This is a genomic window from Novosphingobium sp. FSW06-99 (assembly GCF_001519065.1).
In the GTDB taxonomy this organism is placed as follows: Bacteria; Pseudomonadota; Alphaproteobacteria; order Sphingomonadales; family Sphingomonadaceae; genus Novosphingobium.
On record NZ_KQ954252.1, the window covers coordinates 288,358 to 331,534 of the forward strand.

Consider the following 43,177-nt stretch of genomic DNA (forward strand, 5'->3'; position numbering starts at 1 on the left):
CGCCCGACTGGCACGCGGCCAGACGCACCGTGCCGGTGGGCGATTTGCCCGCCGCGCGCCGCGCCTCGGCATCTTCCAGCCCGTGGTCGCAACTGTTGCGCACCAGATGGACCAGCGGATCGAACAGGCGTTCGACCACTGTCTTGTCAACTTCGGTGCCTTCGCCTTCGATTTCCAGATTGATGTCCTTGCCCGTCTCGCCCGCCAGATCGTGGACCAGGCGGCGGAACCGGCCGAACAGTTGCGCCACCGGCACCATGCGCAAGACCATCATGGTCGTGCGCAATTCGCCCGACAGGCGTTCGATTTCCTCGGATACCGAGCGCAGCGCGATGTTTTCGTTGCTGCTGGCGATCTGCGACAGGCGGCTTTGCGCGATCACCAGTTCGCCCACCCGGTTCATCACCGCGTCGAGCCGGTCGGCCGGGACGCGCACGGTTTCCACAGGCGCAGTGCGGGTCTGTTCGGTGCGCGGATCGGGATCGGGCTCGCCGTGGTCGGCGCTGGCCTGCGGGGCCGCGTCGGCAGGTTCCAGCGCGGTCAGTTCCAGTTCCATGTCGTCGAGCACGAACAGGAACACATCCTCGATCGCTTCCCTGCTGACCGCGCCGGTCAGCGTGATATCCCAGCCGATATGGCAATGGGCGGGATCGAGATCGGGCAGCGGCGGGATCGCATCGAGCAGCGCGGTAACCTGGCAGGGGCCCAACTCGGCAAGTTCGGCCAGCAGCGCCAGCGGATTGATCCCGCGCGCCATGGCATCGGGGGCAATGCGGAACCGCAGATGCCAGCCACCGCCGGCAGGCTGGGGCACCGGCGCCGTCTCGCCTTTGGGCGCACCGGTGGCCTTGGCCATTTCGGTTTCGAGCTGGGCCAGGAGTGTTGCCCCGGCGTCGTCCTTCGCCTCGCCATGCAACAGGCGACGCATATGGTCGCACGCCGCCAGAATCACCGACACCAGAGGGCCGGTCGCGGGCACCTGACCCTTGCGCACCTGATCGAACGCGGTTTCGCAATGGTGGGTAAAATTGGCCAGCGCATCAAAGCCGAACATCGCGCCCGACCCCTTGACGGTGTGCAGCCCGCGAAACACCGCGTTGATCACCGCCATGTCGTCGAGCCGCTCGTTCAGATCGAGCAGCGCGCTTTCCACCGCATCGAGCACATCGGAAGCTTCGACCAGAAAGGCGGCAATCGGATCATCACTGCTCATCGACCCAGCACCTTCTTGGCTACGCGCACGATCTGGTCGGGCTGAAATGGCTTGACCAGCCAGCCGGTCGCCCCGGCGGCCTTGGCCTGCGCCTTGACCCCGTCATCGCTTTCGGTGGTGACAAAGATCACCGGAATACCTGCGCAGCCGGGCAGGCGGCGCAATTCGCGGATCATCGTCAGCCCGTCCATGCGCGGCATGTTGAGATCGGTGACGACCATGTCGAACCGTCCGGCGCCCAGCTTGGCCAGTCCTTCGGCGCCATCTCCGGCCTCGGTCACGGTGTAGCCCGCGCCCGACAGGGCGATGCGGATCGCCATGCGCACGCTGGCGCTGTCGTCGACGGTCAAAATCGATGCAGTCATGGTTGATCGGCTCCATGGGTCCAGAATGGAATCGAGGTGTCGTCGCCAATGCCGGCCCGCGCGAGCACGTCGCGCACCGCTACGGGGGCGGGCGCAGCCAGGCGAAGCTGTGCGCCAACCGCGTCCGCGTGGCGCCGGGCGGATTCGATGATCTGGACAAAGCCGAGATCGGCGGACGTGATCCCGCCGATATCGAGCACGGTGGTTGTGCCGGGTGTAATTGAATCGAGCAATTCGCGCTGTAAATCGCCGCCGTTACGCAGATCCTGGTCGCCGCAGAGTGTCAGTGTCATGCCCGGATACCTCGTGTGTCCGGACATTCCTTAAGGCGGCACGACTTAATTCAGACCATGCCCATAGTTCTGGAATGCTACGTATCGGGCGCAAGTGTGCGGCGGCGCGGCGCCAGTGTTTCACGCTGTGTCAGCCAGATCAGCGCGGCGAGCGAAAAGGCCACGGCCGCGCTCGACATGGCGGTGGCCATGCCGGCGCTTTCGGCGATGCGCGCGGTAATCAGCGGCGCGAAAAAGCTGATCAGGCGGCCCCAGTTGAAAATCGACGCGGCGGTCGATTGCAGATGTGGGGGATAGAGTTCGGCCATCCACGCGCCCCAGATCACACTGGAACACAATGTCGCGCCATAGACCAGGCCCAGCAGTTTCAGCACCAGCACATCCGATGGCACCAGCAGATATCCGGCGATGGCGAGGGCGGCGATGAAAAACCCGATCGCGTTGAACCGGCGGCCAAACCGGTCTGCCGCCCAGCCCCAGAAAAACCCGCCCGCGATATTGCCGGTGAATTGCCAGGCGACCAGTTGCCCGGCCAGCGCCGCCGACAAGTGGCGTTCGCCGGTCAGATACGTGGTCAGCCAGCCGCTGAAGGCGGCATAGCCAAAGAAATTGAGCCCGGTCATCGCCGCCAGCGCCAGCGTCTGGCGGCGCACGGCGGGGGCAAACAGTTCGCTGATCGGCAGCGCGGCGCCCTTGCGCCGCACCAGATCGATCGCCGACCCGGCCGGGATCAGCGCATAGCCCGCCATCGCCAGCACCAGCGGCGGAATGCCGCCGCCCCACAGCAGCACGCGCCAGTTGCCCGGCCCGACCTGGCCCATGGCAAAGCCCAGCGCGACGATCGCCAGGCTGAAACAGGCGTTGAGCAGGCTGGCCAGCCGCCCGCGCACGCCGGGCCCGAACAAGTTGACATAGATGCCCACCCCGACCGGAAAGCTGGCGCCGGTAAACAGCCCCAGCGCAAACCGTTGTGCCAGCAATTCGGGATAGGAGGCGACCCAGGCCCCGGCGATCAGCATCGCGCCATAGCCCGCCACCAGCAACGGAAACATCCGCCGCCGCCCGAACCGGTCGGCCAGTTGCCCGATCACCACTGCGCCGATCAGCGCGCCCGCGCCTTGCGCCGAATAGGCCGATCCCGCCGCCACCAGCGACAGATCGAGCGAGGCGCGGATGAACGGACGCAGCACGTCGACCGTGTTCCACGCCCAGCCATAGAGAAATTCGCACACCATCAGCAGTGCAAAGATTGCCACCTGCCGCACCAGCCCCGGCCGGGGCGGGGCAGATGCGACGGCGTGGCGGGGCAGGGGTTCGCTGATGGCGGTGGTCATCGCGATCAGGCCGCGGCCTGGATCGCGGCGAGCTTCAACTGCACCAGCATCGAAAATTCGTCATAGACCGCCCATTCGTCGATGATCTTGCCATCGCGCACGTGGAAATGGGTGACGCCCATCACCGACAGATGGTGCCCGGTCGGCACGCCGAGCGAGCCATAGCCCAGGTGATGGCCATCGATCAGCCAGCGCACGGCATATTTCACGCCGCCTTCTTCGCTGTCGACCGAACAGATGTGTTGCGGCACGAACGCGGCATCGGGGATCATCGCCACCAGCTTGATGGTCTGCTGCAACACGGCGGCCACGCCATAGAGTTCGCGCATAAGCGGCCCGTGCCACTGGCAATTGGCGGCATAGATATCGCTGATCGTGCCGAACATGCGCTGGTTATAGATGCGGTGCAGCCAGCGCAGCAGCTCTGCCTCGCCCTCGGTATGGGCGATCGACAGGTCGGCGGCGCTTTCGGGCGGATATTGGCCGAGCAGGCGGCGGTTTTCCGACAAATCGAGCACGGTTTCACCCGAATCGAATTTCCGTTGCGCCAACGCCTGCGCAAAGACGTGCGGATCGAGGCCGACCTGGACCAGCGGTCCCATGTTGTCGCGCACGATCCATTCCTTGTAGATGCGGTTTTCCAGGATCATGCAATCGGCCACGGTGCGCGTGCAGAACGTGCGCCCGGTCGGTTTGCCCCAACTGCCAAATTCGGTGTGGCGCCCCAGACCATGCGTCATGTGGCTGGTGTAGAACCCGTTTACGTCATCGCCGTTCCAGATCACCTGTTGCGCCATGCCGCGCCGGTCGGGAAATTCGGCCAGTCGCTGGATGGTGTCGCGAATGTGGGTTTCGCGATCATACATCGTGCCCAGTGTGGTGTAGGCCACGCAATTGTGCGTGTAATGGGTATAGATCAGCCCGACATCGCGTTCGTCCCAGATACGGTGGGTGCAACGGATGATGTAATCGACGATATCGGTGTAGCAATCGTCAAACCCGCGCATCGATTGCACGCGCGCGCGGTTTTCGGGCACCAATTGGGTGAAATCGCGGCGCTCGACTTGCAGGACGCGGCCATTGTCGACCGCCACGGGAGCAGCGGCGGGTTTTTTGGGGGAAGGGCTGTCAGTCACGAAACCTCCATGGGTGAAGAGCGCTCAATCGGGGTGTGGCCGGTGGTAAGCCAGTCGCCAAGCGCAGTCGCGCAGGCGTCGGGTGCTTCCAGCGGCAGAAAATGTCCGGCCTCGGCGATCATCCGCAAGGTTGCGCAAGGCAAGCCCCCGGCCAGTTCCTGTTGCAACAAGGGCGGCGCGATCGCATCGCGCGCGCCGCCCAGCACGAGCGCAGGCATCGCCATCGACGCCAGCCGCGCGCGTTTGTCGTTGCGGGTCAGCGCCAGTTCGGTCTGTTGGCGCAGTGTGTCGGGCGGCGCGGCGCGGGCCATGGCGATGATCGATGCGCGCAAGGCCGCATCGTTGAGCCGCGACGGGGCAACCGAACGCGGCCACAGCACATTGCCGACCAGATCTTCGGGCGCCAGATCGGCGATCGCGCGGCGCATCGGGCAATCCGCCGCCGGGACAGCACGCGCATTGCCCGCAATCAGCACCAAGGCGGCAACCCGCTCCGGCGCGCGGGCGGCGATATGCAGCGCAACGATCGCACCGAGCGAAAATCCCACCGCGATGAACCGGGGCGGCGCCTCGGCCAGAATGGCGCCGGCCTGGCTGTGGACATTGTCATACCCGGTCATCGTGCCATGGTGCACGGTGCGCCCGGCCATCGCCGGGCCGCCGTTGAGCGCGGCCAGCATTGGTGCAAACACCCGTGCATCGCACAAAGTGCCGGGCAGCATCAGCAGGGGTGCGGCGCGATCGATCGCCACGGGCGCAGGCATGCAGTCTCCCCACAGGCCCTGGTGCGGCCTGCATCTTGAAAATTTTGTAGCACGGCACGCGCCTTGCGGCTTGCGCTGCGACGGGCAATGGCTTAGCACAATTGCATTCGAATGCAAGAGGCGCGCTGGCCCTGTCTCGACACAGCCGGGCGGTGTTGCCCCCCAACCATGGAGCAAAGTGTGACCGAATGGACCAACGAGGCCATGGCTGCGCGGCTTGTCCGCTATGCCGATCTCGTGCCCTGCCGCACCGCCTTTATCGACACCCGCACGCCGGGTTCGACCGAGAAGGAAAATTTCACGATCATCGGCGCCGGGGTGTCGGAAAGCGCGGACCAGTTCGTGCACATCACCCAGCCGCACGGCTTCAACATCGGCGCCGCGCGTCAGCCGGGGGGCTGCGTCAATTCGCAGCACAGCCATGAAACCGCCGAAGTGTTCGTGGTACATTCGGGCCAGTGGCGGCTGCTGTTCGGACCCAATCGCGAAGACGGCACGCTCGACATCGGGCCCGGCGATGTCGTCTCGGTGCCGACGCGGATGTTTCGCGGGTTCGAAAACATCGGCGATCACACGGGATTTCTGTGGGTCGTGCTGGGCGAGGATGATCCGGGCCGGGTGACCTGGGCCCCGGCGGTGTTCGAGGCGGCGGCCGATCACGGGCTGCGGCTGAGCAAGAGCGGCATGCTGATCGACACCAGCAGCGGCGAAGCAGTCTTGCGCGAAGCGGAAATGGCCGAGGCGATCGATCCGCAGGCGACGGCGGACCTCGCCACGCCGTCGCTCGACCGGCTGATGCAATGCGTGGCGCGTGCCGATGCGCGACCGGGCAATCCGGATTCGCCGCTCGCCGCCGAGGGCGTTGCCGAAGCCGGGGTGATCGTGCCGCAGGCGACGTCTGACGGCTTTGCCGCCGGGCCGATCGTCGGCTGGTGGCGCCACGGCTTCAACTTGCGCCAGTTGACTCTGCAATCGGGCGCCTATGTGCCGCATCACAGCCGCGCCGAGGCCGAAGTGCTGTTCATCCAGAGCGGCACACTCGAAGTGAGCTGGCCCGAAGGCAGCCTGATCATGGGGGCGGGCGATACGCTGACTGTGCCGATCGGTCTGCCCCGCGCGTTCCGCAACACCGCCTCGGTGCCATGTGTGGCCTTCGTGGTGCGCGGCACCGACGATCCGGCGCGGCCGGTGTTCGCCTGATCGCACAAGCCCGAATGGTCGACGGCGGCGCGGGCCCACCCGCGCCGCCGTTTTCGTATCAGACCGTCAGGCCAAGCCGCTGATAGCGGATCGCGGCGGCCTTCTGGTGGCCTTCAAGTCCCTCGCTGCCGCTCTGCCGGATGGCGGGCAGGGCAACGGTCGGGATGGCGCGGTCCTCGATCCACTGATGCGTGGCGATCTTGACGTACGAGCCGACCCACAGCCCGCCGGTATAGCGGCCCGCGCCCATCGTCGGCAGCGTGTGGTTGGTGCCGACATTCTTGTCCGAATAGACCACGCTGGCGTTTTCGCCGATGAACAGCGATCCGTAATTGCGCAGTTTGGCCGCGAAATCATGCGGATCGCGGGTGTGCACTTGCAAATGTTCGGCGGCGACATGGTCGGAATAGGCGATCATCGCGGCTTCATCATCGCACAGCACGATCTCGCCGTAATTGGCCCAGCTTTCCCCCGCGACGGCTGCGGTCGCCAGCGTCTGCAACTGGCGTTCGACTTCGCGCACGGTGGCCTCGGCGAGCGCGCGGTCGGTGGTGATCAGCCCGACGCGGGTGCGCAGATCATGCTCGGCCTGACCCAGCAAATCGCAGGCGATCAGTTCGGGATCGCCGGTCGCATCCGCAACCACAAAGATTTCCGAGGGGCCCGCCAACTGGTCGATGCCGACCGGACCGAACACCTGGCGCTTGGCCTCGTTCACAAATGCGTTGCCGGGGCCCATTATCTTGTGGACTTGCGGTACGGTCTGCGTGCCATAGGCCATTGCCGCGATCGCCTGCGCGCCGCCGATGCGGAAAATGCGGTCGGCGCCCGATAGATGGCAACCGGCGATCATCGCGCGGTGGGCGTTGGGCGGCAGGCATGCGACGACTTCGCTGCATCCGGCCACTTTGCCGGGCACGATGGTCATGATCGGCGCCGACAACAGCGGAAACCGTCCGCCCGGCACATAGGCACCGATGCGCTCGATCGGGATGACGCGGTGGCCAAGGTGGATGCCCGGCAGCGGTTCGATCTCCAGCGGCAGGATGGTCGACAGTTGCGCCTCGGCAAAGCGGCGCACGTTGTCGATGGCGAATTCGGTGTCGGCGCGGGTCTGCGGGGCCAGTTCGTCGAGCGCGGCCTGACGGTCTGCGGCGGTGACCTCGAACTGGTCGAGATCGATCTTGTCGAATTGCGCGCCGTATTGCCGCACGGCTTCATCGCCGCGTGCCCGCACATCGGCGAGCACGTTGGCAACGATGCCGGTCACATCGCCGGCATCGACGAACTGGTCGCGCGCGGGCGCCTTGATATAGCGGGTGGTCTGGGCAAAGCCCGCGGGTGCGGATGTCATCGGTTTCTCCGTGGCATGGCAGGAAGGATCGGGTCGAGAGCGGCGGGTCATAATGAATTCGAATGCAAAAGTCACAGGAAATGTCACGTGGATTGCAGGGCAGGGTGGATGCGACAGCGTTTGCCCGAACGGGTCAAGGCGACTAGACGTTGATATGTCCCTTTTTCGACGGTGATCATGCCCAAACCGCAAACCAACAAGAAGACCACCGCAACGGGAATGGAAAAGGGGCGCCGACCCACTTCTTACGATGTGGCACGGATCGCCGGGGTGTCGCAATCGGCGGTTTCGCGCTGTTTTGCGCCCAATGCATCGATTGCCCCGGCCAAGCGCGCGCTGATCCTGAAAGTCGCCTCCGAAATCGGCTATCGCCCCAATGCGCTGGCGCAGGCGCTGATTTCCAAGCGCACCAACATTGTCGCGCTGATCATTTCGGCACGCACCAATCTCTATTATCCCGAAGTCCTGGCCGAATTGGGCGCGCGGCTGAGCGATCGCGACATTCGTGTGCTGCTGTTCACGCTGTCGGCGGAAAGCGATGTCGATGGCGTGCTCGACCAGATCTGGCGCCATTCGGTCGACGGGGTGATTTCGGCGGCGCGGATGAGCCCGGCGCAAATCGCGCTGTTTGCCGAACATCGCGTGCCGCTGGTGCTGTACAACCGCGTCGGCAGCGGCGCCCCGTCGGTGCGATGCGATTCGGTGGCGGGCGAGCGCGATCTGGTTGATCGGCTGCTGGCGGCGGGGCACACCCGCTTTGCCATCCTGTCGGGACCGGCCGACAATGTCGTCGCCGAAGAGCGGCGGCTGGCTGCGCTCTCTGCGCTGGCCGCTGCTGGAATCGGCGAAGTACCTGAAGAACGTGGTGATTTTTCCTATGCCAGCGGGCATCAGGCGCTGATCCGGCTGTACGAACGGTGCGGGACGATCGACACCGTGATCGCGGTGAGCGACCATATGGCGATCGGCGCAATCGATGCGGCGCGGATCACGCTGGGCCTGGCCGTGCCCGACGATCTGTCGGTGGTCGGGTTCGATGGCGCAGAACCCGCGCGCTGGGGTAGCTATGATGTGACCACGGTGCGCCAGCCGGTGCGGCGCATGACCGAAGCCGCCGTCGCCATGCTGATGGAACGGATCGAGGACCCGACCGCATTGTCCGAACAGCGCCTGTTCACCGGAGAACTGCTGCGCGGCAGCAGCGCACGACTCGCCGACAGCGATTTGTGAATTCGAATACGGCATTTCGCCGTTATTTCGGCGTGGCGTGGCGTGGAAAATTCGTCAGAAATCGATGCATGGCAGCCTGACATGAATTTTAATGTATTAATTTCAATATTTTAACACTTTATTTTGGTCTCCGCATTCCTTGCGCAAAGTCAATGACTTCGAATGCAAAAAGTCATGGACAACGCGCCGCCCCACCGATAGGCTCGCGTCATCAAGGGGCAATAAAAGGACAATGCTCATGCGAAGCATGTTTCGGGGAGTTTCGATTCTGGCGCTGATGGCCGCTTCGGCGCCAGCGATGGCTGCAGACAATGCCGGCCAACCCGCCGCCACCAGCGATACCGGCACCACCGACATCATCGTGACCGCCCAGCGCCGCGATGAAAAATTGCGCGACGTGCCGATTTCGATGACCGCGCTGTCGGCCGATGCGCTGCAAAAGCTGCATGCCGACAACATCGGTCGGCTCGAATTCGCCACCCCCGGTTTTACCTGGGGTTCGCAAGGGTCGGACTCGTTCCCCGCCATCCGCGGTGTGCGCACCAGCCTGGTGTCGGCGCAGAACGACCCGGTGATCGGTTTCTACATCGATGGCATCTATCAAAGCCGCACCCAGCAGCAGAGCATTCCGCTGTTCGACGTGGCGCGCGTCGAAGTGCTGCGCGGGCCGCAGGGCACGCTCTATGGCCGCAACACGTTTGGTGGTAATATCAGCGTGGTAACCCAGGATCCGACCAAGGATCCGGGTGTCGATATCAACCTCGATCGCGGCAACTGGAACGAAACGCGCATCGATGGCGCGATCAACATCCCGGTTACCGACAACCTGCAGGTCCGCTTTGCCGGGGTGTTCCAGCGCCACGACGGCTATGTCCATTCGACGTATCCGGGCGTCGTGCTCGATGACCTCAACGAAAATGCCCAGCGCGTCAGCGTGAAATGGACCCCCGCTTCGAATGTCGAGGTGTCGTTGCATGCCGGGATCTGGCGGCGCGACGATGCGGGGGCCGGGTCATACGGGTATAAAGTGGCGGGCACGCTGATCAATCCGGTCACCGGCTATCAATCGATCTATGGCCAGGCCTATGCGGTCAATCCGTCGGTTCCGGGCGGGCTGGTGGTCGGCGGCCAATCGATCGGCGTGCCGGTTACGGCGGGGCCGTGGACCAATGACTGGGATTACCAGCCGTTCGAACATATCGCCGAGGATTATGTGTCAGGCCAGATTGCGATCAATCTGGGCGCGGCCACGCTGAAAGCGATCACCGGCTATACCCATTTCCGCGCCGACCGCAGCGCCGACAACGACCAGTCGAGCGAGCATTTCCAGGCGTTCGGTTATGGCAACGGCATCCAGAACCCCGATACCAAGTCCGATGCATTCACCCAGGAAGTGCAGCTTGCCTCGAACGGCAACACCCGGCTGCAATGGATCGCCGGTCTCTATTATCTGCACGATTCGATCTTCGAGATCTATCAGCAGCAACTGACCGATCCGGGCGCGACCACCGACGGCTACAAGGAGACATCTGCGCTCCATACCGATGCTTTCGCGGTCTATGGCCAGGCCAGCTATGCGCTGATCCCCGATCAGCTCAAGGTTATCGGCGGTGCCCGCTATAGCTATGAAAAGAAGGCGTTTGCCTTTGCCGACTATGCCGACGCCCCGCCGGGAACCTATAATTTCACCACGCCTTACAGCCAGACTTCGGGCAGCCCCAGCTTCAACAGCGGAACCTGGCGCGCGGGCCTGCAATATACCCCCGATCGCAACACGATGCTTTATGCCACCGCGTCGACCGGGTTTGAATCGGGCGGGGTGAACGATACCGGCGGCGACAGCCAGATCCCGTCATCCTATTCGCCGCAGAAAGTCTGGGCTTATGAAGTCGGCGCAAAATCGCGCATTCTGAACGGCCTGGCGGATGTCGAACTGTCGGGATTCTACAACAAGTTCTCGAACCTGCAGATCAACGTCTATACCCCGCTGGTGTCGTACTTTGGCTCGGCGGGCAAGGCGCGCAGCTATGGCGGCGAACTGGCTTTGCGCACGCATCCGCTGCCCAATCTGCATATCGATGCCACCGCGGCGCTGATGAATGCCAAGTATACCTATTACATCAGCGGCAACAATTTCTATGGGGCGTCGGGCGGCACCGATCCGATCTCGCTCAATCTGGCGGGCAAGCAGATCCCGCAGTCGCCCGATTTCAAGGCAACCGTGCTGGTCGCCTATGACATCAGCCTGGGCGATGCGGGCATGATCACCCCGTCGGGCAGCGTGCTGCATTCGGCCAGCTATTACACTACCGATTACAACACCGTGCTCGACTGGCAGAAAAGCTATGAAAAGTTCGACGCCTCGCTGCGGTGGACCGCTGCCAATGGCAAGACCTATGTCGAAGCCTATGGCGACAACCTCAGCAATCAGGCCACGCTGCTGAGCGGCGTGATCGGCCGTCTGGAACGCATCCAGGTGTCCTATGCCGCGCCGCGCACTTATGGTGTGCGGGTCGGCACCAAGTTCTGACGCAAGCGACCGGCGGCGGGCCCGTCCCTTCAGGGGCCCGCCGCTGGTCACCTCTCCCACCTTGCGTTAACGCATGGGGCGGTTTGTCCGAACGGGGCAGGCCGCCCCTTTTTTGGCACTGCTATCGATTGTAAACAAACGCCGCGCCGACGGGCGCCTGCGCCCACTTGCGGACCACCGATCGAAAGACCATTGTAGCACTGAGGAGGCGACAATGACGGTATGGCGACGCTCGCTTGCAGCGATCACTTTCGTTACAGGAGGCGTTTGGTTCGCCTCATCCTTCAAGTTAATCGCGGTTCCGCCCAGGATATCTCGGGGATTCCTGCTAACCTATATGGTGCTGTGGGGCGTTTCCAGCATTTTAGACTGGCGGTCGCGTAAAGAGCAGCCACAAAAAGATCCATCGCCATCACAAAGTGCCGTAGGCGTAATCGTCGCTACCGGAATCGTTGCGGTAGTAGCAACTGCCCATGACCCGGCCTATGCTTCCAGCTATGTTGTTCCGGCGATAATTTTGATCGCTACGGCTTTTCTGGCAATCGCGGCCTCCCGCTTTGCATCGAAGAACCAAGGCAACATTGGTGAAGCTCGGTTTGATACAACTTCAAACGGCAGTTAACCTCCGCATCCGGTTATGCCCGCAGTCTATGCAATTGTCCCGTTTCAGGCGGCTTCGAGCTTGTGCGCCAGGGCGAACAGGCGCGCTTCCTCGCCATCGGGCAGCAGCAACTCCACGCCGATCGGGCGCGCGTCGGGCGTGCTGCGCACCGGCACGCTGATCGCGGGCCAGCCGGTGCGCGCTGCCAGTTCGGCGGCCCAGCCTCCGGCGGGATTGTCCAGGCTGTCGGGCACCACGCGCAGTGTGGGATAGATCAGGCCATCGACGCGCGCATCGGCCATCGCCCGCACCAGCGCCAGTTTCAGCCCGGCATGACGCGCCAGAATGCCCGCCGCCTGTGCCGGATCGGCGGCCATGCGGCGGTGCAAGGCCTCGGCATGGTCGGGCAGAAAGTCCCCGCCGGCGACCAGTTCGGCCAGCGAGCGTGGCGCAGTACCGGTCGCGAAATGATGCGCCAGATAGCGATCGAACGCGGCGGCAAACTCCACATCGACAATATGCGCGCCATCGAGCCATTCGGGCAGCGCGTCGCACACAAACGGATCGACCAGCGTCACCCCGGTGCGATCGAGCCGGGCACAGGCCACATCGAGCGCCTGCACGATACGCGGATCTTCGCCCTGCGCCATGCGCAACACGCCGACCCGCACGGGGCTTGTGCGATCGGCCAACGGGGCGACCGTGCCGCCCATCGCGCGATAGACCATCAGCGCATCGGCTACCGATGCCGCCAGCGGGCCAACGGTGTCTGTACTCGGCGCCAGCGGGGCGATCCCATGCATCGGCAGCGCGCCGTGTGCCGGGCGAAACCCGACCACCCCGCAGACGGCTGCGGGAATGCGGATCGATCCCCCGGTATCGGTGCCCAGCGCCACGCGGGCATAGCCGCAGGCCACCGCGACGGCCGATCCGCCGCTCGATCCGCCCGCCGTTGTCGCCGGATCGAACGGACACAGCACATCACCGCCCAGCGAGCTGCGCGAACGGATCTCGAACGAGAATTCCGACAAATTGGTCTTGCCAATCGGCACGGCCCCGGCGGCGCGCAGCCGCGCCACCACCGTCGCATCGCCCGGCGCCAGGGCCTGCGCCAGCGCGCGGCAACCCGATGTCGTGGCCATGCCTGCCAGATCGATATTGTCCTTGATCGCGATCGTCACGCCATGCAGCGCGCCGCGCGGGCCAATTGCGGCATCGATCGCCTCGGCCCGCGCCGCGGCCGTGGGATCGAGCGCGAGCATGGCGTGCCAGTGCTGGTCTTCGGCGGCGATCCGCGCCAGACCGGCGTCGAGCGCGGCGCGCGCGGTCATTGGCAGGCGGCAATCAGGCGCGCCGCGCCATCGAGCAGAAAACCGTGATCGGACCCGAGCAAAAACAGGCTGGCCCCCTTGTCGGCCCAGTATGGCACATCGCCGGGGCGCGCCAGGAACATGCCGATACGGCGATCATGGCGCAATCCGGCGGCGCAGATCCGTTCGACCGCCGCGACCACGCGCGGATCGTCCTGGGTCTGCGCGCCATAGGCCACAGTCAGGTCGGCGCGCCCGACAAACAGCGCATCGATCCCGTCGATGGCCGCAATCGCGTCGATCGCCTCGACCGCATCGGGGTCTTCGATCTGGGCGATCGCCACGGTTTGCGCGGCGCTGGCGGCCAGATGGTCGGCCATGGCGCGCGTGGTATAGCCGGCCGCGCGCGATGATCCGGCATAGCCGCGCCCGTTTTCGCCATAGTGGCAGGCGCGTGCGAACGCCGCCGCCTCGTCGGCGGTGCGGATATGCGGCGCAACCACGCCGGTTGCGCCGCAATCCAGCGCATTGAGGATATGTTCGGGGCTGGCCACCGGCACACGCACCAAGATCGGCATCTGACAGGCGCGGGCCATCGCCACGCAGCCGTCGATCGCCAGCCGGTCAAACGGGGCGTGTTCGGCATCGAGGCACAGGCAGTCGAGCGCAGACAGCGCCAGCACTTCGCTGACAATTGGCGAAGGCGTCTTGACGAAACAGCCGATCAGCCGTTCGGCGGAAAGCAGGCGTTGGCGAAAATCGCGGGCAGGGGGCATCGGCAAATCCTTCAATCCGCGGTCCAGCCGCCATCGACAACCAGGCTGGTGCCGGTGATCAGCGACGCTGCATCGCCCGCCAGGAACACAATCGCGCCCATCAGGTCTTCGACCTGGCCCAGCCGGCCCAGCTTGATTTTCGCCAACACGTGTTTGCGAAAGACGGTGTCTTCGAAAAACGGCCTGGTCATCGCGGTTTCGATGAAGGTGGGCGCGATCGTGTTCGAACGGATGCCGTGGGGCGCCAGATCGAGCGCCAGCGCCTTGTTCAATCCCTCGATCGCCCATTTCGACGCGCAATAGAGGCTGCGGTTCGGCCCGCCGACATGGCCCATCTGGCTGCCCATATGGATCAGGCTGCCTTTGACGCCATCGCGCAGCATAGCCCTGATCGCGCCCTGTGCGACGAAAAACGCAGCCTTTACATTCAGATCGAGCACGGCGTCGCAATCCGCCCCGGTCACATCCCACACCGGATTCGGGCGGTTGGTGCCCGCATTGTTGATCAGCACATGATAGGCCGGGCGGCTGTTGAAGAAGGCCGCCACCGCGTCGGTATCCGCCACATCGAGCACCGCCGCCTCGGCCCTGGCCCCGATCAGCCCGGCAGCCGCCTCGATCTCGCTGGCGGTGCGTGCCGCCAGCGTGACGTGCGCACCCGCCTCGGCCAGCGCGGCCGCTGCCGCCAGCCCGATCCCGCGCCCCGCCCCGGTGACCAGCGCGCGGCGGCCATCGAGGCGGAACGAAGGCGTTTTGGGCAATGTCACGCGCGGGTCAGTTCGCTAGGGGTCGCCTGCCCAGCATAGGGCACATTGCGGTGGCCATAACGGCGCACGCGCAGATTGGCCTGTTCGCCATGCCCGGCAAACCCTTCCAGTGCGCACAGGCGGCTGCAATATTCGCCCACCAGTGCGCTCGCCTCATCGGTCAGCACTTTCTGATAGGTGCAGGTTTTCAGGAACTTGCCCACCCACAGCCCGCCGGTATAGCGCGCCGCCTTTTTGGTGGGCAGCGTGTGGTTGGTGCCGATCACTTTGTCGCCAAAGCTGACATTGGTGCGCGCGCCCAGGAACAGCGCGCCGTAATTGGTCATGCTGTTCAGGAAATAATCGGGATCGGCGGTCATCACCTGAACATGCTCGCTGGCGATCTGGTCGGCAATGGTGACCATTTCTTCGTAGCTGTCGGCCACGATCACCTCGCCATAGGCCTCCCACGCCTTGCGCGCGATCTCTGCAGTGGGCAGGATGGCCAGCAGGCGGTCGATTTCCGCCATCGTCGCGCGGGCAAACTGTTCGCTGTTGGTCAGCAGCACGCCGGGGCTGTCGGGGCCGTGTTCAACCTGGCCCAGAATGTCGGTCGCGGCCATTTCCGGGTCGCAGCCCGCTTCGTCGGCGATGATCAGCGTTTCGGTAGGGCCTGCGAACAAATCGATGCCGACCCGGCCAAACAGTTGCCGCTTGGCCTCGGCCACAAAGGCATTGCCGGGGCCGACCAGAATATCGACCGGATCGATGCTCTGCGTGCCGATCGCCATCGCGCCGATCGCCTGAATGCCGCCCAGCGCATAGATCGCGTCGGCCCCGGCCATCGCCTGCGCGGCCACGATCGCGCGCGCCGGCTTGCCCTGAAACGGCGGGGCGCAAGTGACCACGCGCGAAACGCCGGCGACTTTGGCAGTGATCACGCTCATATGCGCCGAGGCGAGCAGCGGGTACTTGCCGCCGGGCACATAGCAGCCCGCCGCGTTGATCGGCACATGCTTGTGGCCCAGGATCACGCCGGGCATGGTTTCCACTTCGACATCGTGCATGCTGGCGCGCTGGATCGTCGCGAAATTGCGCACCTGGGTCTGCGCGAATTCGATGTCCTTGCGCTCTTGCGGGCTCAGACTGTCGACTGCCGCATCGATTTCGGCCTGGCTCAGGCGATAGTCATCGCGGTCCCAGCCGTCGAACTTGATGCTCATCTCGCGCAGCGCCGCGTCGCCGCGCTGTTCGATGTCCGCCAGTGCCGCCTCGACAATGTCGCGCACCTTGCGATCCGCCGCCGCCTTCACATCGGCATTCGCGCCGCGTTTGAGGTAATACACACGATGTCTCCCTGATTTGCATTCGAATGCAAGATACGATCGCGCGCGCCGCTGTCAAGCCCGATGGCGTGTTGGCAAGGCGTTGGCGCGCCGACCAATGTCGGCAATTGGAGCGCGCCAAACTTTGTGTACAAGCGGCGCATCGGGTTGGTACCGAACAGGAGGCAGGTTTGCGCAAAGCGGTGGTCTGGGGCGCGATTGCGGTGCTGGGAACATGGGCGCTGGCCATGGTGGCGCTGGCGCGGGGCGAAACGGTCAATGCGGTGTGGGTGGTGATCGCGGCGGTCTGCACCTACCTGATCGCCTATCGCTGCTATGGGCGGTTCATCGCGCAACGGGTGGTCGGGCTCGATCCGGCACGGCCGACCCCGGCGCATACGCGCGCCGACGGGCTCGATTTCGTGGCCACCGACAGGCGGGTGCTGTTTGGCCACCATTTCGCCGCGATCGCCGGGGCAGGGCCGCTGGTCGGGCCGGTGCTGGCCGCGCAGATGGGCTATCTACCGGGCATGCTGTGGATTCTGGCGGGCGTGGTGTTTGCCGGCGCGGTGCAGGATTTTGTCATCCTGTTCGTGTCGATGCGCCGCGAAGGGCGCTCGCTGGGCGAACTTGTCCGGCTGGAAATGGGTACCGCCGCCGGCGTGATCGCGTTGTTCGGCACGTTCCTGATCATGGTGATCATCCTGGCGGTGCTCGCGCTGATCGTGGTCAAGGCGCTGGCCAACAGCCCGTGGGGCCTGTTCACCGTTGCCGCCACGGTGCCGCTGGCGTTGCTGATGGGCGGCTACAGCCGGTGGGTGCGCCCGGGACGGATCGGCGAAGTGTCGCTGCTGGGCATGGTCGGGCTGTTGCTGGCGATCATGTTCGGGCGCACGGTGGCCGACAGCGCCGCGCTGGCGCCGTGGTTCACGGTATCGGCGGTGCAACTGTGCTGGATTCTGGTGGGGTATGGCGCGATCGCGTCATTGTTGCCGGTGTGGCTGTTGCTGGCACCGCGCGATTATCTGTCCACGTTCCTCAAGATCGGCGCGATCCTGGCGCTGGCAGTCGGCATCGTGATCGTCGCGCCGCCGCTGCGGATGCCTGCGGTGACACAATTTGTGCATGGTGGCGGGCCGGTCTGGTCGGGTTCGTTGTTTCCGTTCCTGTTCATCACCATCGCCTGCGGCGCGGTGTCTGGGTTTCACGCGCTGATCGCCAGCGGCACCACGCCCAAGCTGATCGCCAATGAACGCGATGCGCTGTTTATCGGCTATGGCGCGATGCTGGCCGAAAGCATGGTGGCGATCATGGCGCTGATCGGTGCGTCGGTGATCGATCCGGGCGTCTATTTCGCGATGAACAGCCCGGCAGCGGTGGTCGGTACCGATCCGGCCAGCGCGGCGCGGGCGGTTTCGGCAATGGGCTTTGCGGTGACCCCGGCAACGATTGCGGCGGTGGCGCACGATGTCGGCGAACAGACAGTGATTTCGCGCGCGGGCGGGGCACCGACGCTGGCGGTGGGCATGGCGCAGATTTTCAGCCAGGTGATCGGCGGCAAGGCGCTGATGGCGTTCTGGTACCATTTCGCCATCCTGTTCGAGGCCTTGTTCATCCTGACCGCCGTCGATGCGGGAACGCGCGCGTGCCGGTTCATGCTGCAGGATCTGATCGGGCTGGCGGTGCCCTCGTTCCGCAATGCCACCGGGATCGTGCCTGCGCTGGTCGGCACTGCCTCGTGCGTTTCGGCCTGGGGGTTCATCCTCTATCAGGGGGTGACCGATCCGCTGGGCGGGGTGAACACACTGTGGCCGCTGTTCGGCATTTCCAACCAGATGCTCGCTGCGATCGCGCTGACGCTGGCGACGGTCGTGCTGCTGCGCATGAAACGGCAACGCTATGCCTGGGTGACGATACTGCCGACCGCGTGGCTGCTGGTGTGCACGCTGACGGCGGGCTTGCTCAAACTGGTCAGCAGCGATCCCAAAGTGGGCTTTCTGGCGCACGCGGCCAGGATAGGTGCAGCCATCGCGCGCGGCGAAGTGCTGGCCCCGGCCAGGTCGATGGCCGACATGCGCGCCATTGTGTGGAACGATCGCGTCGATGCCGGGTTGACCGTGCTGTTCGTGGCGGTGGTGGTGGCCATGGTGCTGTTCGGCCTGCGCGCGGGCCTGGGCGCGCTGCGCGCCGATCGCCCGACGGTGCACGAACTGCCCGGCCAAGCGGTGGGGGCATAGGCGATGCTGCGCGATATGCTTGCCATCGTCACCGCTGCGAGCCGGCTGATGGTGGGCCAAAGCTCGTACCGGGCCTATTGCGACCACATGGCGGCGCATCACCCCGATGCGCCGGTGATGGATGAACGCGCCTTTTTCCGTAGCCGCCAGGAAGCGCGCTATGGCGGCAGGGGCGGCGGCCGCTGTTGTTGAGTGCGGGGGCGGTGCCGGTTGGTGCCTGCACCGCCCGCCTGGTTATCCGCCCTTAGCCTGGTTCCACCCTCCGCCAAGCGCGCGGAACAGGTCGACCTGGGCAAACGCCGCATCGCGGCGCGCCGCCACCAGATCGCTGTCGGCCGAGGCCAGCGTGCGTTCCGCATCGAGCACGGTCAGGAAATCGATCCGGCCTTCGCGCTGGCGTGCCAGCGTGATGCGCGCGGCGCGGGCGGCTTCGTCGCGGGCGCGTTCGAGCGTGGCAATGCGGTCGTGCATCTGCGCATAAGTCGACAAAGCGCGTTCGGTTTCTTCCAGCGCGGTCAGCACGGTGCCGTCGAACTGCGCCAGCGAGGCCGCGCTGTCGGCGCGCGCGGCGGCGATCTGCGCGCGTACCGCGCCGGTGTTGGGGAACGTCCAACTGATCAGCGGTCCCACCGACCAGCGCGAGGCGTCGCTGCCGAACAGGCTCATCCCGCCCAGCGCGGTCGATCCGCCCGACGCGCCCAGCGTGATATGCGGGTATAGGTCCGCCGTGGCGACGCCGATCCGCGCGGTGTCGGCGGCCAGCCGCCGTTCGGCCGCGCGCACATCGGGGCGCCGCGCGATCAGCGCCGCACCATCGCCGACCGGGACGGCCTGCGCCGGATGCGGGGTGACCGTGCGCGTGGCCACATCGGCGGGCAGGTCCTGCGGGGTGCGTCCCGTCAGCGTGGCCAGGCGCAGCAGGGCCGACTGGCGATCGGCGGCGATTTGCGGAATGGCCGCCGCCTGCTGATCGCGCAGCGCGGTCACGCGGATCAGGTCGAGCCGGTCCGACCGCCCGACATCGACGCGCGCGCCGGTGATGTGCACCGATCGGTCGAGCAGGGCGACGGTGTCCTGCGCCACCTGCAACCGTTCGGCGCTGGTGGTGACATCGAGGTACGCGCGCACAGTGTCGGCAATCACCGCCACGCGCACCGCGTCGGCATCGGCCTGCGCCGCCGCGCTGTCGCCGCGCGCGGCCTCGATGCCCCGGCTGACGCGCCCGAACAGATCGACTTCGTACGACAGCGTCAGGCCGCCGTCATAGACCCAGGCCTCACGCGGTTCGCCCTGCGTCAACTGTGCGGACGAAATGCGTTCGCGCTGTCCCGACACCGCGATGCCGGTGGTCGGCAGGCGGTCGGACCGGGCACTGCGCAACAGCGCGCGGGCATGATCGACGCGCGCGGCGGCCACGCGGATGTCGGTGTTGGCCGCCAGCGCGTCATCGACCAGACGGTTGAGCACCGGATCGTTGTAAAGCGTCCACCAGCGATCGACCGTCGCTTCGCGGCTGACCACCGGCGCACTGGCGCCGATGAACGGAGCCGCCGCCGACACCGGCGCCTTCACCGGATGATAGTCGGGCCCCACCGCGCAGCCGCTGAGCAGGCTGAACGCCAGCAACAGATAGTTGAAGTGCCGGGCCACCAGATGATTGATAAGTCGGTTCATGATCGGCCTTTCTATTCGGCAGGCTGCAGCGCGACGCGGCGCGCAGGGCTGCGCAACCGGTCGGCCATGCGCCGGCACAAGACGTAGAACGTGGGGGTGAACAGCAGGCCAAAGCCGGTGACGCCGGTCATCCCGTAGAACACCGCCGTGCCCAGCGCCTGGCGCAATTCGGCGCCTGCACCGCTGGCCATGACCAGCGGCAGGGCGCCCAGGATGAACGCCAGACTGGTCATCAGGATCGGGCGCAGACGGGTGCGTGCGGCATGGATCGCGGCCTCGACCGGGCTCATGCCCTGTTCGTCTTCGGCGGCGCGGGCGAATTCGACCACCAGAATGGCGTTCTTGGCCGCCAGCGCGATCAGCACGACCAGGCCGATCTGCGTCAGGACATTGTTGTCCATCCCGCGCAAGTTCACCCCGACCATCGCGGCAAACAGGCACATCGGCACGATCAGGATGATCGCCAGCGGCAGAGCGAGGCTTTCATACTGGGCCGCCAGCACCAGGAACACGAACAGCACTGCCATCCCGAACACCACGCCCGCGGTGTTGCCCGCGTGCTTCTGCTGATAGGCGATATCGGTCCATTCGCCGCCGTAGCCGGGAGCCAGCGTGGCATCGGCCAGCTTTTCGATGGTCGTCAGCGACTGCCCGGTCGAATAGCCGGGCGCGGTGTCGCCATCGATTTCGACTGCCGGTTGCAGGTTGTAGCGCACCACGCGATAGGGCCCGGTCTTGTCGCGGAACGTCGCCACCGATCCCAGGGGGACCATCTCGCCGGTGTTCGACCGGGTTTTCAGATTGGCAATATCGGCAACGGTTTCGCGAGAGCCTTGATCGGCCTGCGCGGTCACGTGATAGGTGCGTCCCAGCAGGTTGAAATCGTTGACGAAGGCCGAACCCAGATAGACCTGCATCGCCTCGAACACGCGTTCGGGCGGCACGCCGAGCAAGTCGGCCTTGCGCCGGTCGACATCGGCATAGACACGCGGCGTGCCGACATCGAACAGGGTATAGACCTGATGCAGCCCGGCCTCGGCATTGGCTTTGGCAATCAGCGCGCCTGCCTGCTGGTTCAAGGCATCATAACCGCGCCCTTCGTGATCCTGCAGCATGAAGCGATAGCCACCGCCTGCGCCGATGCCCTGGATGACCGGGGGCGGCACGATCAGGATGCGCGCCTTGTCATAGCCGGCGACCGCCTGCTTGGCCTGATCCATGATGCCCTGATAGGTCGCGCCCAGCGCGTGGCGTTCGTCAAAGGTCTTGAACGGGAAATAGATCGCCGCCGAATTGGGCGCCGCGGTCTGCGACGGCCCGTGGAACCCGGCAAACATCACCGCCCCGCGCAGGCCCTTGATCGGCAGGATGCGCGCGGCAACGTCGCGCGTGACCGCATCGGTGCGTTCGAGCGAGGCGCCCGACGGCAATTGCACGACCGCCAGGAAATACCCCTGGTCCTGCGCCGGGATAAAGCCCGAAGGCGTCACCCAGAACAGCGCCACCGTCGCCGCGATCAGCGCGGCATAGACCGCCAGCATGCGGCGCGGCGCCCCCAGCAGGCGCCGGGTCAGATCGGCATAGCCATCGCTCAAGGTGTCGAACCAGGCGTTGAAGCGGTTGCCCGCGCGCGCCAGCAGGCCGGGGTGTTCGGCGTGTTGATGCGGGCGCAGCAACAGCGCCGCAGCGGCGGGCGACAGCGTCAGGCTGAGCACCAGCGACACCACGGTGGCGCTGGCGATGGTCACGGCGAACTGGCGGTAGAACGCGCCCGACAATCCGCCGATGAACAGCGTGGGCACAAACACCGCACACAGCACCAGCACGATGGCCACCAGCGCCCCGGCCACTTCGTCCATCGACGTGCGCGCGGCCTGCAAGGGGCTCTGGCCGAGGCCGATGTTGCGTTCGACGTTTTCGACCACCACGATCGCGTCATCGACGACGATGCCGATCGCCAGCACCATGCCGAACAGCGACAGCGCGTTGAGCGAATAACCCAGCGCCAGCAGCGTGACCGCCGCACCCAGCAGCGAGACCGGAATGGCCAGGATCGGGATCAGCGCCGCGCGCCAGTTCTGCAGGAACAGCAGAATGACTAGCACCACCAGCACCATCGCTTCGAACAGGGTATGATAGACCGCGTCGATCGACTGGCCGATGAATTCGGTGGGGTTGTAGATCACCGAATATTCCATCCCGCGCGGAAAGGTCTTCGAGATCGTGTCCATCTCTGCCTTGACGCGCGCGGCCGCAGCCAGCGCGTTCGAACCGGGGCGTTGCATCACCGCGATCACCACGGTGGGCTTGTTCGACAGATACGTGTTGGTGCCATAGTCCTGCGCGCCGAGTTCGACCCGCGCGACATCGCGCACGCGCACCTGGTGGCCCGCCGCGTCGGTGCGGATGACCACATCGGCAAACTGATCGGGGGTGGTCAGGCGGCCCTGCATTTCCACGCCAAGCTGGAACGCATCGCCCTTGGCCACCGGCGGCGCGCCGAGCGCGCCCGATGACACTTGCACGTTTTGCGCGCGCAAGGCGGCGACGATTTCGCCCGCCGTCAGGTTCAGCGCGGCGGCGCGGCCCGGATCGATCCAGATGCGCATGGCATAGTCGCGCGAACCGAACAGTTGCACATCACCCACCCCGTCAAGCCGGGCGAGTCGGTCGCGGACCTGGGTGAGCGCATAGTTCGACAGATAGTCGCGGTTCAGGCTGCCGTTGGGCGACTGCAGGTTGACCACCATCAGAAAATCGGGCGAGGTCTTGCGCGTCACCACGCCCAGCCGCTGTACTTCGTCGGGCAGGCGCGGCACGGCCACAGCCACGCGGTTCTGCACCAGCACCTGGGCGGTATCGAGATTGGTGCCGATCTTGAACGTGGCGGTGATCTTGACATTGCCGTCACCGGTCGACTGGCTGCTCATATAGAGCATGTTGTCGACACCGTTGATTTCCTGTTCGATCGGGGCGGCCACCGTGTTGGCCACGGTTTCGGCCGATGCGCCGGGATATTGCGCGCTGACGGTAACCGTGGGCGGCACGATATCGGGATATTGCGAGACCGGCAGGGCGAAAAAGGCCAGCGCACCGATCACCGCGATGATCACGGCGATCACCCCGGCAAAGATCGGACGGTCGATGAAAAAGCGCGACAGACGCATGATAGTGTGTCCCGTTAAAAGGGCGAAACCGGGCGATCCGGGTGCGGTTGCACCCGGTCAAACAATGTGACGCGGAACGCCGGGGGTCAGTGTGCGAACGTGACCTGGGCGGCGGCAGGCGTGGTATCGACGGGCGCCGCCGCCTCGGGCTGGGCAACGATCGGGGCCGAACGGATCTGTGCCTTGGCACCGGGCATGGCCGCCTGGACATTGGTCACCACCACCCGGTCGGTGGGCAGCAAGCCGCCCCGGATCACGCGCAGCCCGCGCACCACCGGGCCAAGCTCGACCGGTTTGGCGCCGACCGTGCCATCGGCGCCGACCACCAGCACGGTCTTGCGCGCCTGGTCGGACTGGATCGCCTCGTCAGGCACCAGCAGCGCCTTGACCATGCCACCGCCCGACAGCCGCATATTGCCGAACAGGCCGGGGGTGAGGAACAGTTTGGGATTGGCGATCACCGCGCGGCCGCGGATCGTGCCCGAATGGGGATCGAGCCCGTTGTCGGTGAAATCGAGCCGCCCGTGCCATTGATAGCCCGGTTCGTCCTGCAATTTGATCTCGACTTCCGGCGCGGTGCCATGGGCGGCCTTGTCGCGCTGCGCCTTGAGGAACAGCGCTTCGGAGCTGTCGAAGTTGAAATAGATTGGATCGAGCGCGTTGATGGTGGTCAACAGGGTCGCGTTGGCACCGTCGCCGGCTGCGACCAGATTGCCGATATCGACGCGGCGGTCGGAAATCCGTCCGGTGATCGGTGCGCGCACCTCGGTGAATTCCATGTCGAGCGCGCGCTGGCGGGCACGCGCCTCGGCGGCGGCCAGGCTGGCCTGCGCCGATTGCAGCCGGGCGCGCAAGCCATCGACTTCACCTGCCGAAACCGCTTCGTCGCCCGACAGCCGCGCGGCGCGGGTATAGTCGGATTGTGCCAGCGTCAGCGCGCTGCGCGCGGCGGCGACATTGGCCTGTGCCTCGGCCAGCGCGGCGCGATAGGGCCGCTGGTCGATGGTGAACAGCACCTGGCCCTTGTGCACCAGATCGCCGTCGCGGAAATGCAGTGCGGTAACCTGACCCGCGACGCGGGGGCGCACTTCGACCATCTGGCTGGGGGCGAACCGGCCGACATAGTCGTCCCATTCGACCACCGGGGCGACCAGCGGCGTGGCCACGCCCAGCGTGGGTGCTGGCGGGGTGACCGCCTTCACCGCCTGGTGCGCCACCAGCGACCAGCCCAGCGCAACGGCCAGCGCCAGCGCGATCGCGCCGATCGCGACCTGGCGCGAAGACACCAGGCCGGTGGACGTGATGGTGCCGTTGGGCGCCGTATAGCCCAGGCCCGCCTGGGGTTCGGCATTTTCGATGGTCGATGGCATATCCATGGGATCAACTCCGGCATTCGGGATCGGGTTCGCGGCTTGGCAATCACGATCGGCAGGATGCGGGGGCGCAGCGCCGATCACGCCCGATGGCGGATCAACCTGCATCCGCACCGGCGCGACCGGTCGGGTATCTTTGAACATCCTCTTTGGTCAGGACGGACCGGTCCCGTGCGGCGGCGCCCCGGGTGGGGGGGAGGGCGCACAACCGAACGGGAACCGGCGTCAGCCTGACCCCAGGCGCCATGCCCGGATGGGCCACGGCGAGGGACAGACCGGTTGCGGCGCAGGTTATGCCTGTCGCCGAACTGTTGAATGCGCCGACGCGAAGCCCAACGCCGGGATTGGGTACGTTGGGTTCGTCTGACCAGGGGTGGGAGTGGTGGCCCCGACACATTCAATACCAATCGGTATAGAATGCTCGGGCGGGTCCGTCAACCGATTTGTGTACCGGGCGGTAATTTATGTATCGAATTGTACGTCGGTCAGCGTCCGGGCCACAGCATCAGCGTGGTCTGCACCAGTTGTTCAAGCTCTTCGGGACTGGCACCGGTGCTGGCCTGCACGCTGAGGCCCTGCATCACTGCGCACAGATAGCTGGTCAGGGCTTCGGCGGTGACGTGGTCGGGCAAATCGCCCTCGGCCTTGGCGCGTTCGAACCGGGCGACGATGGCCCGGTCCGACGAGGCACGCCGTGCCATCACCTCTTCGCGAATCGAATCGGCAAAGTTGGTGCAGGCGACTGCGCTGATCACGCCCATGCAGCCGCGCGGATCGTCGCCACCGATTTGCATGGTCAGCGCGCCATGCAGGAACCGTTCGGCCACACCGCGTGCGGTCGGGGCTTCGAGTGCGGTATGGACATAGGCCAGCTTGTCGCGCTCATAGAGATCAAGCGCCTTGCAAAACAACGCTTCCTTGTTGCCGAAACAGGCATAGAGGCTGGGCTTGGTGATGCCCATCGCCTCGGTCAGTTCGGCCATCGAGGCGCCTTCATAGCCGCGTGTCCAGAACACCCGCAGCGCCGCCGTCAACGCGGTTTCGACACAGAACTGGCGCGGGCGGCCACGCGCGGCGGCGGGCGTCCCGGCAATGTCTAGCTGGTCATCGATGGTTTCCATACCGATCGGTATATAGATTATCCGTGCCGCCGCGTCCAGTTGCGACGTGCAGCCCCGCGTGCCGGCCGCAATCGGGGTTCAGGCGGCCACGGCCAGCCGGTTTCGGCCGTCGCTCTTCGCGTGATAGAGCGCGGTGTCTGCGGCGGTCATCACGGCCTCGGGGCTCGATCCCGGATCGAACCGGGCCAGGCCTGCGCTGACCGTGGCGTGCAGCACGGGCGCGCCTGCCGGAAAATCCCGCGTGGCGGCAAAGCGCGCGACGATCCGTTCGCAAATCTGCCGCGCGTCCTCTATCCTCGCGCCGAACAGCACCACGGCAAATTCCTCGCCATCCAGCCGCACCGCGTTGTCCCCCGATCGCACCGATTCGCGCAGGACTTGCGCAAACGTGCGGATCACCTGATCGCCGATGGCACGCCCGTGCAGATCATTGATCTGCTTGAAATGGTCGAGATCAAACAGCGCCAGACAGCCCGATTGTCCCGAGGCAAGGCCTTTGGCCAGGTCCAGATCGAACACCCGCCGGTTGGCAAGGCCGGTCAGGGGATCGGTCATCGCCAGATGGGGCAGGTTGTCGATCATCTCGCGCCGCCCGCTGATGTCGCGGATCAATGTCAACGTGCCGTTCACCCGGCCCTGGTGATCGAGCACCGCGCGCGTGCTGCCTTCGACCCACAGTTCGCTGCGATTCTTGCGCAAGATGCGGAATTCTGCCGCGATCATGGCATCTTTGGTGTCCATCAGGCTGCGGCGACTGGCGCGTACGCGGGGCGCATCGCGCGGGTGGACCAGTTCGAACACCGATCGCCCGACCACTTCCTCGGGCAGATAGCCCCACAGCCGCACCAGCGATGGCGAGGCGAAGCTGACCGTGCCGTCATATTTGACGCGGATGATCACGTCGCTCGATCGTTCGATGATCAGGCGGTGCAACGCTTCGGCGGCCTGCACGCGCTCAAGCAGGCGTTGGCGGGCCACAAGTTCCGCCGACAGCGGCAACACAACCAGCACGACCGAGGCGAAATAGCCCTGCAGCACTTCATAGCGCAGCCACGTGCTGACATGCAGCAACATGGTCGGACCGAAACCCGCGCTTGTCCCGATCAGCCCGACGGTCATCAGAATGATGACTGAGGCCATCGCCCCGAACCGCCCGAGCCGCAGCGTCGTCGCCACCATCACGATCAGCGGCAACAGCACGAGCGGAACGACATTCTGCCCGAACGTCAGCAACGATGCCAGGGCGACCAGACCCAGCAACAGCATCGCCTCGCGCTTCAACCGGGCCGAGGCCGATTGCAGCCAGTGGCGCGCCTCGCCTTGCCGGGCCAGCAGCAGCGGCGGGGAAAAGGCAATGAAACCCAGGGCATGCGCACCGAACCAGTCGCCCCAGGCGCGCATCACGGGCAGACCCGCGACCCAGTGGATGACCCACGCCGCCGGCGCTGCGCACAGCGCGGGCACCAGCAGGCCGGCAACGAGCAGAAACCGCACCACTTCGTCGATCGACTGCAAACGGCCAAAGCGCGGGTAGATCCGCTTGACCACCCAGGCCGCGGCCCAGGCCTCGCCAACGCTGATCAGCGCCAGCGGCAGCGCTGCCAGCGGGCCAAATCCGAACCACCAGATTGCCGCCGCGGCGCAGGCCACGGCGGTCATCCCCACGTCCGGCCAGCGTCGGCGCGGCGTGACCACCAGTTGCACGAACAGCACCGCGCCCGCAATCCACACCACGGCCACCCCGCGATCAAAGCGCGAGAGCAACAGCCCGAATGTCAGGCTGGCGAAATAGACCAGCGCAAAGCGGGCGGCCGAAAACAGACGTGCAAGGCGATGTGGCACCATTGTGGCCGATATGTCCATGGTTTGCCCCGCACTGCCCTAGGGCGTAAACGCATAAATGGCATCAACGAGGCGGCAAAATGGCGAACATATCGCGCCGAAAGGCGCGCGGCTAAGGCTGGTTGCCTTTGCAAGCGCATTTCGGTTCGAGATGGAAGCCATTTTGCCGTCCCTTCGGGATTTGACCCAAGAGGCCAATCGCTACGTTGGACAGGCTTGAAATAGCACCACTATTCCTGCGCCTATCCGCCGTGGGCCGGGCCTCTTGGTCTCATACCGCTTTGATGCCATTTATGCACTTACGCCCTAGCCCGCATAAGGCGCGCGGGCAAGCAAAGAGCCGGAATTCTGCGGTTCAGCCGGTGCGGCCGTGCCGGAACAGCCGATGCAGCACGATCAGGCCGATCACGCTCAACACCCCCATCGCCAGCGGCGCGCGCTGGTCGGGGATAAAGGCCATGGCCACCAGGATTGCCAGCATCGCCACGATCGCCGCGCGCGTCAGCCAGGGAAAACCCCACATGCGGATGGTCAGCCGCGCGGGCGTTTCGGTTTCGAACCGGGCGCGCAGGCGCAATTGCGAAAACGCGATCGCCAGATAGACGAACAACGCCACCGTACCATAGGATTCGACCAGAAAGGCGAACACCCGGTCGGGCGAAAGATAGGACATGATCACCGCCAGAAACCCAAAGCCGGACCCGCACAGGATCGCCGCAACCGGCACGCCGCGCGGGCTGAGCCGGGCCAGAAAGCGCGGGGCATCGCCGTGGCGGGTCAGCGCAAAGGCGATCCGAGACGAGGCATAGAGCCCTGAATTGAGCGCCGAAAGCACCGCAGTGAGCACCACCGCATTCATGATCTGCGCCGCCGCCGGGATGTTCATCGCCACCAGCGCACTGACATAGGGGGTCGCCACTTGCGGCGAATTCCACGGCATGATCATGACCACCAGCAGGATCGAGCCGACATAGAACACCAGCACGCGGCTGATCACCGAATGGGTCGCGCGGGCCACTGCGCGCGCGGGCTGTTCGGATTCGGCGGCGGCAATGGTGACGATTTCGGCGCCGAAGTAGAACCCCGTGGCGGCCACCGCGCCAGTCAGCACCGGCAGCCAGCCATTAGGCGCAAACCCGCCATGCGCGGTCAGGTGCTTCAGCCCCGGGCCGCCGCCGGGCCACAGCCCCAGCACATAGCTGGTGCCCAGCACCAGAAAGACGATGATCGCCGCCACCTTGATCGAGGAAAACCAGAACTCGAATTCGCCATAGGATCGCACCGATCCCAGATTGGTCGCGGTCAGTGCCAGCATCAGCCCCAGTGCGAGCAGCCATTGCGGCGCTTCTGGCAACCAGAACCGGATCAGGTCGGCCCCGGCAATCGCCTCGATCGCCACCACGATGACCCAGAAATACCAGTACATCCACCCGGTCAGAAACCCCGCCAGATCGCCCAGGGCTAGCCGCGCATAGGCATAGAACGATCCGACCGCGGGCAGCGCAGTGGCCATTTCACCGAGCATGCGCATGACCAGCACCACCAGCGTGCCGGTCAGCAGGAACGACAGGCAGGCAGCCGGACCGGCAGACTGGATCACCACCCGGCTGCCGACAAACAGACCCGCGCCGATCACCCCGCCCAGCGCGATCATCGTCATGTGGCGTTGTTTCAGGCCCTGGGCGAGCTGGGGTGGCGGCACTGCATCGGGGTCGGTCACGCAAGGCGGCTTTCAAACAGGAGCGGCGAATTTCAAACAGGATCTACGCGCGAATCGGATCGATGCGGCACCGACAACCGCACGTGCATGCGCCAAGATCAAGCCGATCGCGGTGGCGGTCACGCCGGTGCAATCCGTCATGGCGCGCGGACCGATCCGCGCACCAGATCGAGCCAGGCGCGCGCCGCATCAGACAGATAGGCGCCGCGCCGCCACAGCATGGCCAGATGCCAATCGGTGGCGGGCTCGTCCAGAACGACTGCCCGGACGCGCTCGTGCGGTCGTTGTGCGGCGATCATGCGCGGCAGAAAGGCAATGCCCATCCCGGCCGCCACCAGTTCGACGACAAAGTCGACTTGCGCACTGCGCGCGACGATCCGGGGGGCAAATCCGTGGCGCGCGCAGCCCTCGATGATGATCCGGTTGATTGCGAACCCGGCCTCGAACAGGATCAGCGGCTGGTCGCGCAGTGCGGTCAGGTCGATCGTGTCCCGCCCGGCCAATGGGTGTCCGGCGCGGATCAGCGCGACCAGCGGTTCGCAGCGGATCGACTGGATATGAAAGGCATCGGCTGCCGGCAGCAGCGAGGCCGCCAGTTCGATATCACCCGCCAGCAGCAAGTCTTCGAGGTGGCTGGCGCCATGTTCGACCAACTGGATTTCCACCCCCGGATAGCGTTCGCGAAAATCGGCAAACAGCGGGGCAAACAGCACCGCGCTGCCGACCGGCGGCAACCCCAGCCGCAAGGTGCCGCGTTTCAGCCCGCGCAATTCATCGAGTTCGGCCAGCAGGTCTGTGCTCTCTGCCAGCAGGCGCACAGCACGGGCATAGACCGCTTCGCCGATCGTGGTCAGCGTGGTGCGATGTCCGATGCGATCGAGCAGGGGGGCGCCGATTTCATCTTCCAGTTGCCTGACTGCCTTGCTGACGGTCGACTGGGTGGAAAACAACGTCTTTGCGGCCGCCGAAAAGCCACCCTGGCGCACAACCTCGACAAAGGCGCGAAGCGTTCTGAATTCCATCAGCATTCCATATCGGAATAGAATTCAGTCAATCAAGTCGTTTTGATCGCGAAAGGTCCGCGTTTATGGCGGGGGCCCGATCCCACGGACCCCGCACGCCATGACCCACGCCACTTGCCCCGCCGGTGTGACCCCGGCGTTGACCATGCCCCGGTTTGCCGACCACTGGCGCCTGGTGTCGCGACGGCTGCGCGCGGGCGCCATCGCCTATGTGCCCGAACGGTTCGGCCTGGTCGAAGGGCTGCGCGCAGCCACGGCGGTGGCGATCATGGTCGGCGCCAGCCTGCTTGTGCACCAGCCGACGCTGAGTTGGGGCGCGTTCGCCGCATTCTGGACCTGCCTTGCCGATCCCGACGGACCGGACCGTACACGCCTTGTGACGATGGGCGGTTTCGTGGTGCTGGGCACGGTGCTGGCGCCGCTGATGGTGCTGTTGGCCGGTTGCGGGCCCACGACGGCGACGCTCGCGCTGTTTGCAATCGTCGCGTCGAATGCGCTGCTGTCGCGGTTTGGCGCGGTGGCTGCACAAGTCGGCATGCTGGCCAATGTCGTGGTGGTGGTGGCGATCGACCAGCCGCTGGCGACCACCGACCCGGCCATGCTGGGCGGTGCCTTTCTGACCGGCGGCGTGTTTGCGCTGCTGTTGTGTCTGGTGATCTGGCGCACCCATCCGCGCGACAGTGCCGCGCAGAACGCGGCGGCGATCGTGCGTGATCTGCGCGACATGACCGGGGACCTGCATGCGCTGGCGCTGCACGGTGTCAGGCCGGACAGGCAACACCGGCGGGCGTTGCGCGCCACGCTCGAACGCGCGCGTGTCGACATGGCCATGGCGGACCCGGATCTGGCCGCGCTCGCCGATGCGGCAGAGCACATCCTGGCCGGGCTGATCGCGCTGGACCACGCCATGGTTGAGCGCGCACGCGATTGGCCCGGTGCATCGGTCTGCGCGATGCTGGAAACGCTCGATGACGCGCTGTCGACCATGGGCCGGGGTTTGACCCGGCACAACTGGGCCCATGCCGAGGTAGGCGCGCACGTGCAGACCTTGCGCGACCTTGGCCGCGCTACCCCGGGCCTGCCGTCGCGTGTGGCCGCGCTGTGGGCCGACGCGTTGTGCGTGGCGTCGCCCCGGCCACACCGTCGATCATCGCCGGCGGCGATGGCGGCACCGATCCGGGGCATCGCCGTGCCGGGCCATGCGCTGCGCCTGGCAGTGATGGTCACCATCACCCAGATCGTGACGCAAGGCCTGCATCTGGGCTTTGCCTATTGGGCGACGATGGCAATCGTGGTGGTCATGCAACCCGATGTCATGGCGACCTGGCCACGCATGATCGAACGCGTCGTCGGCTCGATGGTCGGCGGTGGCGCGGCCGGCTTGCTGACCACGGTATGCACCGACGCGTGGCAACTGGTGGCGATGGTCTTTCCACTGGCGGCGGCCACCATTGCGCTGCGCCGCGTCAATTACACGCTCTATGTCGTGTTCCTGACGCCGCTGTTTGTCACGGTCGCCGATCTGACTGCTGCGCACGCGGCCACCGGCTATGGCATCGCGCTGGCACGCACCGGCACCAATGTGCTGGGCAGCGTGCTCGGGCTGGCGGGTTCGCTGTGCCTGTCATCGCAACGTCCGGGCGGAATGCTGGCAAGGGCGCTGTCCGCCGCCGTGGCCGCCAATCTGCACTATGCGCGCCTGACGCTTGATGCGACCGTGGCCTTCGACCAACGCGAACACGCCCGGCGCGAGGCCGAACGCGCCAGCGCGGTGGCCGAGGCGCGGTGCCTGTCGATCATCGGCGCAGCCTGCCTTCCGCGCCCCGCCTACCGCCAGGCAGAGGCGTTGCTGCGGCATCTGCGCTACCTTGCAGGCGCGACCACGATCGCCAGCGTCGAACGCGGGCATCAGGCATGTTGACCAAAATGTCTGGTCGTGTAGAGGACGGCGCGTCGCGATGGTCTGCGGGCCAACGTCAGACCACGCCAATCGATCGACAGCCGATAGCACGTCCTATGCGAAGTGTTTATCCCTTGCTGTTCAGATAGTTCGGCAAGAGCGGGCGGTTAGCTCAGTTGGTAGAGCATCTCGTTTACACCGAGAGGGTCAGCGGTTCGAGCCCGTTACCGCCCACCATTGCCACGACTCAAGGCGTGTTGCGGAATCCTTGAAGCCCTGGGAAAACCGGGATTGATATGGGGTCAACAGGCTCGTTGGGTCAACGCAAGTCCGCAATCGGGCCAATCCACGCAGTTCGCAGATGCGGTATTTAACCCCGCTTCCGACGGATTGATTTGGCAAGCGTGCGTCCGGGCAGCGGCGCTACCTTCGGAGCCTGCACCACGTGCCGGGACACGATCGTCAGGCATCGCACAGTCCGCGTATGACCATGTTGATGTCTGTTTGGCCGCGCACCACATTGTCGTGGTCTTCGAATGCAATCCAGCCTTCGTTGAAACCGTCAAGCATCTGGGCACGCGGGACGGGATTGTGCATGCCCTGTGCGGTGAAAAGCGTCTCCCACTGATCGCGCGCGATCGGCTCTGCGCGCACGGGCCGCCCCAGTGCGTTTGCAAATGCGGCCGCAATATCATTGGGGCTCGTTCGAGCCGGGCCTTCAAGCTCGACGATACGCGGACCGGTCCAGGTCTCTTGCAGCAATTGCGCCGCGATCCGGCCGACGTCGGCGGTTGCCACCATGGGCACCGCCTGGTCGAGCGGCTGAAGAAAACTGCCGATCACGCCTTCACGCGCGGCCGGTACATCCCACAGCGCATTTTCCATGAACCATGCCGCGCGCAAAAAGCAGACCGGCATGTCCAGCGCACCCAGCGCCCGTTCGACCTCGCCCAACTGGCCGAGCAGATTGGGCTGGCTGGCTTGCGCGCCGATGGTCGAAAGGCACACGATCCGTTGCGGACGCGCGGCGGTGATCGCCTTGGTCAAGGCGGCAATGATGACCTTGATTTCAGGGAAGCCTGGCTGCGGATCGAAATTCGGCGGAATCAGGATGAATACCGCCTCTGCACCGGTCAGCGCCGTGGTCAGCGCGGCGGCATCGGCAATATCGGCATATGCAATCGCACATCCCCGTGACGACCAGTCTGCTGCCTTGGCGCGATCGCGCAGCACAGCCCGGACCTTTTGCCCGGCATCAAGCAAGGTCTGCGCAACCACGCCACCGACTTTGCCGGTTACACCCAGTATTGCGTACATGTCCGATCTCCTTTTCGGATAGAAACTGTTATTTCGTCCAGGGGCTCGCGCCCTGGTCCCACATTGACTGCTGGCCGCGTTCGAATGCGGCGCGATCTGCGGCAAGCGCGTCATGAATTTCAATTGCGCTGCTGTCGGCCAGGACGTGGTCTTCGCCGACGCGCAGGCCATGCAGCGCCTGATCGGCGACGTCTTGAGCCCTGCTTTTCGGTCCGGCAACGTGTCGCGCCATGTCGGTGTCGATGAACCCGGCATGGACGCCCAGGACCCGCGTTCCCTGGCCGCAAAGCTCGATCCGAAGCGCATTGGTCACCGCCAGTGCCGCATGTTTCGACGTACAGTAGGTGGCGTTGAACGGGTTGACGAACCAGCTCGCGACAGACAGCACGTTGATGATCGCGCCGCCGCCGTTGCGCGCCAGCAAGGGCGCAAAACTGCGCGCCATCGCCAGCACGCCAAACACGTTGACCTCGATTTCGCGTCGCAGGGCATCGTCCGAACCGGGCGCCAGGATCGGCGTGGTCAGCATGATGCCGGCATTGTTGACCAGGATTGTAACATCGGGGCAGTTTTTCGCTGCGGCTGTGATGTCCGTTGGTGACATCACATCAAGGCGCAGTGGCACCACGCGCTCGTCCAGATGGCTCGCAGGCTGGCGACATGCGGCATAGACCTTGCCCGCTCCACCGGCCAGCAGTGCGTCGACAAAGGCTTTGCCCAAGCCCCGGTTGGCGCCTGTTACGAGTGCGACAGCTCCTTCGATGTCCATCTTTGCGGCTCCTGACTGCTTGGCTTGCAATTGATGCTATGCCGCAGCAGAACCATTGATTAAAGTGCGCCTTCATCACTATACTGATGACTCAAAATCAGGAATGACATGGCATTCGATGGTCGATTGCTGTCAGGCGTCAGCGTTCTTGCCGCCGTTATCGAAGGTGGCAGTTTTGTCGCCGCCGCAGAGGCGTTGGGCCTGTCGGCATCGGGCGTCAGTCGATCGATTGCTCGCCTCGAAGAACGCCTGGCCATTCGCTTGCTCGATCGCACCACGCGTTCGCTCCGTCTGACCGACGAAGGCCGCAGCTTTTACGAACGGGTTGCACCATTGCTCGATGGGATCGGGGAAGCGGCAGAGTTGGCCTCGGGCAACACAGTGGCCGTCCGCGGAAAATTGCGCGTGAATGTCGATCCCTATTTCTCGCGTCTGGTGCTGGCGCCGCATTTGCCCAAATTTCTGTCCAGCCATCCCGATCTGACGCTGGAATTGATTACCAGTGACGATATCGGCGATCTGGTGGCCGATGGCGCGGATCTTGCGGTGCGTTTTGGCCCCCAGCCGGTATCGTCACAGATCGCGGTGCGTCTGCTGGCTACGCGCATTCTGACGGTCGCAGCGCCAAGCTATATCGCCCGCTGCGGCAGACCGGTTGTGCCACAGGATCTGGCTGATCATGAATGCATCCAGTTCCGCGATCCGGTCACAAAGCGGCCGTTCGAATGGGAGCTTCATCAAGGCAGGACGATCGTGCCCGTGACAACCCGGGGCAGGCTGGTCGTGCGCGATGTCGGCACGATGCTGGGCGCGTGCCTGGCCGGTGCGGGCATCGCCCAGGTGCTGGCCCTGGGCGTGCAGGATCTGCTTGCCCAAGGGCGACTGGTCGATCTGTTTCCTGACTGGCCGGGCGAAACCTTCCCGCTTTATGTCGTGCACACATCGCGTCGGCACCAATCGGCCAAGGTACGGGCGTTCATTGCATTTTGCACCGACATCACCGGGTGAACTGCCAACCCGACAAAGGGATCAGTGCATTTCACGAGCATCGTGCAAACATGATGCGATACCAATCAGGGCTTGTGGTCGTGCCCGTCGGTGGCGTCGGGCGCAGGCCGAAGGCGGGAGATATACCCTGCGACCGCTTCGCGCTCCGGAAGGGTCAGGGCAGTCGCGACCGCTTTCATAAGGGCGTTGTGACCATCCGGACCAGCGTAATGGGCCAGCCGTGCAAGGATGTAACTGGCTGGCTTGCCCGCGAGCGGTGGTGCCTTGAGGGCCGGGTTGCCGGCAAGTGTTGCGCCATGGCAAGTGACGCAGGCCGTCGCACCGCCTGCCGATCCTGAGCTGACGATCCGCTGTGGATCGATATCCTGGGACCATGCGGGCGAAGCGCCAACGACCAACGCCAGCCAAGCTGCGCACATGAAGCGCAGGTCCCTGCGTGCTTGCATCGTTTTTTGCAAAAAACCCGAGCCCACTTTTTTGCACGATGCTGCCGCGCCAGAGACCGCGCCAAACCCGGTGATCGTCTCGACGACGGCCGGGCGGTCGATGGATGAGGCGCTGGCCGGCATCGAACGGCGGCAATGGGGGTTGGTCTTGGTCATGGCATTGTCCTTCCGTTCAAACAGCAGGGGAACTATCAATGCGAGCCGCCCGACGCAGGGATGCTCGTACACAACCGGCGATAGACTTCGCTTGCGACGCCAACATCCTGCGCTGCAAGCCCGGTCAGATCTACCACGGTCAGTCCTGTATTGGCGATTTCCGGAGCCGCCAGCAAATCGCCGAGCTGCATCAGGCGCGTGTGGTGCAGGCGGCGCCCCTGGATTTCGCCATGATCCAGGCACAATGCGATATCGTCACAGACAATCCGGTCGGCACGGTCGATCACATCGGGGTCCAGTTCACGTTTGCCGGGCATATCCGCGCCGACAGCCACGATCAGGCGCACGTGATCGAGATCGACAGCCTTCAACAAAGGCACGCGCGACGGGGTGCATGTCACGATGGCCCTGGCCTGCGCGGCCACCTCGGACGGACTGTCGCACGGCATGGCTTCAAGTCCTGCGGCCCGAAGTTCGTGCACAAGACGCTGTACCGACGATGCCGTCCGCGACCATACTGCAACGCGAGCAATGCGGTTGTGCGCGCAAATCCGGCGTGCCTGGAACAGCGCCTGGGTCCCCGCACCGAGCACACCGAGCATGTCCGTAGCCGGTGGGGCACAGGCTTCGACCGCCAGCGCGCCGGCCGCCGCCGTGCGCGCGTCGGTCAGCCAGCCATCGTCGGCCAGCAAGGCAAGCGGCGCGCCGGTTTCTGCCGACAGAACCAGCATCAGGCCATTGCCCGAAGCCAGCCCCGTGTCGGAATTCCCGTGAAAGCTGGTCGCGACCTTGATGACGAACACGCGAGAGCCCGCAGCATGACCTGATTTTATGTGGCAGTCACCCTGCGGTTCGGCGAAATGCAGGTGAACAGGTGGTGGCGAGGCGATGTTTCCGTGCGCATGATCGATCAGCGCACGGCGCACAGAGGCAATCACCAGATCGGGCGTGGCAATCGACCGTATGGCAGCGGCGCTGAAGATGCGCATGGTCTTACGGATAATTGCGCATCACATGGGCGCGCATGGCGGCCAGTCCTTCATCGATCCCGTTGCGGCCATAGCCCATACGGAACCGATCCGGAGGTGTGGGTGTCAGCGCCGATGCATAGACGGACGGTGGCAACACCACGGCGCCAGCCTCTTCGACCAGCCGTCGTGCAAATGCCTCGACACCATCTGCACCTTTGTATCGCGGATAGATCACGATGCCGCCGTCGGGCGTGTAGCTTTCGAACAAGTGGGGAAATTCACCGAGAAAGGCCTGGACTTTGGCCAACCCGTCGCGCGCGAGCGCACGCTTGCGTTCCAGGATGGCCTCGGCGCCGTGCAGCGCCACCACGGCCAACCGTTCGCTGGGGGCGCTGTTGCAGATCGACAGATAGTGCTTGTAGCGGACCATCCGTTCCAGCAACTCGCGATCGCGGCAGGCAATCCAGCCCACGCGCAGGCCCGGCAGGCCATAGGCCTTTGACATCACGTTGAGCGACACGCCGCGTTCATAGGCATCGACGGCATGGGGCAGGCGCAGCGCCGGGTCGCGTTCGATCAGGCGATAGACTTCGTCGGAAAACAGCCAGATGCCGTGATGGCGGCACAGCTCGACCAGCGCGTCGAAGCGGTCTCGTTCGAGGATCTTGCCGGTCGGGTTGTGCGGAAAATTGATATAGACCACGCGGGTGTTGGGGCGAATGGCGGCGGCCACCCGATCGATATCCAAAGTCCAGTTCTGATCGGGCTCAAGCGGCACTCCGCTGACTTCGCATATCGACAGCGGCACGCTTTCTGCCGACTGATAGTTGGGGGTGACCACGATGGCATGCGCGCTGCGATCAAGCAGCACGCGATAGAACGCATAGAGTCCTTCCTCTGCGCCTGCGAAACACAGCACATCCTCGGGCGCGCAAAGGTCATACGTCGCGGCGATCGCCGCCCGCAGGTCGGGCGCGCCATATGGTTCTGTATAGCCCAAAGGCTGTTCCAGAAAACGATCGAGCGCATCCGGGCCGGTCAGCGCCAGCAGATCCCTGATCGACATCGTCTGGGCGTCCGACGCCGTCATGTGGTGTCTGGCGGCAAATTCCCAACGCCCGAGGTACGTTTCAAGGCGGAATTCAGGCAATGTGGTCATCGGTTGCTACTCCGTGCGGCCGCCAGGCGTTTGTAAAGCGTGGCGCGTGAAACGCCCAGGGCCGTTGCGATATGGTCGGCGGCCTTGCGAATGGAAAAGAAGCCACGCGAATCGAGTACGGCCGTCAGCGCAATCAGATCGGCGGTGGTCAGCCCTGCCAGCGACGCACTGCGCTGCGACAGGAATTCGGCGATCTGGGCGTTGATCTGCTCGCGCCAATCGGCGGGAAACAAGTGCTCTGCGCGCGGGGCCGTTGCCGCTGGCATCAGCATCAGCCGTTCAAGCATGGCGTGCGCCTGCGCCAGCGCCGACACATCTAGATTGATGCACAGCAGCCCCGCCGGGCTGCCGTCGTGCCCCGCAATCGACACCGACACCGATTTCAGGGCGCGCCCGTCATAGTTGGTCTTGGCATATGGGCCGATCACCGGTCCTGCAAACGGCTTCAGATCGGCAGTTTCGTTCAATGCGGGATCGCCCGCCCGCCGCTTTGAAAAAGCCCCGGCGATATGGAGGATCACATCCTGATCCAGATCGTGCACCACGACCTCCGCCTGCGGCTGCAACAACACGGCGACCGCATCGGCAATGGCAAAATAAGGTTCCGGGTTCCAGCGCATGTCGCATCCATAAGTCTCAATTTACAAATTGTCAATATAAGACAATTTGTCTAAAAGAGATGGACGCACCACCAGGTTTGCCGCTGGCGCGCGCTCGGTCATCAGCGATTGCGCGCATTGTCGAAGCAAGTGTGTGCCAGGATTGATTTTGCACACGGTGTCGCGATCTCTCTTTGCGGATGCCGGCGCCACACGCTTGCAAAGGTGACGCAGCGCTTCGCTTTGGGGTAGGACATCGTTGCGCAAGGGAGCGTTCGATTCATGGATTATTTTGCAGCGCTCAGGTTTTTTACGCGCTCGGCCGCGCTCGGAAGTTTTTCGAGGGCGGCGGAAGAGGAAGCCGTGAAAGTCTCGACAGTCTCCCGCCATATCCGCGCACTGGAAGCCGATGTCGGGGCAGCCCTGTTCAATCGATCGACCCGGCGTCTGCATCTGACAGAAGCCGGGCGCACGCTTCACACCCGGGCGCATGGCATCCTGGCCGACCTTGACGATGCGCGCAGCGCGACGCGCGAACTGAATTCGCGACCGCAGGGCCTTTTGCGGGTAACCGTGCCGGGCACCTTTGGCAGGCGCCATGTCATGCCGCATCTTTCGGATTTCCTTGGGCTTTATCCCGATATCAGGCTGGATTTGACGATCGAAAACCGGACGATCGATCTGATCGAGGCGGGTATCGACGTCGCGATACGCACCGGGACACTGCGCGATTCATCGCTGATTGCCAGGCGTCTTGGCGCGCACCAACGCATTCCCGTGGCGAGCCCGGCGTACCTTGCCAATCATGGCCCGGTTGCCCAGCCAGAGGATCTGCAGGCGCTTGACGCCATGAACTTTGCATCGACCTCCGATCTTACCTGGTATTGCCGCCCGTCCGGTTCCACGCCGGCCGACTTGCGCGGGGTGACGATGGCCGGATGGATCAGGATCAACGACTACGACGCGCTGTTGCAGGCGACCATCGACGGGTTGGGCGTGGCGCTGTTGCCGCGATGGCTGGTTGCGGGCGCGATCGAAGCCGGAACGCTGGTGGCGCTGCTGCCCGGTTACACATGGTCGGTTGATACGACCTGGGGAGAAACGGCGATCTGGGCGGTTTACCCGCCCAAGCGGATCGTCTCTCCCAAAGTGCGCGTTTTTATCGATTTTGTGGCGCAGCGGGTCCGGGACCAGCATGATTGGCAGTAAGCTGCTACCCACACTCGGGAGCACATCGATCCAGTTGATATCACGATCGACTGCTTGACTGACCGGCAGCGGTGCCGCGGCATTTGCGGATGTGTTCACGATTGATCCCCGATGCGCATGCGGGACTTGCCGTCCGTCAGTGGGGGTTTGTCTGCACGGCTCGACAGGGGTCGGTCCATACCCCGATGCGCAACAATCATTTGCCGATCGGGTACTTCATTCGAACCGCGGCGAGGCAGACAGTCGGGACAAACGCCACCCTGACCTGACGCTTCACAATCGGAGAACCACGATGACCATGCTCGATTTGCCTTCCGCCGACATTGACGCGGACGATGATGCGATCGTTGTTGCACAAGATAGCCAAGGGCTGTTTTATGAATACAGCAAGGCTGCAGACCCGATCCGGCCCAGCCTGACCCCGCGCGTGCCTTTTCGCTTTTTTCCGGCTTCGCTGCATGCCGATGGTCCAACCGGCATCCGGCCGCTTGATCTCAGCACCGAACTGAAAACCGAAGGCCCGGCGACGAGTCCAGGTCTCAGCGCAAACTTCGTCCGCGTGCTCAAGGGGGAACACCTCGCACTCGCGTCAGTCGCCACATCGATGGTGTTCTATGTTCTGAAGGGAGAGGGTGCGGCCCACCAGTTGTCGGACCGGTTTGCGTTCGCGCAAGGTGACTTCTTCACGTTTCCGGGCACCGCCGATGTCATGCTGATCGCAACCGAAGACACCACGCTCTATTACGTCGATGATGCGCCGTTGCTGCGCTATCTCGGCGTGCGCCCGGTTTGCGCCCGCTTTCAGCCGACCATCTACAAAGCTGATCGTGCGAATGCCGAACTTGCCAGGGTCGCGAGCGATCCGGCGGCCTTGCATCGCAGTCGGGTGAGCCTCCTGCTGGGCAACACCGCGTTCCCGCTGACCCGCACCGTCACCCACACGCTGTGGGCGATGTACGGCCTGATCGGTGCCGGCTCTATCCAGCGGCCCCACCGGCACCAGTCGATCGCGCTCGACCTGATCGTCGACTGCGCGCCGGGGGTCTATACGCTGGTTGGTCGCGACATCGATGCAGACGGCACCATCGTCAATCCTGTCCGGGTCGACTGGAAACCGGGCTGTGCCTTCGTGACGCCTCCCGGCTACTGGCATGCCCATTATAACACTTCGGGCAGCGAGGCGCGGTTGATCCCGATTCAGGATGCGGGTTTGCAGACATATTTGCGTTCGTTGGATATCCGTTTCGCCTGATCCGGACGTCGCACAGCGCGTCGCCACGGGCCGGTGCCGACTTCGAAACGCGCCCTTTCGCGCGTTTCGAAGTTGACACTGAGGTGTGGGGCGACGCGATTGGCGGCGTCATCATCGCGTGGCAGCAAACGAACGCAATCCGGATGAGATCCCCTCGGCGACGCTGAACGCCTTCACGCGTGTGCAGCGTATTGCCTTGGCCGCTGTATTCCTGCTGAGCCTGGCCGCACCGGACGTGAGTCTGGCGGCTGCCCCATGCGAGGCGACAGAAACGGTTGTTCCTGCCGAACAACCTGCCCCCGCCGACACCGGGGACGCGGCAACCGCGTCAGCACAGCCGGTCGATCCCACGACGGCAATCGTGGTTACGGGGGCGCAGCGGCGATCGAGTGCGGACCCTTTGGAAACGGTCAATGAAAAATCCTATGCGGCCGTTCAGGCGGCAGACCGCCTGGTCGTCGCGCCGATTTCCCTTGCATATGAAAAGACTGTTCCCAGCCCGTTGCGCGACGGCATTCACAACGTGCTCTACAATTTGCGCGAACCGGTGGTGATTGCCAATTTTCTGCTGCAACACCGGATCGGCAAGGCGGGGCGATCGCTGGCGCGCCTGGCGATCAATTCCACGATCGGTGTCGGCGGACTGTTCGATTTTGCCAAGCGCAAACCGTTCAAAATTCCTTTTCGCCGGAATGGTTTTGCCAATACGCTGGGATTTTACGGGATCAAGCCCGGCCCATACATGTATCTGCCCATAGTCGGTTCGACGACACTGCGCGATCTTGTCGGAACGGTTGCCGATCGCATGTTTCTCTCGTTGGCTGTTGGCCCGCCCTTCACGAGGCCCGCCTATCGCATACCGGTCATCGTGCTTGGCACAATGGACGACCGCCTGGTCAACGATGTGCAGATCAAGCAGATGAGGGAACAAGCCAACGCCTACGTCGCCACGCGAAATGCCTATCTGACGATCCGCGCCGAAGAGATCGCGGCATTGCATCACCCGGATTGAATCGCGCGTCGCCTGATCCCGTTCTCGAAGGGAAAGGTCGACCGCGCGGCGGCGCAATCAACAGGACAATTGGCACGCTCTGGCGGGAACCGATCGTGCCGCTCATATCCGGGGCGCTGACCGTCGGTGTCGAGACTTGCAACGGCGCGGGACCATTGCGATCGTTGGGCCAATTTTCGGCCTATGACCAATCGACTTTTCTGACCGCGGATACGCATCTTGCTGGCAGGTGGTGTCGCCCGGCACCGGTGGGGCCAGTGCCGGGCGATCTCACACCTGCCGGGCGGTGGAACAGACCCGAACCGCCCTGCAGATCACGCCTTGATGCTGAACGTCGATCCGGACATCAGCGATTCAACTGCACTGGCGATCTGTTGGCCCGGACTCGATGCCGCAGGGCTGGCGGCAGCCGGCGGCGGACTCGATTGGCTGACGGTATTCTGCTGTTGGGTCGCCCATGCTGCCGAAGCAGCGCTGGAACCCGAACCACCTACACGCATTCCCATATCAATTCTCCCGAATGGGATGTTGATGACGCACCGAAGCACAAGAACGACCGGCAGATGAGATGGTTAAGCCGACAAGGCTGGCACGTCGCTGTCGGCGACGAAAAGCGGGTTCAATCGCAGGGTGAAAGTCTGGGTCGCCCGAGGCTGGAATCGCTTCCAGCATCCGGCGACCCAGTACGTTCGGCAGCAATACTGGTCAGCCTGGTGCCTGGCCATTGCCGACGAACGCAATTCCCAGCGGACTGGTGCGTCTGAAAGTCGCTGGAAATAGAATTGCGTGTTTGCGAACGAGCCACGCAGGACCGTTTGGCCTGGCGGCGATCCGGGCGAAGATTTGGATATCGGTTCCGTTCACCTGCCTGAGACGCCGCGCCCGAACAGTGTCCGCAGTGCGTCCCTGGAAAGATTCCCGCACATATTAGGCCAAACTGCACTGACGTGCAGTCATACCTCCCGCCCCGCCATCCCGCCCGACCACCATAGCCTGATAGTATCGTTGGTGGTCGGGCGGGGAGGTATGAACAGCGCTTTTTACGG

At 64.6% G+C, this 43,177-nt stretch carries 35 protein-coding genes and 1 tRNA gene (1 of these 36 cut by a window edge); 12 read left to right on the forward strand and 24 right to left on the reverse strand.

Annotated features, from left to right (window positions below):
* From AQZ49_RS03920 to AQZ49_RS03945, 6 genes are all read right to left on the reverse strand, one after another.
* Positions 1-1,213, reverse strand: partial view of a chemotaxis protein CheA gene (locus AQZ49_RS03920; RefSeq protein ID WP_067613141.1) — the 5' portion only. It extends 728 nt beyond the left edge of the window; the window shows 1,213 of its 1,941 coding nt (coding positions 1-1,213); its start codon is at positions 1,211-1,213; its stop codon lies beyond the left edge, outside the window.
* The gene (locus AQZ49_RS03925; RefSeq protein ID WP_067613146.1) at positions 1,210-1,578 is read right to left on the reverse strand and encodes a response regulator; all 369 of its coding nucleotides are present in this window, start codon (positions 1,576-1,578) and stop codon (positions 1,210-1,212) included. The genes AQZ49_RS03920 and AQZ49_RS03925 overlap by 4 nt, the downstream gene beginning before the upstream one ends.
* Complete coding sequence (locus AQZ49_RS03930) at positions 1,575-1,871, reverse strand: STAS domain-containing protein (RefSeq protein WP_067613148.1); 297 nt, start codon at positions 1,869-1,871, stop codon at positions 1,575-1,577. Before AQZ49_RS03930 ends, AQZ49_RS03925 begins: the two co-directional genes overlap by 4 nt.
* A gap of 77 nt (positions 1,872-1,948) precedes the next feature.
* Positions 1,949-3,205, reverse strand: coding sequence for an MFS transporter (locus AQZ49_RS03935; RefSeq protein ID WP_067613150.1), 1,257 nt, complete (start codon positions 3,203-3,205; stop codon positions 1,949-1,951).
* Between the two features lie 5 nt (positions 3,206-3,210).
* Positions 3,211-4,341 carry a nuclear transport factor 2 family protein gene (locus tag AQZ49_RS03940; protein WP_197410907.1) on the reverse strand — a complete coding sequence of 377 codons (1,131 nt, stop codon included), beginning with the start codon at positions 4,339-4,341 and terminating at the stop codon, positions 3,211-3,213.
* Positions 4,338-5,105, reverse strand: a complete 768-nt coding sequence (locus AQZ49_RS03945; protein WP_067613154.1) for an alpha/beta fold hydrolase — start codon at positions 5,103-5,105, stop codon at positions 4,338-4,340. The genes AQZ49_RS03940 and AQZ49_RS03945 overlap by 4 nt, the downstream gene beginning before the upstream one ends.
* Positions 5,106-5,285: 180 nt before the next feature.
* Here AQZ49_RS03945 and AQZ49_RS03950 point away from each other — a divergent pair, with 180 nt between their 5' ends.
* The gene (locus AQZ49_RS03950) at positions 5,286-6,305 is read left to right on the forward strand and encodes a cupin domain-containing protein (RefSeq protein ID WP_067613494.1); all 1,020 of its coding nucleotides are present in this window, start codon (positions 5,286-5,288) and stop codon (positions 6,303-6,305) included.
* 58 nt (positions 6,306-6,363) lie between these two features.
* Here the strand turns inward: AQZ49_RS03950 and hisD (AQZ49_RS03955) are convergent, their stop codons facing one another.
* Complete coding sequence (gene hisD, locus AQZ49_RS03955) at positions 6,364-7,659, reverse strand: histidinol dehydrogenase (protein ID WP_067613155.1); 1,296 nt, start codon at positions 7,657-7,659, stop codon at positions 6,364-6,366.
* Between the two features lie 177 nt (positions 7,660-7,836).
* Between hisD (AQZ49_RS03955) and AQZ49_RS03960 the strand changes: the two genes are divergently transcribed.
* The 3 genes from AQZ49_RS03960 (at position 7,837) to AQZ49_RS22110 (ending at position 12,041) form a co-directional block, all read left to right on the forward strand.
* The gene (locus AQZ49_RS03960) at positions 7,837-8,889 is read left to right on the forward strand and encodes a LacI family DNA-binding transcriptional regulator (protein ID WP_156428120.1); all 1,053 of its coding nucleotides are present in this window, start codon (positions 7,837-7,839) and stop codon (positions 8,887-8,889) included.
* A gap of 238 nt (positions 8,890-9,127) precedes the next feature.
* Positions 9,128-11,419, forward strand: coding sequence for a TonB-dependent receptor (locus AQZ49_RS03965; RefSeq protein WP_197410908.1), 2,292 nt, complete (start codon positions 9,128-9,130; stop codon positions 11,417-11,419).
* Between the two features lie 214 nt (positions 11,420-11,633).
* Entirely contained in the window at positions 11,634-12,041 is a 408-nt protein-coding gene (locus tag AQZ49_RS22110) for a hypothetical protein (protein ID WP_156428121.1), read from the forward strand.
* Between the two features lie 44 nt (positions 12,042-12,085).
* On the opposite strand, the gene AQZ49_RS03970 is transcribed toward AQZ49_RS22110, so the two are convergent.
* Genes AQZ49_RS03970 through hisD (AQZ49_RS03985) form a run of 4 tightly spaced genes read right to left on the reverse strand, consistent with a single transcriptional unit; the run spans position 12,086 to position 16,198 of the window.
* A complete protein-coding gene (locus AQZ49_RS03970) occupies positions 12,086-13,351 on the reverse strand; it encodes an amidase (RefSeq protein ID WP_067613163.1) in 1,266 nt (421 codons plus the stop codon).
* Positions 13,348-14,106: an HpcH/HpaI aldolase family protein gene (locus tag AQZ49_RS03975; RefSeq protein ID WP_067613165.1), complete on the reverse strand. Its 759-nt coding sequence runs from the start codon at positions 14,104-14,106 to the stop codon at positions 13,348-13,350. Before AQZ49_RS03975 ends, AQZ49_RS03970 begins: the two co-directional genes overlap by 4 nt.
* An 11-nt stretch (positions 14,107-14,117) precedes the next feature.
* Positions 14,118-14,873, reverse strand: a complete 756-nt coding sequence (locus AQZ49_RS03980; protein WP_067613167.1) for an SDR family NAD(P)-dependent oxidoreductase — start codon at positions 14,871-14,873, stop codon at positions 14,118-14,120.
* Complete coding sequence (gene hisD, locus AQZ49_RS03985; protein WP_067613169.1) at positions 14,870-16,198, reverse strand: histidinol dehydrogenase; 1,329 nt, start codon at positions 16,196-16,198, stop codon at positions 14,870-14,872. Before hisD (AQZ49_RS03985) ends, AQZ49_RS03980 begins: the two co-directional genes overlap by 4 nt.
* A 227-nt stretch (positions 16,199-16,425) precedes the next feature.
* On the opposite strand from hisD (AQZ49_RS03985), the gene AQZ49_RS03990 reads away from it, so the two are divergent.
* Both AQZ49_RS03990 and AQZ49_RS03995 read left to right on the forward strand, forming a co-directional pair.
* On the forward strand, positions 16,426-18,414 hold the full coding sequence (locus tag AQZ49_RS03990; RefSeq protein ID WP_156428143.1) for a carbon starvation CstA family protein: 1,989 nt from the start codon (positions 16,426-16,428) through the stop codon (positions 18,412-18,414).
* A 3-nt stretch (positions 18,415-18,417) separates the two neighbouring features.
* Positions 18,418-18,606, forward strand: a complete 189-nt coding sequence (locus AQZ49_RS03995) for a YbdD/YjiX family protein (protein ID WP_067613171.1) — start codon at positions 18,418-18,420, stop codon at positions 18,604-18,606.
* A gap of 42 nt (positions 18,607-18,648) precedes the next feature.
* On the opposite strand, the gene AQZ49_RS04000 is transcribed toward AQZ49_RS03995, so the two are convergent.
* The 7 genes from AQZ49_RS04000 to AQZ49_RS04030 all read right to left on the reverse strand — a co-directional run bounded on the left by AQZ49_RS04000 (position 18,649) and on the right by AQZ49_RS04030 (position 30,333).
* On the reverse strand, positions 18,649-20,088 hold the full coding sequence (locus tag AQZ49_RS04000) for an efflux transporter outer membrane subunit (RefSeq protein WP_082701306.1): 1,440 nt from the start codon (positions 20,086-20,088) through the stop codon (positions 18,649-18,651).
* Between the two features lie 11 nt (positions 20,089-20,099).
* The gene (locus tag AQZ49_RS04005; protein WP_067613173.1) at positions 20,100-23,255 is read right to left on the reverse strand and encodes an efflux RND transporter permease subunit; all 3,156 of its coding nucleotides are present in this window, start codon (positions 23,253-23,255) and stop codon (positions 20,100-20,102) included.
* 86 nt (positions 23,256-23,341) lie between these two features.
* Positions 23,342-24,631 (reverse strand): efflux RND transporter periplasmic adaptor subunit, encoded by a 1,290-nt coding sequence (locus tag AQZ49_RS04010; protein WP_231738705.1) that lies wholly within the window; start codon positions 24,629-24,631, stop codon positions 23,342-23,344.
* Positions 24,632-25,113: 482 nt separating this feature from the next.
* Positions 25,114-25,749 carry a TetR/AcrR family transcriptional regulator gene (locus AQZ49_RS04015; protein ID WP_067613175.1) on the reverse strand — a complete coding sequence of 212 codons (636 nt, stop codon included), beginning with the start codon at positions 25,747-25,749 and terminating at the stop codon, positions 25,114-25,116.
* Positions 25,750-25,827: 78 nt separating this feature from the next.
* Positions 25,828-27,594 (reverse strand): sensor domain-containing diguanylate cyclase, encoded by a 1,767-nt coding sequence (locus tag AQZ49_RS04020; protein WP_067613502.1) that lies wholly within the window; start codon positions 27,592-27,594, stop codon positions 25,828-25,830.
* Between the two features lie 352 nt (positions 27,595-27,946).
* Entirely contained in the window at positions 27,947-29,311 is a 1,365-nt protein-coding gene (locus tag AQZ49_RS04025; RefSeq protein ID WP_231738708.1) for an amino acid permease, read from the reverse strand.
* A gap of 137 nt (positions 29,312-29,448) precedes the next feature.
* The gene (locus AQZ49_RS04030; protein WP_067613506.1) at positions 29,449-30,333 is read right to left on the reverse strand and encodes a LysR family transcriptional regulator; all 885 of its coding nucleotides are present in this window, start codon (positions 30,331-30,333) and stop codon (positions 29,449-29,451) included.
* 100 nt (positions 30,334-30,433) lie between these two features.
* On the opposite strand from AQZ49_RS04030, the gene AQZ49_RS04035 reads away from it, so the two are divergent.
* Positions 30,434-32,254, forward strand: a complete 1,821-nt coding sequence (locus AQZ49_RS04035) for an FUSC family protein (protein WP_082701307.1) — start codon at positions 30,434-30,436, stop codon at positions 32,252-32,254.
* Positions 32,255-32,394: 140 nt separating this feature from the next.
* Positions 32,395-32,470 (forward strand) — tRNA-Val (locus tag AQZ49_RS04040).
* Between the two features lie 225 nt (positions 32,471-32,695).
* Here the strand turns inward: AQZ49_RS04040 and AQZ49_RS04045 are convergent.
* Together AQZ49_RS04045 and AQZ49_RS04050 are read right to left on the reverse strand one after the other, a co-directional pair.
* Positions 32,696-33,550 carry an NmrA family NAD(P)-binding protein gene (locus tag AQZ49_RS04045; protein WP_067613179.1) on the reverse strand — a complete coding sequence of 285 codons (855 nt, stop codon included), beginning with the start codon at positions 33,548-33,550 and terminating at the stop codon, positions 32,696-32,698.
* A gap of 28 nt (positions 33,551-33,578) precedes the next feature.
* Positions 33,579-34,349, reverse strand: coding sequence for an SDR family oxidoreductase (locus AQZ49_RS04050; protein ID WP_231738712.1), 771 nt, complete (start codon positions 34,347-34,349; stop codon positions 33,579-33,581).
* A gap of 78 nt (positions 34,350-34,427) precedes the next feature.
* Between AQZ49_RS04050 and AQZ49_RS04055 the strand changes: the two genes are divergently transcribed.
* On the forward strand, positions 34,428-35,327 hold the full coding sequence (locus AQZ49_RS04055; protein ID WP_067613183.1) for a LysR family transcriptional regulator: 900 nt from the start codon (positions 34,428-34,430) through the stop codon (positions 35,325-35,327).
* A gap of 65 nt (positions 35,328-35,392) precedes the next feature.
* Here AQZ49_RS04055 and AQZ49_RS04060 read toward each other — a convergent pair whose 3' ends face one another.
* Genes AQZ49_RS04060 through AQZ49_RS04075 form a run of 4 tightly spaced genes read right to left on the reverse strand, consistent with a single transcriptional unit; the run spans position 35,393 to position 38,679 of the window.
* On the reverse strand, positions 35,393-35,929 hold the full coding sequence (locus AQZ49_RS04060; protein ID WP_156428122.1) for a c-type cytochrome: 537 nt from the start codon (positions 35,927-35,929) through the stop codon (positions 35,393-35,395).
* 35 nt (positions 35,930-35,964) lie between these two features.
* Positions 35,965-36,918, reverse strand: coding sequence for a Rossmann-fold NAD(P)-binding domain-containing protein (locus tag AQZ49_RS04065; RefSeq protein ID WP_067613187.1), 954 nt, complete (start codon positions 36,916-36,918; stop codon positions 35,965-35,967).
* A gap of 4 nt (positions 36,919-36,922) precedes the next feature.
* Complete coding sequence (locus AQZ49_RS04070; protein ID WP_067613189.1) at positions 36,923-38,059, reverse strand: pyridoxal phosphate-dependent aminotransferase; 1,137 nt, start codon at positions 38,057-38,059, stop codon at positions 36,923-36,925.
* Positions 38,056-38,679, reverse strand: coding sequence for a helix-turn-helix transcriptional regulator (locus tag AQZ49_RS04075; RefSeq protein ID WP_067613192.1), 624 nt, complete (start codon positions 38,677-38,679; stop codon positions 38,056-38,058). Before AQZ49_RS04075 ends, AQZ49_RS04070 begins: the two co-directional genes overlap by 4 nt.
* A 261-nt stretch (positions 38,680-38,940) precedes the next feature.
* On the opposite strand from AQZ49_RS04075, the gene AQZ49_RS04080 reads away from it, so the two are divergent.
* The 3 genes from AQZ49_RS04080 to AQZ49_RS04090 all read left to right on the forward strand — a co-directional run bounded on the left by AQZ49_RS04080 (position 38,941) and on the right by AQZ49_RS04090 (position 42,131).
* On the forward strand, positions 38,941-39,867 hold the full coding sequence (locus tag AQZ49_RS04080) for a LysR family transcriptional regulator (RefSeq protein ID WP_067613195.1): 927 nt from the start codon (positions 38,941-38,943) through the stop codon (positions 39,865-39,867).
* A 292-nt stretch (positions 39,868-40,159) separates the two neighbouring features.
* The gene (locus AQZ49_RS04085) at positions 40,160-41,119 is read left to right on the forward strand and encodes a hypothetical protein (protein WP_197410909.1); all 960 of its coding nucleotides are present in this window, start codon (positions 40,160-40,162) and stop codon (positions 41,117-41,119) included.
* Positions 41,120-41,237: 118 nt separating this feature from the next.
* Positions 41,238-42,131 (forward strand): MlaA family lipoprotein, encoded by an 894-nt coding sequence (locus AQZ49_RS04090; protein ID WP_231738714.1) that lies wholly within the window; start codon positions 41,238-41,240, stop codon positions 42,129-42,131.
* Positions 42,132-43,177 lie beyond the last annotated feature (1,046 nt).

What these genes read in the sequence shown, in the direction of transcription:
- AQZ49_RS04030 (WP_067613506.1), bottom strand. Translation starts at nt 30,333, where the DNA reads ATGGAATTCAGAACGCTTCGCGCCTTTGTCGAGGTTGTGCGCCAGGGT.
- AQZ49_RS04020 (WP_067613502.1), bottom strand. Translation starts at nt 27,594, where the DNA reads ATGGTGCCACATCGCCTTGCACGTCTGTTTTCGGCCGCCCGCTTTGCG.
- AQZ49_RS03995 (WP_067613171.1), top strand. Translation starts at nt 18,418, where the DNA reads ATGCTGCGCGATATGCTTGCCATCGTCACCGCTGCGAGCCGGCTGATG.
- AQZ49_RS03960 (WP_156428120.1), top strand. Translation starts at nt 7,837, where the DNA reads ATGCCCAAACCGCAAACCAACAAGAAGACCACCGCAACGGGAATGGAA.
- AQZ49_RS04080 (WP_067613195.1), top strand. Translation starts at nt 38,941, where the DNA reads ATGGATTATTTTGCAGCGCTCAGGTTTTTTACGCGCTCGGCCGCGCTC.
- AQZ49_RS04005 (WP_067613173.1), bottom strand. Translation starts at nt 23,255, where the DNA reads ATGCGTCTGTCGCGCTTTTTCATCGACCGTCCGATCTTTGCCGGGGTG.
- AQZ49_RS04035 (WP_082701307.1), top strand. Translation starts at nt 30,434, where the DNA reads ATGACCCACGCCACTTGCCCCGCCGGTGTGACCCCGGCGTTGACCATG.
- AQZ49_RS04075 (WP_067613192.1), bottom strand. Translation starts at nt 38,679, where the DNA reads ATGCGCTGGAACCCGGAACCTTATTTTGCCATTGCCGATGCGGTCGCC.
- AQZ49_RS04045 (WP_067613179.1), bottom strand. Translation starts at nt 33,550, where the DNA reads ATGTACGCAATACTGGGTGTAACCGGCAAAGTCGGTGGCGTGGTTGCG.
- AQZ49_RS04060 (WP_156428122.1), bottom strand. Translation starts at nt 35,929, where the DNA reads ATGACCAAGACCAACCCCCATTGCCGCCGTTCGATGCCGGCCAGCGCC.
- AQZ49_RS04015 (WP_067613175.1), bottom strand. Translation starts at nt 25,749, where the DNA reads ATGGAAACCATCGATGACCAGCTAGACATTGCCGGGACGCCCGCCGCC.
- AQZ49_RS03975 (WP_067613165.1), bottom strand. Translation starts at nt 14,106, where the DNA reads ATGCCCCCTGCCCGCGATTTTCGCCAACGCCTGCTTTCCGCCGAACGG.
- hisD (WP_067613155.1), bottom strand. Translation starts at nt 7,659, where the DNA reads ATGACATCCGCACCCGCGGGCTTTGCCCAGACCACCCGCTATATCAAG.
- AQZ49_RS04000 (WP_082701306.1), bottom strand. Translation starts at nt 20,088, where the DNA reads ATGAACCGACTTATCAATCATCTGGTGGCCCGGCACTTCAACTATCTG.
- AQZ49_RS03945 (WP_067613154.1), bottom strand. Translation starts at nt 5,105, where the DNA reads ATGCCTGCGCCCGTGGCGATCGATCGCGCCGCACCCCTGCTGATGCTG.
- AQZ49_RS03930 (WP_067613148.1), bottom strand. Translation starts at nt 1,871, where the DNA reads ATGACACTGACACTCTGCGGCGACCAGGATCTGCGTAACGGCGGCGAT.
- AQZ49_RS03925 (WP_067613146.1), bottom strand. Translation starts at nt 1,578, where the DNA reads ATGACTGCATCGATTTTGACCGTCGACGACAGCGCCAGCGTGCGCATG.
- AQZ49_RS03990 (WP_156428143.1), top strand. Translation starts at nt 16,426, where the DNA reads ATGGTGGCGCTGGCGCGGGGCGAAACGGTCAATGCGGTGTGGGTGGTG.
- AQZ49_RS04070 (WP_067613189.1), bottom strand. Translation starts at nt 38,059, where the DNA reads ATGACCACATTGCCTGAATTCCGCCTTGAAACGTACCTCGGGCGTTGG.
- AQZ49_RS22110 (WP_156428121.1), top strand. Translation starts at nt 11,634, where the DNA reads ATGACGGTATGGCGACGCTCGCTTGCAGCGATCACTTTCGTTACAGGA.
- AQZ49_RS04065 (WP_067613187.1), bottom strand. Translation starts at nt 36,918, where the DNA reads ATGCGCATCTTCAGCGCCGCTGCCATACGGTCGATTGCCACGCCCGAT.
- AQZ49_RS03965 (WP_197410908.1), top strand. Translation starts at nt 9,128, where the DNA reads ATGCGAAGCATGTTTCGGGGAGTTTCGATTCTGGCGCTGATGGCCGCT.
- AQZ49_RS04055 (WP_067613183.1), top strand. Translation starts at nt 34,428, where the DNA reads ATGGCATTCGATGGTCGATTGCTGTCAGGCGTCAGCGTTCTTGCCGCC.
- AQZ49_RS04085 (WP_197410909.1), top strand. Translation starts at nt 40,160, where the DNA reads ATGACCATGCTCGATTTGCCTTCCGCCGACATTGACGCGGACGATGAT.
- AQZ49_RS03935 (WP_067613150.1), bottom strand. Translation starts at nt 3,205, where the DNA reads ATGACCACCGCCATCAGCGAACCCCTGCCCCGCCACGCCGTCGCATCT.
- AQZ49_RS04010 (WP_231738705.1), bottom strand. Translation starts at nt 24,631, where the DNA reads ATGGATATGCCATCGACCATCGAAAATGCCGAACCCCAGGCGGGCCTG.
- AQZ49_RS03970 (WP_067613163.1), bottom strand. Translation starts at nt 13,351, where the DNA reads ATGACCGCGCGCGCCGCGCTCGACGCCGGTCTGGCGCGGATCGCCGCC.